Origin of the sequence: Streptomyces sp. AB3(2024) (assembly GCF_041862025.1) — a bacterium.
Lineage (GTDB): Bacteria > Actinomycetota > Actinomycetes > Streptomycetales > Streptomycetaceae > Streptomyces.
On record NZ_JBGWAB010000014.1, the window covers coordinates 1 to 55949 of the forward strand.

Sequence of the window (55949 nt, forward strand, 5' to 3'; positions counted from 1 at the left end):
CCCGGCCACCCAGATCAAGTGGGGCCTGGACTACATGAACTCCCGCTACGGCAGCCCCGTCGGCGCCTGGAACTTCTGGCAGAACAACCACTGGTACTAAACCACCGGTACTAAACCACCGGTACGAAACCACCCGTGGACCGCGCACAGCGCACCGCAGACACACGAAAACGCCCGGCCGGGACCACCCGCCGGGCGTTTTCCCATGCCCGCAGCCCACTCCGCGTCAGGCCCCTCCGAGCCAGCTCGTGGCGTCCAGCCGGTACGCGGTCTCGGCCGGTACGACGGTGCGCAGCGCGGCCTCCATGTCCCGTACGCGATCGGCGCCGAGGGTCGTGACCCACTGGGCCCGCAGTTCGTCGAAGATCGCGGCTGAGCGGGCCAGGGCGTCGAATCCGCGTGGGGTGAGGCGGACGAGCTTGCGGCGGGCGTCCGCGGGGTCGTCGGTGCGTTCGGCGTAGCCGAGGGCGAGGAGGCGGTCGACGGTCTTGCCCGCGGCCTGCTTCGAGACGCCGAGCCGGCGCCCGATATCGCTCGCGGTCGCCCCGCGCGGCCCGATGGCCTGCATCGCGAAGCCGTACGCGGGCCGCAGGTCGGGGTGCCCCTCGGCGGCGAGGCGGGCGTGCAGTCGATCGATCAGGGTGCGAAAGCCGGCGAAGAGGAGCAGCGGGAGCTCGTATCCCGGCCCATCACCCTTGCCATTATCGACAACCTGGTTTACGTTTTTCACCTCGGCATGGTCAACCATGTTGTCCATATTAGTCCACTGGTCCACTCCGTCTGGAGCTCCGCGTGTCCAACGATCTGGCTGCCCGCACCGCCAACGCCGTCGCCCTGCTGAAGGTCTCCCCGCACACCCTCGACGGCTTCCTCAAGCTGAGCGAGATCTTCGAGTCCACCACCCTGGACCCCCACTCCCGCGAAACCGTGATCCTGACCGTCGCCGCCCGCAACCAGTGCCACCTGTGCGTGGACATGCACGAGGCGAAGCTCACCGCCCTGGGCCCTGCCCCGGACCTTGACCGGCTCCGGGCCGTAAGGGAGTTCACCCTGCAAGTGCTCGCATCGTCGGGCGCGGTGAGCGACGAGGACCTTAGGCGGTTCCAGGAGGCCGGCTACACGCGCCAGAACGCCCTGGAGGTGGTCCTGGGCATCGGCACGTACACGGTCTCGACGTTCGCGAACCGGCTCACGCGAGCCGCCTGACCTCCGGCGCCCGACCGGCGGTCGTTCGCGCGTACGGGCGTCCGTCCGGGTGAGGCGGGAATAGAGGCCGTCGGGCGGGGGCTTGGCATTGACCATGAACGCCACTTCGTACGACCCGCGCGCACTGCTCGCGGAAAGCCGCCTCGGTGTCCTCGCGACGATCAAGGCGGACGGCCGTCCGCAGCTCTCGCCCGTCATGCCCTTCTACGACCGGGCCGCCGACGTCCTCTACGTCTCGATGACCGAGGGCCGTGCCAAGACGACGAACCTGCGCCGCGATCCCCGCGCCGCCCTGGAGGTCACCCGGCCCGACGGCTGGGCCTGGGCCACCGCCGAAGGGACCGTCACCCTGGCGGGGCCCGGGACCGACCCGCACGGCCCCGAGGTCGAGGCGCTGGTGCGGTACTACCGGGCCGCGGCCGGAGAGCACCCGGACTGGGACGAGTACCGGGCGGCGATGGTGGCCGACCGTCGGGTGCTGATGACGATGACGGTCGACCACGTGTACGGCGACAGGCTCCGCTGACGGTGCACGTATACGGGGGGCGGCGCGCTCCGTGCGTGCGGGCGGGCGGGCGGGCGGGCGGGCGGTCGGTCGTCCGTCCGTCCGTCAGGGCCGGTTGGGCCCGCGATAGGGCAGCGTCTGGCCGTAGACGACGCTGGTGGTGGTACTTCCGAGGCCGGCCAGCTCGTCCATGATGGTCTCCAACTGCTCCATGGAGGTCGCGGCCACCTTCAGCGTGTAGCAGTCGTCGCCGGTGGTGCGCAGGCACTCCAGGATCTCCCGTCGCTCCGCGAGCAGCCGGTGCAACGGCTGGTGGCGGTTGCCGGGGTACTTCAACCGGACGACGGCGAGCACGGGGTAGCCGACCTTGCCCAGATCGACCACGGCGCGATATCCGGTGATGACGCCCGCCGCCTCCAGCTGCCGCACCCGTTCGGTCGTGGCGGACGAGCCGAGACCCACACGCCGCCCCAACTCGCTGAGGGAGATGCGCGCGTCCCGTTGCAGCTCGTCGATGATCGCCCAGTCGATGTCATCAAGGTTCCCGGTCATGCCGCGACCCTACCGGGAAACCTCCGGAAGAATGGCGGTCCGACCAGGAGAACCATCTTCCAGATTCCTTGATCGCCGAGATAGCCTCCGTCCATGCAACTTGGCGTGAACGTACCGAACTTCGGCCCCGGGACCGACCCCGGCGTGCTCCGCGAGTGGGCGGGGATCGTAGAGGATCTCGACTTCGACCTCCTCATGGTGTCGGATCACGTGGCCGTCACCCCGGACGTGGCCGCGCGCTATCCCGCTCCCTTCTACGAGCCGTTCACCACGCTGTCATGGCTGGCCGGCATCACCACCAGAGTGCGGCTGGGTACGACCGTGCTCGTACTGCCCTACCGGCATCCGCTGTTGGTGGCACGGATGGCCACCAACCTCAACCAGCTCAGCGGCGGCAGGTTCGTCCTCGGAGTGGGAGTGGGCTGGGCCCGTCAGGAATTCGACGCGCTCGGCGTTCCGTTCACCGCGCGCGGCAGGCTCACCGACGAACACCTCGTCGCCCTGCGCGAGGCCTGGCGCGAGGAGGCCGTCGAGCACACCGCCCCGATTCCCGTCTGGGTCGGCGGCAACAGCGAGGCTGGAATCCGGCGGGCCATCAGGTTCGGCGCTGCCTGGCATCCGCTGCGGGGCACCCTTCCCTGGATGCGTTCGGTCCTGGCGAACCACTCGCTGCCGGCGTTCGCACCCCGCATCGCCCTACGGCCGACCAGTGCACCGATCACCGACCCCGAGCGGCTCGCGGGCACCGGCACCCTCGATCAGATCCTCGACGACCTCGACCGGCTCCGCGATCTCGGGGCCGACACCGTCGTGCTCGACCCGTACCACGGAGATCCGGAGTCGACCCGACGCCCCCACGAGGCCTGGCGGGCGCTCACCGCCGTGGCCGCACACCGGAGGACACTCTCATGATCACCACTGCCGACGAGGCACTCCTGCGGCGTGCGATCGCCATCGCAGCCCATGCCACCACCCTGGGCGACGCGCCGTACGGCTCCCTGCTGGCCGGCCCGGACGGCACGATCCTGGCCGAAGCCCACAACACGGTGCGGCGCGACAACGACATCAGCGCCCACCCGGAACTCAAACTCTCCCGCTGGGCGGCCCGCGAACTCGACGGGAACACGGCCGCGCGCACCACCCTGTACACCAGCTGCGAGCCGTGCGGCATGTGCGCCGGAGGCATCGTCCGCTCGGGACTCGGCCGTGTCGTCTACGCCCTCTCCACCGCGCAACTGGTGGAGCTCAACCCGGAGTCGGGCGCCTGGCCGACGGTGGCGCAGGCCGGCCCCGCCCTGTTCGACGAGGCGCGCGTCCCCATCGTCGACCACTACCGGCGATAGCGGTGCGACCGGGGGCTCGGGCCTGGTCGTCGCCACCTTGGTGCAGGCGCCCACCTCGGTGATGGACCGCGCCCCTTCGACGTGCACGTGATGTCCGCTCGTCCGAATGGCCGGAGACGGTGATCGTCCCTCCCGGCACCGGTACACCGATCCGGTGACAGTCTCCGACCGAGTGGTGCCGGCGGATGGTGTCGAGGGGGAGGAATGTCGGCTTCCCGGATCTCGGCATGCTACAGATGTGGGGCAATAGTCCGAAAACAGGAGGTATCTGATAATGCGCACACGTCTTCTCCGCATGGCAGCTGTGCTGGGCACGGCCGCGCTCCTGGCTCTCGGCGGAGCCGCGGTGGCCAGCGCGGACGGAGTGGGGAACTCGGGTATCGGCAATTCGGGCGTCGGCAACGCGGGTATCGCCAACAAGGGCGTCGGCAACGCGGGCATCGCCAACTGGGGCCTGGGCAACGCAGGTTTCGCCAACTCGGGGATCGGCAGCGCGGGCATCGGCAACTCGGGGATCGGCAGCAGCGGAATCGGGAACTAGGAACGCCGTACGCGGCGCCGCCCGGCCTGTGAGGCGGGAGAGGCGGGAGAGGCGGATGCCCGGGCGGCGCTGACGGGCGCAGGGCATTTCGTGGCCGGTGCCCCAGGCCGCTCGTCCAGGCGAGCGGCCCGGGGCGCGGCGTCCCCCGGCGGTACATGCGAGCCTGCGCCGGGGGGTGGGAGGAGCGTGCGGGCCTCGGTGCCCCGCGACCCCGTCATGTACCGGCGAGCGGGGCCGGATCCCGGGCAAGCGGCACCACGCCCATACGTCGTGGCGGGCGAGCGGTGGCCGGGTGCCGGATGCCGGATGCCGAATGGGGGCAGGGGAGGCACCATGTAAGTACGGGAAGGCAGCACGTCCCGAGTACTGGACGAAGAGGTGGGCCCCAAGGCGGGTCGTCGAGAAGCCGGGGGCCACCTACCGTGACCGGCACGCCTCCGAGGGGGCGCATGCCCCGGCGCGCGCGGCACCGGAGCCACTGAAGGGCGGCAAGCCCGTGACTCCGTGCCCATGCTCGTAGGACGCTGTGCCCGCGCGATTCTCCCCCGGAGCGGCGAAGGCCGGACCCGGGGGTACCGCCCAGGCGGAGGGATGAAATGACCACTCAGACGTACCTCGCCTACGACTTCCCGCTGCTGAGCGTCTTGTGGACCATGTTGGCGTTCGCCTTGTGGGTCTTGTGGTTCTTCCTGCTCTTCAAGATCATCTTCGACATCTTCCGTGATGACGACCTGGGCGGCTGGGGCAAGGCGGGCTGGCTCGCCTTCGTCGTCCTGCTGCCGTTCCTCGGCGTCTTCGTCTACCTCATCGCCCGCGGCAAGGGCATGGGCCGCCGCGAACTGGAACAGGCGCGCGAGCAGCGGCAGCAGTTGGACGCCCACATCCGCGAAACGGCCGCCGGCCGGCCGAGCGCCGCCGACGAGCTCGTCAAGCTGTCCGCGATGCGCGACCGCGGCGACATCACCGACGCGGACTTCCAACGGGCCAAGGAACTGGTTCTCACCGACTACGCCCCGCAGGCCTCCGCGCCCCCCACCACCCCTCCTCCTGGCGACGGCCGCGCGCAGGGCTGACCACCGGGAGGCGAAGAGGGTGGATCGAGGCCGTCCAGGAGGACGGTGAGGTAGGCGTTGGTGAGGCCGGGCGAGGAGGGCTCGGCGCGGGCGACGGCCAGGGCGGTGGCACCGATCAGGGCGGTGGTGGCCGTGGGATCGATGTCGGTGCGGACCCGCCCGTCACGGCGTGCGCCGTCGATCATTTCCTCGACCGCACCGACCAGGCCGGCGCGCAGTGCGGTGGTGGCGGGCAGGTCGAGACCGGTGAGCTGGTCGCCGATGGCGTGGTGTGCGGTCTGGAAGGTGATCAGCTCGCGCAGAAAGGTGCGCAGGGCCTCGTAGGGCGTGGTCGTGGCGAGCAGATCGCGGGCGCGCCGGACGACGGGTTCGAGCAGCCGGGCGACAGCCGCGTCCAGCAGGGCGTCCTTGCCGCCGAAGGCGCGCACGACGGTGGCGGCGCCCAGTCCGGCGCGCCTGGCGATGGCCTCGACGGTCAGGGACGCCCCCGGTTCGGCCAGTAGCGCCATGGCGGCGTCCAGCGCCAGGTCCCGGTTGCGTACGGCGTCGGCGCGGCGTTTGGGCGCCGGAGTGGGGCTCGGCTGCCCCGAGGGCATTGACAACTGGAATGCTCCTTCCACACAGTCATCTGGAACGCGCGTTTCAGTTAAGTCTACCGGGGGAGTCTTCATGAACGAGCGGGTCCTGATCGTCGGAGCCGGAATCGCCGGGCTCACCCTGGCGCATTGGCTGGCCCGGCACGGCCGGCGACCCACCGTCGTCGAGCGCGCCCCCGAGCCGCGCACCGGCGGCAACGGGGTGGACGTCCGCGACGGCGCGATCACCGTGGCCGAGCGGATGGGCCTCATGGGCCGCATCCGTGAACTGGCCACCGACGTGAACGGCATCAAGTTCGTCGACGCCGCCGACCGCGCCGTCGCCCGGATCGGGACCCGCGACAGCACGTCGGTCGAGGTCATGCGCGGCGACCTGGTCGCGCTGCTGTACACGGTGGCCGATGGTGTGGAGATCCTGTTCGGCGACTCGATCCGGGCCCTGGAGCAGGACGACCACGGCGTGACGGTCACCTTCGAGCGCGGACCCGCCCGCCGCTTCGACCTGGTGATCGGCGCTGACGGAATGCACTCCGGCCTGCGGCGGCTCGTCTTCGGCCCCGAGGAGCGGTTCGTCCGGCACGAGGACCACTACTTCGCCTTCGCCAACGCCGACGGCACGCTCGGCGAGGACCGCTGGGTGACGATGTTCAACACTCCCGGCAAGATGGCCGGAATCTACCGGTCGGGCAACCACGCCCAGGCCAAGGCGTACTTCATCTTCCGCTCCGAGCGGCTGGACTACGGCCACCGTGACGTCGCCGAGCACAAGAGGCTGGTCGCCGAGGCATTCGCCGACCAGCCGTGGCAGCCCACGCGGGGCCTGCTGGAAGCGGCCCTGGCCGACCCCGAGTTCTACTTCGACGCCCTCGGCCAGGTCCGGATGGACTCCTGGTCCAACGGCCGTATCGCACTGGTCGGCGACGCGGCCTGGTGTGCCTCCCCGGCCTCGGGCGCCGGCGCCGAACTGGCCCTGGTCGGGGCGTACCGGCTGGCGGGGGAGCTGGCCGCGGCAGGCGGCGATCACAGGGTCGCCTTCGCCCGCTACGAGGCCGCCCATCGGCCTCTGGTCGACCGCAAGCAGCAGATCGGCCCGAACGTGCGCCTCATGGTGCCCAGGACGGAGGGCGGCCGGTGCGTGCGTGATGCTCTGGCCCGGCTGCCCCTCATGAAAGCCGCCGGAGCGATCGAGCGCCGCCTGCGGTCCCGCGCCGCCGAGCCCCTGCCCGTCTACCACCGCACCGCCTGAAACGGGACACGCCGTAAGGTTACGAGCTCGGCGACGGCGAGGAATTCGGCCGCGCGGGACCGCAGGCGGCGCTTCGGTCCAGGGACGTGTTCGGTGGTGCCCGGCAGGTGGTCCGGGTGGGCTGACCGCTCCGGACGGGATGCCCGCGACGGCAGTACGAGGGGGCGCGGTGGAGCGGCGGAAGGTGATCGGGATCGGGGTCGGGGCGGCGCTGGCGGTGCTACCCGCCTGGTGGGGACTGCGGCAGGTGGAGAGCGGGGCCGAGGAGGATTGGCACACCGACACCGCACCGCTGGAGCGGGCGTTCCCGCTGCTGGGCCCGCTCACCGATGCCCAGTGGGTGAGCAGCCGGGACAACGACCGGGACCTGCCGTCGCCGGAGCTGGTGATCTCGGGCTTCGCCAAGCTCACACCGGGGAAGCGTGCCGAGCTGACGGCGGCCCACGCCTTCGTCTCCGAAGGGCCGGCCGATGACTTCTCTTCGTGGTTCGAGAAGCCGCTCAAGGGTGCGGGGCCGCCGGACCCGCAGTGGATCCGGTCGCACGAGCTCGACCGTGACGACAGCGGCCACACCACCCACCTGTGGTTCGACCGGCGCAGCGACATCGTCCGCTTCCGGGCACTCAACCCGTACGGCTAGGTGTGCCGTTCCCGCGTCCCGGTGTGGCTCCGCCCACGGCACGACACCCCCGTCCTCCTGTGTCATGGAGGCGGGGGTGTCGGCGTACGTGGGATCAGGCCCTTTGAAACCTCAGATCACGTGCGGTCAGGCGATCAGAAGGTGAGCTTGAAGTCGGTGATGGTGCCGACGTCCGCCGCTCCCTTGTCCTGGACCTTCAGCTTCCAGGTGCCGTTGGCCGCGACGGCCGAGGCGTTGACCGTGTAGGTCTTGTCCAGGTTCGCCGTGGAGTCCGAGGAGGAGTTCTGCAGGCGGTACGAGGTCCCGTTCGGCGCCACGAGGTCGATCTGGAGGTCCCCGACGTAGGTGTGGGTGATCTTCACGCCGACCTTGAGGGCGCTCGGCGCGTTGCCGGTGACACCGGTGACGTTGACCGACGAGGTGACCGCGGGGCCCGGGGAGTCCGGAATGGAGACCCGGGCGGTGCTCTCGAAGACGTTGCCCGGGGTGGTGCCACCGCCCGAACGGGCGCCCACGTTGACGGCGGCCCACGCGTCGGTGACGTTCTTGACCTCGGCACTGCCGGCGCCGTACAGCTCGGTCGCCGCGGCGATCGTGCCTTCACGGGCACCCGCGTAGTCCGTGCTGGAGTTGAACTTGGTGGTGAGCGCCTTGTACCAGATCAGCTGCGCCTTGTCCCGGCCGATGCCGGTGACGGGCAGGCCGTCCGAGGTCGGCGAGTTGTAGCTGACGCCGTTGACCGTCTTGGCGCCGGAGCCCTCGGAGGCCAGGTAGAACCAGTGGTTCGCCGGGCCCGAGGAGTAGTGGACGTCGAGGCTGCCGACGCCGGAGTACCAGCTGTCCGCGGACCCGCCGTCCTTGCTCGGCTTGTCCATGTAGCGCAGCGGGGTGCCGTCGCCGTTGATGTTGATCTGCTCGCCGATGAGGTAGTTGCCCGGCGCGCTGGGGTTGTTGGCGTAGAACTCGACGGAGGTGCCCATGATGTCGGAGGTCGCCTCGTTCAGGCCACCCGACTCGTCGCTGTAGTTGAGACCGGCGGTGGCGGAGGTGACGCCGTGCGTCATCTCGTGACCGGCGACGTCGAGCGAGGTCAGCGGGTCGTTGTTGCCCGTTCCGTCGCCGTAGGTCATGCAGAAGCAGCCGTCGTCCCAGAAGGCGTTGACGTAGGCGTTTCCGTAGTGGACCCGGGAGTAGGCGGCGACGCCGTCGCCGCGGATGCCGGAGCGGCCGAGGACGTTCTTGTAGAAGTCCCAGGTGACCCCGGCGCCGTAGGCGGCGTCGGCGCCCGCGGTGGCGGCGTTGGAGTTGGCTCCGTTGCCCCAGGTGTCGGTGGTCTGGCTGAAAAGGGATCCGGTGCCGGACGTACCGTGATTCAGGTTGTACGTCTTGTGGCTGCCGCGGCCCGTGTCGTTCAGCGTGAAGTTCGAACCGGACTTCGAGGTGCCGAGGGTGACCTGGCCGCTGTAGTGGGTGTTGCCGACACCGGTCTCGATGCCCTGCCACTGGTGGAGCTTGGCGCCGGTCTTGGCGTCGGTGATGACGTGGAGCTGGTTGGGGGTGCCGTCGTCCTGGAGGCCGCCGATGACGGTCTCGTAGGCGAGGGTCGGTACGCCCTTGGCCATCCACACGACCTTGCGGGGCGCGGCGTCGGCCTTGGTGGCCTTGGAGCCGACCGCCTTCGCGGCGTCGAGGGCCTGCGTGGAGGCGGCCGCCGGAGCGTCGGCCGGGGCGGAGGTGGAGACGCCCGCCAGCTGGGCGGGGGACGCCTTGCTGACGCTCTGCGTCGTGTTGGCCGCCGAGCGGTTGACGACCAGGTCGCCGCCGAGGACCGGGAGTCCCTCGTACGTGCGCTCGTACCGGGTGTGGGTGGTACCGTCCTGATCCTTGACCACATCGTGGACGAGGAGCTTCTCCTGGGAGGTGAGGCCGAGCTCCTTGGCCGTGGCCGCCGTGGTGCTCTGGGCCTTGGCTATGAGCTCGGCGCGCTGGGACGGGGAGAGCTGTGCGGGCAGCGCGCCCGGGTTGCGCACCGGCTGGCCCTTGGGGGCGGCGGTGTTCGCGGAACCCTCGGGCTGCGCGCTGGCGCTGCCTGCCTGGACACCTACGGTGAGCAGGGCGGCTGCCGCGAGCAGGGCACCGGTGGCGGTGGCGTTGCGGCGATGCGTGGACTTCACGCTGACTCCTTCTGCGTGTGGGGGGTTACCGGGCGGCCGGGATGAGGCCGTCCGGGCAGAGCGTGCGGAGCTGGTCCGTGCTGGGGATGTGGGAGAGCGTGCCAGCGATCGCGATCTTTGTCAGGGACGCGTCACGAATTGGCCGCATCGCGTCCTGATTTCGCCGTTCGGTGTCCGCTGAGCGGACATCTCGGGGTGGTGATCGGTCGGCTCGGGCCTACCCGACAGGCTGACCTGCGGCGGAACTTGCCCTGGCCGGGGGTGGATCCACTGCGGGCGTACGCCGGTGGCCGGGAGGTGACGGTGGAGGCCGCGCCGGAGGCGGCCGTGGAAGCGGCGTACTGCGCATTCAGGTAAAGCGTTCGGCATCAAGCGTCAAACACCCTTGTCCTGCACATGACTTGCCGGGTCTGATCGCGGAAGCCGCTCTGCGCGGCGCCACCCCCCAGGGAGTCTGCAATGCATCCAGTTCGTCGTACGTGGCCGCGTGCAGCGGCCGCAACGGCCGCTGCCGCCGGTCTCGCGCTCACCGCGATGGCGGCCGCCCCACCGACCGGCACCGGCACCGGCATCGACACCGCCTCCGCGCCGCTCACCTCCGCGGTCCCGCGCACCGTGGCCCGTCCGGCCATCGCGGGACACCAGCTGATCCGCTCCGTGGGCAGCCCGCTCTCCATCGAGGAGTGCCGGACCAAGTGGAAGATCGCCTGCTACACCCCGCTGCAGTACCGCGCGGCGTACAACCTGAACCCGCTGTACAAGGCGGGCATCACCGGTAAGGGCCGCACGATCGTCATCGTGGACTCCTTCGGCTCGCCGACCGTCCAGCACGACCTGGACGTCTACAGCAAGCAGTTCGGGATACCCAGCACCAAGGTCGAGGTGGTCAAGTGGGGCAACGTCCCCGCGTGGGACCCCAAGAACGCCGACATGCTGGGCTGGGCCGGCGAGACCGCCCTCGACGTGGAGATGGCGCACGCGATGGCGCCGGACGCGAAGATCGTCCTGGTCGAGACGGCGGTCGCGGAGACCGAAGGCACCACCGGCCTGCCGGAGATGATGGACGCCGAGAAGTCTCTGATCGACCGCGGCATCGGCGATGTGATCACACAGAGCTTCGGCGCGACCGAGAACACCTTCCCCGGCTTCGACAAGGGTGACTTCTCCAGCATCAAGAACCTGCGCTACGCCTTCGAGGCCGCGGCGCGCAAACACGTCACCGTGCTCGCCTCCTCCGGCGACGGCGGAGCCACCGACTACAACGCCGACGGCAGCGCCTACTACGACCACCCCGTCAACTCCTGGCCCTCCTCCGACCCGTTGGTGACCTCCATCGGAGGAACCCAGCTGCACCTGGACGACGCGGGCAAGCGGACCGCGCCCGAGAGCGTCTACAACGACAACGGCGCGGGCGGCGGTGGCCAGTCGCACGTGTTCAAGCGCCCGGCCTTCCAGAACGGCGTCAAGAACATCGTCGGCGCGCAGCGCGGCACCCCGGACATCTCGATGGCCGCCGCGGTCGACGGCGGCGCGTGGATCTACACCAGCTACGATCCGGCGGCCACCGGCTGGGACGTCTCCGGCGGCACCAGCGAGTCCAGCCCGCTGTTCTCCGGCATCGTGGCCCTGGCCGACCAGGCCGCGGGCAAGCGCCTGGGCAACATCAACGAGGCGCTGTACCAGCTGTACGGGCGCTCGGCCTACGACCGCTCCACCGGCATCGTCGACGTCAACGACGGTACGAACAACAGCTACCAGGGCGTCACCGGGTACACCGCGGTGAACGGCTACGACATGGCAACCGGTGTCGGCACGCTGGACGCGGCCCGCTTCGTGCCCGCCCTCGCCCGCGAAGGACGGCGCGGCTGACGGTTCGCCGCCGACAGCCGGGCACGGGTGCGCTGCCGTAGCAGGCAGCGCACCCGTTCACCTGGACCCCGAACAGCGCCCGTCCGCCGCCTGCTCGCCCAAGGGGCACACGAGGGCACCGTCCGCGCCGCTCCCCGATGACCCGTACGACCCGGCCTCAGAGCCGGCGATCCGACGCCCGGAGGGGAAGCAGAGGGAACCCGCTGGGACGTTCGGGGGGTCCCGGGCGTTGGCGAGACGGTACCGGCCGACGGCGGGTCCATCGCCGAGGGCGGTGCGTCACAGGCCCGGGTGGCGGTGCGTGGGGCGGCCGTCGAGGACGGTGAGCAGTACCGGGAGATCGGGGAGCTCGGTGGCCGGTGTGGTGAGCGGGTCGCCGCCCCGGACGGTGAGGTCGGCGCGATGGCCGACGGCGAGCCGGCCCGCCTCGTGCTCCTCCGCGGCCGCGTACGCGGCGTTCGCCGTCATGGCGCGGAGGGCCTCCAGGGCGGTCAGCGCCTGTTCGGGGGCGTGCGGGGGCAGGCTGAGGTCGCGGCCGGGACGGCGGTGGCAGGCGCCCGCCATGACGCCGAGCGGCGGGTAGGGGGCGATGGGCCAGTCGGAGCCCAGTACGACGGTGGCACCCGAGTCCCACAGGTCGCGGCAGCGCCAGGCGCGGGCGGCGCGTTCCTCCCCGAGGCGGCGCGACCAGTTGTCGGCGTGATCGGCGCGGGTGAAGTCGCAGCAGTGGGTGGGCTGCATGGAGGCGAGGACGCCGAGCTCGGCGAAGCGGTTCAGGGTGTCGTCGGGGACGGTTTCGATGTGCTCGGTCCGGTGCCTGACCTCCCCGGCGCCGTTCCCGCCGCGACCCCCGGTCGCGGCCCGCGCCTTCTCGACGGATTCGAGTGCGTGCCGTGCGGCCGCGTCGCCGATGGCGTGCGTGGCCGTGGGCACACCGGCCCGGTGGAACGCGACGATGACCTCGGTGTAGGCGGCCGGGTCGGGCCAGAAGGCGTGTGTGGACTCGCCGTGGCAGTCCGGGCGCTCCAGCCACGCGGTGCCGTTGTCGATGGTGCCGTCCATGAAGAGTTTGACGCCCGCGACGCGCCACAGCCGGCAGCCCGTGCCCTGCCGGTCGACGATGGCGCGCACCCCGTCCGCGTCGGTCTCCGGCTGGCACCAGGGCGCGACCCGCAGCCGCAGCGGCAGTTCGCCCGCCGCGTCGAGTTCGGAGAGGAGGCCGAGGCTGCTCCCGTTGGCGTCCATGACGTGTCCGCCGGTCAGTCCGGCCGCGGCCATCGACCGCAGCGCGGCGGCGAGCCGTTCCCGCTGCTCCTGGTGGGTGGGCCGGGGGGCGACGCGCTCCACGAGCCCGCAGGCCGCGTCCTCCTGGAGCAGCCCGGTCGGCCGGCCGCGCGCGTCCGATGCCCGAGGGTCCGGGTACCGATCACCACGCGGCCGAACCGACTTCCAGGACTCCGCCGTCCGGCCCATCAAGGACACCGGCCGCGGCGCCGAAGAGGATCCAGCGGAGTCGTCCCGCCATCGGGTTCCGGTACGCCTCCGCGCCCCACGCCGCCCCGCTGACGGCGGTCCCGCGAACCCCGGCCGCCGAGGCCCGGAGGAGATCCCGCATGCGCGTCTTCCTGCCCATGACCGCTGTCGCCACCGCCGCGATCCTGCTCACCACGGTCACCGGCGCGGCTCCCGCCGCAGCGGACCGGAGCCCCGACGGCGCACCCCTGGTCAAGGTGTCCGACGGCGACCCGTACGCGGACTGCACCATCGGCGCGAGGTCGCCCGACAGCATCGTCTATCCGGGGACCGAGGTCGAGCCCTACCTGTCCGTCGATCCGCGCGACCCGAAGCGCGTGGTCACCGTGTTCCAGCAGGACCGCTGGAACGACGGCGGCGCCCGTGGCCTGGCGGCCGGCTGGACCACCGACGGCCACACGTTCCACCGGAGCACGCTGCCGTTCAGCCTGTGCGCCCCGGGCGGCGCGGACTACGAACGGGCCTCCGATCCCTGGGTGAGCACCGGACCCGACGGCACCGTCTACGCCGGTGGGGAGGGCGTCGACTTCACGAGGAGCACGCGCACCGCCCTCCTGGCCGCGACGTCCCGCGACGGCGGCCGGACCTGGCAGAACCTCACCACCACGCACGTCGACGAGCAGCCGTTCTTCAACGACAAGCCCACGCTCACCGCCGACCCGATCCGCGAGGGCACCGCCTACCAGGTCTGGAACCGCCTCGACAACGACCCGCCCGGCCCGAGTTCCCTCGACGGTCCGGGCTACATCTCCCTCACCCGCGACGGCGGCCGCACCTGGAGCCGGGCCCGGCCGTTCGTCGAGACCAGCGGCGTGCCCAACACCCAGACCATCGGCCACCAGATCGTCGTCGACCGGCGCACCGGCACCCTGTACGACTTCTTCGACCGGATCACCTACACCGACGACCTGAACACCGTCGCCGAAGCCCGCTACGAGATGGTCACCTCGACCGACGCCGGACGGACCTGGAGCGCCCCCGTCACCGTGGTCCGCGACACCTCCGTACCGGAGGTCGACCCGAACGACCCCGCCAAGACCCTGCGCGCCGGATCCACCCTGCCCAGCCCGGCCGTCGACCCGAAGACGGGCGCCCTCTACATGGCCTACGAGGGCTCCGACTTCTCCGGCGGCAGCTTCGACGCCGTCCAGCTGGTCCGCTCCACCGACGGCGGACGCACCTGGGGGACTCCGGAGCTGATCAGCCCGGAGGGCGTGCCGGCCTTCTCCCCGTCGATCGCCGTCGACGAGCGGGGCACGGTCGCGCTCACCTACTACGACCTGCGCTTCCTCAAGCCGGGCGACACCACCACCCTGCCCACCGCCTACCAGCTGGCCACGCTGCCGCACGGAGAACCGAAGCTGAGGAGCGAGCGACGCATCTCACGGGTCTTCGACTGGCTTCAGGCGCCGTTCGCCGGGGGCTACTTCCTCGGCGACTACCAGGGCCTGGTGGCGGACGGCAAGGGAGTACGGGCGGTTCTCACCGAGACCCACTCCGACGCACCCCAGAACCGTACGGACGTGTACAGCGGCGGCTTCCGCACCTCGTGACCGCCCCGGTCGTGCCTTGCGGCGATACGGCGATACGGCGATACGGAAGGAGTGTGACGCAGCTCTCCGGAAAAGGGTGACATCACGCTGTCGCACACCGTTGTGAGCATGGGCGACATGATGATCACAGACGAGGACCGCCTCGCAGAGACCCTGACGTTCAACGAGCGGTTCGAGGCCACCGCCGCGAGCCGACCGCAGCGCACGGGAACACCGGACCCGGCCCTCCTGGCCGGCCTGCGGCGCAACCGGCTCGGCGGCGACACGCCACCGGTGAGACTGGCGCACGGCCAGGACCGCATCCTCGAAGGCGGGGTGAAGGTACGGGTCTTCAGGCCGGACCACGTCGACGGCGTGTACCTCCACATCCACGGCGGCGGCTGGATGTTCGGTTCCTCGGACGGCCAGGACGAGAGGCTGTGGCGGCTCGCCGAGCGGGCACGGCTGGCCGTGGTGAGCGTGGAGTACCGCCTCGCACCCGAACACCCCTTCCCCGCCGGGCCCGACGACTGCGAAGCGGCGGCCCGATGGCTGGTGCGGCACGCCGCGGCCGAGTTCGGCACCGAACGGCTTCTGATCGGAGGCGAATCGGCCGGTGCCCACCTCAGCGTGGTGACGCTGCTGCGCCTTCGCGACCGGCACGGCATCACCGGCGCGTTCCGGGCGGCCCACCTGCTCTTCGGCCCCTACGACCTGTCGATGACACCGAGCCAGCGATCGTTCGGCTCCCGGCGGCTGCTGAGCAACACCGACACGCTGCGGTGGACCTACGAGCAGTGCACGCCGGGCATGGGGGCGGAGCGGCGCCGGGATCCCGAGGTCTCGCCGCTGTACGCCGACCTCGCAGGCCTGCCGCCGGCCCGGATCGTCGTCGGCACCGAGGATCCGTTGCTGGACGACTCGGTGTTCCTGGCCGGGCGGTGGCGGGCGGCGGGCGCGCCCGCGCAACTCGAACTCGTCGCCGGCGCCATGCACGGCTTCACCCTGTTCCCGCTGACCGTCACCGAGCGGCAACTCCGGCGCGAGCAGGACTTCCTGGCCTCCGCGGGACGGTAGCGTCGTCGGCATGAACCGTACGGTCCGGCTCTACGCCCTGGTGGAAGAACTACGCGCGGTGGCGCCGCGGCCGATGACGGTCGCGGCGCTCGCCGCACGGTTCGAGGTGAGCGCGCGGACGGTGCAGCGTGACCTGCAGGCGTTGATGGAGACCGGTGTCCCGGTACGCACCACGACCGGGCGGGGCGGGGGCTGGTCCATCGACCGGGAGATGACCCTGCCCCCGATCCACTTCACCGCCGATGAAGCCTCGGCCCTGGCCGTAGCCCTCGCCGCCGCCGATGCCTGCGCCCCGTACGGCGGTGCGGCCCGTACGGCAGCCCAGAAGATCGCGGCCTCCATGACCGGTCCCGCCTCGGCGGCGGCGCGGCAACTCGCCGCACGGATCGTGGCGCAGCCCTCGTCGGCCGACTCCGCGGTCCGCGCCGCGGTGGAACGGGCCCTCGGCGCGAACACGGTCCTCCGGCTGACCTACACGGACGCGGCGGGCCGCGGAAGCGACCGGGAGGTGGAACCGGCAGGGCTGCTCACCGCCGAAGGCCGGTGGTACCTCATCGCCTGGTGCCGCACACGACGGGCCGGCCGGGGCTTCCGGCTGGACCGCATCACGGCAGCGGCCCCCACCGCCGAGCCGGCCCAGCCCCACGACCTGACCGAACTGCTGCGCGGCTCGGCCGCGTCCGGCGCCGTGCGGCCCACCACACTGGCCCCGCTCGCACCCCGCCCCGATCGACCGCCGGCACCCCGCCGGTGAACCTTCCCGGTCACGGCACGCGGGCGGACACGGGCACGGTCGCGCCGGTGCCGGGTTCGGAGCGCGTTTCGCCGTGCGCGCCGGAGACGGCCGCCCTTTTGAGGATGCAGCGCTCCCCGTCGTCGGGATCACCGATGTACGTCCAGAGCATCGGGGCCGCGGTCGTGCCGGTGGCCTCGTAACTGCCGCTCACACCGTCGGGGCCGAATGCGATGTGAAGGGTCGACTGCGGCTTGCCGCCCCCGATCGGTGATGCCGATCGGAGGTCCCAGGTCCCCGTACCCGTCTTGACCGAGGCCAGGCCGAATCCGGAGGTGGCCCGGCTCTGGGGGTCGAAGTAGCTGCCACAGGCGGATGAGGCGGTGAACGTCCCGTCCCCGGCCAGGACGAGGCTGCCGCCTTGTCCGTCTTCCCACACTCCTGCGGCCTCGGCACCCGTCAGCACGACGGCGTCGCCCGGAGCGCCGGGAACCCAGAGACGTCCCAACAAGACCATCGCGATCAACGCCAACACGGCGCAGACCACTGCCAGGAACGCCAATGCGGCGCAGCCCAGGGCCCCGGTACAGCCGCCGACGGCGAGCCACTTTCCGTATCGCCGGGGAGGGGCGGGGGGCCACGGCGCGGAGGGTGCCGGTGGCCAGGGTCCAGCGGTCGACATGGGTCTTCCTCGGGCTTGGAGCCGACCACGGTCCTGGCCGGCAGGGCCATCTTGCACGGACCCCGTCCGGGCGACTGCGGCGGGGTTCTCCACGGGGCACCCGACGGCGGTGTCAGCGTTCGCCGCGGCAATGCGCCGGGTGTACGGGGGACGGGAAGCGCCGGGGTCCACGGGCGGTACGGGACCGGCGCGGTGGCCCGTGGGGTACTGGCGCGGATCCTGTCCGGTGGGCTACGTTGTGCGGCTATGACTACCGGGACGGCCCTGCGCCACACACGGATCGGTGACCCGGTGCTCCTCTGAGCGCCGTACGGGCCGGTGCCGGCCCGCAGTCGGACCGCGGATCCGGCGCTGCCGCGCGGGCTCCGCCTCCTGTCGTGTCGATCACCGCTCGATGCGTCAACCACGACAGGAGAACACACACATGCCCACCACGACGCTGCACGTTCCCACCGCCGACGGCCTGGCCGACGCCTTCGCCGCCTACCCCGAGGGTGGCGGTCGGCACCCGGGGGTCCTGATGTACCCGGACGGCTTCGGAATCCGGCCCGCGCTCCGGGAGATGGCCCGCGAACTGGCCGGCCACGGGTACTACGTGCTCGTCCCCAATCCCTTCTACCGGCACGGCCCCACCCCGGTGATCGAGCTTCCCGAGTACATCGGAGAAGAGGCGCGGCCGGCCGTTTTCGCCCGGCTGATGCCCTTGATCGAGGAGCACACCGCCGAACGTGCGCTGAGGGACGCCGACGCATACCTCAGGTTCCTCACCACCCGGCCCGAGGTCGCCGCCGGGCCGGTCGCGGTGACCGGCTACTGCATCGGCGGCCTGCTGGCGACGCGCACCGCCGCGGCCCACCCCGGCCGGGTGGCCGCCGTCGCGGCGTTCCACGCACCCGTGGCGGCGGACGGGCTCGACGCCCTCGCCCGGATCACGGCCCGGGTCCACTTCGGCCATGCCGAGAGCGACCTGACGCCCGAGTCCCTGGCCGAACTCAACCAGGCCCTGGACGCGGCGGGCGTCGACCACACCTCCGAGATCTACCCCGGCACCGTGCACGGGTTCACCATGTCCGACACCGACGCTTTCGACCCCGGTGCTCTGGAACGCCACTGGAACCGCCTGCTCCCCCTCCTCGACCGCACACTGACCGGCGGCTGAGTACGCACCTCCGAAGGTGCGGTGGCGTCACGCCTTCCCATGCCGACGGGCAACTGCCCCAGCCGGAGCGCGCGTTGACGGAGGCACGCAGGTTCGCTCGGTGGTTCCACGTCCAATCGATTCCCGTTCGAGGAGTTCTCGCTCGCGCGATGTCAATGTCGTGGCTCCAGGCTCCACCGGGCACGAAAGGACGAGGGAAATGACCAAGTCAGGGCGCAGGGTCGGCATCACCGCCGTGGTGGCCGCGGTCGTGGCCGCGATGATCACTTTCACGGGACTGCAGGGAGCCAGCGCGCAGGACCAAGGGCGCCGCGGCTGGGACCACTTCGGGTTCGGGGTGCCGTGGGAGGGGTCTTACGGGTACTCGCAGGCGATCAGAGCCGGGGACACGGTGTACATCTCGGGCCAGCTGTCGCACGACGCGGCCGGGAATTTGGTGGGCGTCGGCGACTTCGAGAAGCAGGTGCGCACGTCGTTCGACAACCTGGACAAGGTGCTCGCGCACTACAAGATCCCGCGCAGCCAGATCATCAGCATGAAGATCTACACCAAGGACCTGCGCAAGAACTTCGACACGGCCGCGCGCCTGCACAAGGAGTACAACGGCAACCACCGCACGACCGACACCATCCTCGGTGTCACGGACCTCGCGTTCCCCGATCAGCTGGTGGAGATCGAGGCCGTCGCGCTGGTGTCGCCGCGCTCCTGACCGAGCGGGGGGGGGTGGGGGGGGGGGGGGGGGGGGGGGGGGGGGGGGGGGGGGGGGGGGGGGGCGGCGGGGGGCCCCGCCCCCCCCCCGCCTCGTGCCGTCCAGGGCCTACGATCGGTCGACCCGGAGCCGGGAACGGACCCGTGGCGAGACCGGCCGGGCCGTTCGTCCGAGGCGCTCGCCGTCCGGCAGTGGTGGGCGGACGCCGCCGAGCAGACCGCGAGTCCGCGCCCGGCCGGTCACCGGGCGCTCGCGACCGGACGCACGACGATCTCGTTGACGTCGACCTCCGGGGGCTGGGCCAGGGCGTACGCGATGGCCCCCGCGATCGCCGAGGCGGGAAGCGCCACGGCGCGGTACGCCTTCATCGCCTCCCGGGCCACCGGATCGCCGATGGTGTCGGCGAGCTCGGACTCGGTGACGCCCGGGGACACGAGGGTGACCCGGATACCGCCGGCGGACTCCTGGCGCAGGCCTTCGGAGATCGCGCGGACGGCGAACTTGGTGGCGCAGTAGACGGCGGCGGTGGGTGAGACCTCGTAGGCGCCCACGGAGGCGATGTTCACGATGTGCCCGCCGCCCTGGGCGCGCATCGGGGGGAGGGCGGCGGCGATGCCGTGCAGGACGCCCCGGACGTTCACGTCGAGCATGCGGTCCCACTCGTCCGTCCGCAGGGCGTCGAGCGGGGACAGCGGCATCAGGCCCGCGTTGTTCACCAGTGCGTCGAGGCGGCCGTAGGCGCCGAGCGCCGCGTCGACGAAGGCGCGGGTGTCCCGCGCGTCCGTGACGTCCAGCCGGCGGAAGAAGGCCTCGCCGCCCGCCTCGGTGATCTCCGCCGTGATCCGTTCGAGCCGGTCGGCGCGGCGCGCGCCGAGCAGGACGCGGTACCCGTCCGCCGCCAGGCGGCGTGCGGTGGCTTCGCCGATGCCGCTGCTGGCGCCGGTGACGGCCACGGTCCGGGTGAGGGCGGTGGTGTCTGTCATGCCTGTTCCTCCTGGGGAAGTCCCGTACGAAGCGCCGGAGTCGAGAGGCCGAAGGGCCCGTACGGTTTCGTGTTCCGGAGTCTGGTGCGGCGGCCGGGGCCGGGCCAGGACGGTCCGTGCCGGGGTACGGCGCACCCGGGCTCGCGGCCCGGGCCCGGTCTAGCCTGGGGAGATGAGCAGCAATGACCTCGGTGACTTCCTCCGGGCCCGCCGCGCACGGCTGATGCCGGCCGACGTCGGGCTGGCGTCCTACGGGCGCCGCCGGGTGGCGGGGCTGCGCCGGGAGGAGGTGGCGGTCCTGGCCGGGATGAACGCCGACTACTACACCCGTCTGGAACAGGGCCGCGAGCGCGGCCCCTCGCCGCAGATCCTCGACGCCATCGGGACGGCCCTGCGGCTGGACCACGAGGGCCTCGCCCACCTGTACCGGCTGGCGGGCAGCGGGCCGCGGCGTGACCGGCCGCAGCCGAGGGAGACGGTCGCGCCCGTGCTGCGCCAACTGCTGGACGGCTACCCGCACACCCCCGCGTTCGTCCTCAACCCGGCGCTGGACCTGCTGGCGGCCAACGGCCTGGCCGAGGCGCTCTTCTCGCCGTTCCGGGCCGCGGACAACCTCGCCCTCATGACCTTCCTCGATCCCGCGGGGCGCGCCTTCCACGCGCGGTGGGACCGGTCGGCCGGGGCGGTCGCAGCCGCCCTGCGCCGCGCGGGCGGCCTCGAACCGCACTACCCGCGCCTGCGCGAGGTGCTGGACGTCCTGCTCGGGGCGAGCGAGGAGTTCGCCGCGCTGTGGTCCGCGCACACCGTCGGCGGGAAGACCCACGAGACCAAGGAGCTCGTCCATCCCGAGGTCGGCCCCCTCTCGCTCTCCTACCAGTCCTTCGACGTTCGCGGCGCACCCGGACAGCAGCTCGTGATCTACCACGCGGAACCGGGCAGCCCCGGCGACCGGGGCCTCGCCCTGCTCGGCAGTCTCCACGCCACACGCCGCAGCGAACCGGCACCGGAGCGCCGGTGACCCGGGCCGGAGATCCGGCGGCAGCCGGCGGCGACCTCGTCGCAGGCCCGGTGGGCGGGAAGGGCCGCTGCTCCGTGGGAAGGGGAGCCGGTTTTCGTCATATGCCAGATGTCTAGGCGTGTGTTGTATCCCCCGACGTGACCGTGTGTAGTGTGGACGCTACACACGGTGTCGACTCGCGGGAAGGCTTCCATGTCCAGCATCCAGCCCCAGTACGTCGCGCTCGGTGACTCCTACAGCGCCGGCCAGTTCATCGGCGGTGACGCCAACCTCGTCCGCGAGCCGGTGGGTGGCGGCCTCGGTGGTCCGGACGGCGACTACACCGGCCGGTCGAGGGACAGCTATCCGCAGCAGCTGGCCCACACCGTCCTCTCCGGGCACGAGTTCATCGACGTCACCTGCGGCGGTGCGGCGATCGACGACCGCGGGCTGGGGCTGGGAGGCATCCTCGTCCCGCAGACGGTCTTCGGAGGCCCGCCCCTCGTCCCGGTCGACGACAGCGGCATGCCGCGATTCACCCCCACCTCCCGCCCCGCCCAGATCGACGCGCTGAGCGCGGCCACCACCCTGGCCACCATCGGCATCGGGGGCAACCAGTACAACCTCGGCCAGATCATCGCCAAGTGCGCCACCCTGGGCGCGTCGTCCTCGGGCAGCCCCGGCGCCGACCACTACCGCAACACCGCAGAGGGTCGCGCGGACCTCGCGCAGAAGGAAGACGACCTGCGCAGCGGCTTCGCGAAGATGATGCCGGAGCTGCGCGAGCGTGCCCCGCACGCCCGGTTCCTCTTCGTCGGCTACCCCACGCTGTTCCCCGCCGCGGCCGGGCAGGGCACCTGCGACGGCGGTCTGGACGAGAACATCACGATCAAGAAGGGCGACATGCCCTTCATCCAGGAGCAGTTCGCCCTGGTCGACTCCGTCATCCGCGATTCCGCGCATGCCCACGGGCACACCTACGTCGACATCGCCGAATCGAGCCGCGCCCACCACGTCTGCCGCGAAGGTGCCGAGAAGTGGATGTTCGGCCTCTACGGCCGCTACGAGTTCGACGACAGGCTCGACGGCTACAAGCCCGCCCGCTTCCCCGCGGGCAAGGACATGCCGCCCTTCACCCCCGGCTGGACGGCCTGGTTGCAGGGCCTGCTCGCCCACGGCGGCGGCATCTTCCGCGGCGACGAGACCCTGACCACCTTCCACCCCAACAAGCGCGGGGCCGACAACCAGACCGCCCAGGTCGCGGCCGCGCTGCGCAAGGCCGGCATCGTGCAGTGACACCCCCGACCAGCCGGCCGCCGGGGAGTCCGGGGCGTCCGTGCGCCGGCTGAGGGCTCCGGGTGGCCGACCTGTGCGGTCACCCGGAGCTGCGTCATCCACGCCCCGTGGTCCGGCGCGGGCATTGGCCGGATGTCGGCGTCCGGCTTGGGCGTGTGGAGAGGTGACCGTTAACCTCCCACTAGTTGCTCAAGTCAACCAATGGGGACCGTTATGGACGACACCACCGAACACTTCCACAGCCACGTCGAAGAGATTCTTGACGCCCTGGCCAAGGAACCGGGCCGTGAGGCCCTGGTCCACCGGGACCGACGCCTCAGCGCGGGTGAATTACTCGGCCTCGTCTACGGCATGGCACGCGCACTGCGCTCCCAGGGGGTGACGCGCGGCCAGACGGTCACCCTCCTCTCCGGCAACCTTCCCGAGACGATCGCGGCCCGCTACGCCGCCGGGCTGCTCGGCTGCGCCGTGAACCATCTCTACGCAGGCCTTTCGGCCGACGTGCACGCCGACATCCTCCGGGACGTCGACACCCGGGCGCTGATAGTCGACCCCGCCCACCGCGAGCGCGGCGTAGACCTGGCCCGCCGGTTGCCGCTGGAACGGGTGCTGGTCCTCGGCGCAGGCGCAGGCAGCGGCGCGGGCCTCGACCTGGTGCGGCTCGCCGCCGAAGAGTCCACCGAGGTATTGCCGGGCTCCGCGCAGCCGGAGGACATCTGCACCATCCGCCACACCGGTGGGACAACCGGTCATCCCAAGGCCATCTGTACGACCTTCGGGCAGTGGGTGTCCGTCGGACCGGACTGGTCCGGGGAAGGCCAGGTCAGGGCCCTGGTGTGCACCACCCTCGCGCATGCGGCGGGCCTCGTGGCGGACACCGCGCTGCACTGCGGCGGCACCGTCGTCCTGCTGGACGAGTTCGAGGCCGGCGCCGTGCTCGGCGCCATCGAGCGCGAGCGCATCACCCACACGTTCCTGCTGCCGCCGCTGCTCTACCAGTTGATGGATCACCCCGAGGTCGACCGTACCGACACCTCCAGCCTGCGCATGCTCACCTACGGGGGTTGCGCCTCCTCCCCGGCCCGTCTCGCGGCGGCGGTCCGGCGCTTCGGTCCCGTGCTGAACCAGTTCTACGGCCAGAACGAAGCGGGCGGGATCAGCATGCTCTCCCCCCAGGACCACGATCCGCTGCGCCCGGAACTGCTGCGAACCGCCGGGAAGATCATGGAAGGCGTCGAGGTCGCCGTCCGTGACGCCGACGGACGGCACCTGCCCGCCGGCGAACACGGCGAGATCTGCGTACGTTCCCGGCACGTGATGCAGGGCTACTGGAAGCAGCCCGAGCTCACCGCGGAGGTACTGCGGGACGGCTGGCTGCACACCGGTGACATCGGGTTCGTCGACCCGGACGGCTACATCACGATCGTGGACCGGCTGAAGGACATGATCGTGGTGGTGGGGGGCCACGTGTACACGGTGGAACTGGAGGACGTGCTGAACTCCCACCCGCAGGTCCACCAGAGCGCGGTGCTCGGGGTCCCCGACGCCAACCTCATGGAGCGGGTCCACGCGGTCGTCGTCCGCGCGCCGGGCGCCGACGTCGACGAAGAGGAGCTGCGCGCCATGGTGCGGGAAAGGAAGGGCGCCATGTACGAGCCCGCGAGCATCGCATTCGTCGACGCGCTGCCCCTGACCGACGTGGGCAAGCCGGACAAGAAGCTGCTCCGCAGCCGGGCGGTCGAGCCGGCCCCGGCTGCCTGACCGCGATCTCCGGCCCGCTCCACCTCGCGGTCGGTGAAGTACCCGGCCGATCATGACCTGTTCTAGGGTCGGCGTCATGAGTACGCAGAACCCGACACTTGAGTCACTCCTGTCGCAGCTCGCCCGACGCGATGCCGTGCGGCAGGCCGAGAAGGACCTGAAGGCGCTCGGATCCGAAGGGATCGGCGCCCTGTTGGAGATACGGCGGAGCGGGCCGGGTGCCTTGCGCCGCCATGCGCTGCACGCGCTGGCGGCGATCGGTGCCGGGGACGAGCTGAGTGACCGGGACCGGCGGGCGCTGGAGCGTCTGGTCCGGATCAAGCTGCCGACCGACCGGCCGCTGGACTACCACTGCCCGTTCCTGTGGCTCGCCGTGCCGGCGGCCACGTACGAGGGCGTCTTCGACGCCTTGGGACTGCACGATCGCATCCCCGCGACCATGGCCATGGGAATGTCGGCGGTGGAGCACGACACGGCCGTGACGGCCGGCCCCGACGGCGAGGAGACGACCGTCCACCGGGCTTTCGTCACGCCCGAGTTCCAGGGTTGGCGGATGGTGTTCGGCGGCCCGGTGTCCGGCTGCGTCGAGGAGGAGGTCCTGGCCCGGGTCAGCGCGCACTGCGGGCAGGCCCACTTCTACTTCCGCGACGCCTACGACGACGAGCACGGCTGGGCCATCGCCGAGCAGGGCCGGGTCATCCGCTCGTACCGGACCTACCGCGAACCGGCATGGACGGGAGACCCGTTGCCCTGGGAGGTCCCCCAGACGGAGGACGAAGGCTGGGAACCCGGCCTGTACGAACCGAACGCCTCCTGCGAGGCGAACGCCAACGAAGTGGCGCAAACGGTGACCGTCGACCCGGAGCAGATCGACGAGGACACCCCCATGAGCGGTCACGGCTGGCTGGCCGTCACCGCTCCCGGCGTCGGGAACGGACCGTTCCCCGGAGCCCTGGAGATCTGACACCCGCCCGGCGGCCCGGCGGTCCCCACCGGGCCGCCGGGGCTCAGCCGGCCTGGACCGTGACCGTGCGGCCCGGGGCGACGAGCGGGGTCACGTAGGTGTACGTCACCCCGTCGATCACCTTGGTACGGGCCGGCCGGGCCACCCCGTTGACCTTCAGCGTGGGGTAGGTGCCGGGGAAGCGGGCCTCCCAGGTGTAGGAGGAGCGGCCCGAGGTGTGCGTGAGTGAGGAACGGGTCGTCCCGTCGTGGCGCAGGGAGAAGGCCGAGTCGCCGATCCGCAGGTCGTCGATCTGCAGCCAGTCCATCCCCGAGGGCAGCCGGGACCGGGTGCTCAGGGCGTGCGCGGGCGCGTCGGGGGAGACTCCCAGCAGCCCTTCGACGGTCTGGCCGAGCAGGGTGAAGGAGACCTCGGGGTAGTCCCCGTTGGTGCCCTGCTTGGTGTTCACGTGCTGGATGTCCTTGTGGTCATAGACCTCCTTCATCCACTTCCAGCCGGTGTCGGGGCGGTCGTTGCGGAAGAAGGTGTCCGGAAGGTAGGTGAGGGCCTCGATGTTGTCGGGCCGGCCCGGGCCCGAGGCCTGCTGGTCGATGTAGTCGAGATAGGCCTCCCGGCGCGGTCCCGGGTCGAGGATCTGCTTCATCGGCATGAACCAGCTGTTCTCCTTGCCCCAGCCGGTCAGGGCGCGCCCGTCCGTGGTGTAGCCGCGCACCATGTCCGCGCCCGAGCCGGTCCCGCTCCAGGTCGAGTTGAAGTAGGCCTTCAGGTCCCGGGCCTTGGCCCCGTAGCGGTCGGCGAGGGCGCGGTCCCCCTTGGCACGGGCGAGCGAGGCCATCGCCAGGTAGGCCTGGTACTGGGAGCCGATGGCGTCACCGGCCTCGGCGAGCGGTTCGCCGCTCTGTTCGTTGTAGCTGGCGGTGCCCTGGAAGATGCCCTGGCCGGTGCCTTCGGCCACCTTGACCGCCCCGTTGTCCTTGAGCCCGTCGTGCAGGGTGACGAACTCGTCGGTGGCGTGCCGGTAGAAGTTCCACAGGACGGGGTCGTCGAGGTAGGAGCGGTCGCCGCTCCAGCGGTACGCCTCCTCGGCCTTCTGCACCAGCTCGAAGGTGGCGGGCACCTCGCGGACGAAGTTCGCCGGGCTCCTGTAGTCGATCGAGAGGTAGGTCTTCGCGTCGAAGTTGATGGCCCACGCCGGGTAGTACTTGTGCTCGGGGGTGGCGGAGGCGGCGAAGGAACGGAGCATCGTCCGGTTCTCGGCGTTCAGGGAGAGCACCCCGGCGCCGGCCAGCTGGTGGGCCGTGTCGCGCGAGTAGTAGCCACTGCGGTTGGCGTAGCCGGCCCAGTAGGAGGCGGCGTAGGCGCCGGTGCCGCTGCCGCCGGTGTGGTTCTCGTCGACGTTGAGCGGGCCCTCGGTGCCCGGCAGGTGTACCCAGCTGTTGGCCTTGCGCTTGGACCAGTCGAACATCTCGACGATCTCGGGGTCGGAGGAGCTGATCTTCGGGTCCGCGGGGGAGGCGGGGGAGAGCATCACGTCGTCGGCGTTGACCCAGCCGTCCCCCGACTCGAAGGCGATCTCCAGCGTGTCGCCGGGGGCGAGGGCGATGCGGCTCAGCGTGTAGCGCCGGTAGTTCGTGGCGCCCGGCAGGGTCAGCGCGGCGGCGACCGTTCCGTTGACGCGCGCGACGTAGCGGCCGTTCGGCCCCCCGGTCGCGATCCAGGCGGATATGTCGTACGTCCCCCGGCCGGCGGCCGTCACGGTCTGGGACACCTTCATCGCGGGTCCGGCGTCCAGGTAGGCGAGGCGGGCCGCGCCGTGCGGGTAGTTCGTGGCGACTCCGGTCCCGGCGGTGAACTGCCAGCCCGCGCTTCCCTGTTCGAAGCCGGGGTTGACGACGGTGAGCGGGGCGGGCGCGGGCGGTGCGGACCGCCCCGCGGCCGGGCCCGGCGCCGCCGCCGAGGCCTGGCCCCCGAGGGCGAGCGGGGTGAGCGGGAGGAGCAGGGCGAGGGCGGACAGGAGTGACACACGGGAACGCGTCATCGGGTTCTCCCGGGTTGTGGCGGGGCGGCCGGTCTGCACGGCGCGGGGCGGGCGGCACGCTAGCAACCTCCACTGAAGGTCTGCAATGAACTTGTCAGAATTTCCTGCCGGATCAGACTGAAAGATTTCAATGAACTCTTGCAAGTCTGGGGGTGGCTGGTTACAGTCCTGGCCCATCGGCTTCCGCGACGGTGCGAGCAAGGGGTGGGTCAGACATGGAACTGGAACGTCGGAGAGTGCTGCGGATGGGCGGCGCGGTCGCCGCGGGGGCCGGGCTCACCGGCCTGACGGCCTGCTCCGGAACGGGAGCCACGGGTCAGGAGGGGGCCGCCGGGGAGAAGGACAAGGGCAGGATCTCGGTCTGGTCCTGGCAGGGGCCCGCCGCCGAAATGAAGTCCCTCGTCCCCGAGTTCAACAAGAAGTACCCCGGCATCGAGGTGACGGTCGAGGACATCGGCAATCCGGCCATCTGGGACAAGATCACCACCGGGCTCGCCGCCAACGGCCAGGGCCTCGCCGACGTCCTGCACATCGGTGTCGACTACCTGCCGGGCTACGTGGAGAAGTTCCCCGGCGGCCTCGCCGACCTCGGCCCCCTGGGCGCGAACGCCTACCGGGACGCCTTCGCGCAGGGCATGTGGCAGACGGTTTCCCCCGACGGCAAGCGCGTCAACGCCCTGCCCTGGGAAGCGAACTCGGCGGGCTTCTACTACCGCGCCGACCTCTTCGAGAAGGCCGGGGTGGACGCGGACGCCCTCCAGACCTGGGACGAGACCATCGAGGCCGGCAAGGAGATCAAGCAGAAGACCGGTGCCCACCTGCTGGGCATCGACAAGCCCGCCTCGCAGGCCGACGCCGCCAACTTCTTCCAGATGCTGCTCCAACTGCAGGGTGCCTTCTACTTCAGCCTCTCCGGGGAGATCACGCTCGACTCCCCGGAAGCCGTGAGGGCCATGACCCTCATCAAGACGATGAACGACGCCGGCCTGGTCAGCGATCTCGCGGGCGGCTGGAACACCCTGATGAGCTCCCTGAAGCAGGGGACCGCGGCCGTCCTGCCCATGCCCACCTGGTTCGGCGGCATCATCCAGGAACAGGTCCCCGAGGAAGCGGGGAAGTGGAAGGTCAGGCTTCCCCCGGCCGTACGCCGGGGCGGTTCCACCGCGGCCACGGTCAACTCCACCCACCTCGCCGTCGCGGGCGCCGGCAAGCACCAGGCCGCGGCCTGGTCCTTCGTCGAGTTCGTCCTCACCCGTCCGGCCTCCCAGGTGCAGATCTACAAGGGCAAGGGCATCGCCCCCGCCCTGATGAAGGCGTACGACGACGCGGTCTTCCACGAGCCGTCCCCCTTCTTCGGCGGCCAGAAGAAGGGCGAGGTCTTCCTGGAGGCCCTCAAGGCCCCCTCGCCCGCCTTCAACTACACCGCCGACTACGCCCGCGCCCTCAAGCTCGTCACCGATGCCCAGTCCAAGGTGCTGCTGGGCGGCGCCGATCCGGCGAAGGTGCTCAGGGAAGCCGCCGACCAGCTCGGCCGGCAGACCGGGCGCAAGGTCCGCCGGTGACCGTCACGCTCACCGGCGGCACACCCCGGGCCGTCGCCTCCCCGGGGACGGCCCCCCGGCCCCGGCCCCGACGGCGCGTGGCACCGTACCTCTTCGTCCTCCCCGCGCTGCTGCTCTTCGCCGTCTTCAAGATCTACCCCATCGGCCGGTCCTTCGTGATCAGCCTGCACAAGACCGTCGGCGGGACCGAGCGGTTCGTCGGCGCCGACAACTACACTCGCCTGATGGGCGATCCGCTGTTCTGGACCGCCCTGAAGAACACCGCGGTGATCCTCGTCGTCCAGGTGCCCGTCATGCTGGCCCTCGCCACCGGGCTCGCCGTGGCCCTGAACTCCACCCTGCTGCGCGGCCGCGCGCTGTTCCGGCTGGGCTTCTTCCTGCCCATGATCACCGGCCTGGTCGCCTACGGGATCGTCTTCTCCGTCCTGCTGGGCAAGGACTACGGGCTCGTCAACTGGCTGTTGGGGCTCACGGGTCTGGACCCGGTGCCCTGGCTGACGGACCCCCTGTGGGCGAAGGTCTCCCTCGGCCTCGCGCTCACCTGGCACTACACCGGATACAACGCGGTGATCCTGCTCGCCCGCCTGCAGTCCGTGCCCGCCGAGCTGTACGACGCGGCGGCCGTGGACGGAGCCGGTGCCTGGACCTCCTTCCGCCACGTCACCCTGCCGGGCCTGCGCCCCGCGCTGCTGCTCACCACGGTGCTCTCCACCATCGGAACCCTGCAGATCTTCGACGAGCCGTACGTGCTCACCGGGGGCGGCCCGGACAACGCCACCCTGACCATCGGCGTGTACCTGTACCAGAACGCCTTCAAGTACTTCGACTTCGGATACGCGTCCGCCATCGCCTACGCCCTGGCCGTCCTCATCGGCATCCTCGGCGTGATCCAGTTCCGCTTCCTGGGGGAGAAGTCATGACGCCCGCCCGCCACCGCGGCAGGAGCATCCTGCTCACCTCCGGACTCGCCATCGCCCTCGCCGCCGTCCTGATCCCCTTCTACTGGCTCGTGGTCGGGGCCACGCACAGCTCGCGGGAGATCTTCGACAGTCCGCCGCCACTGCTGCCCGGCGGCCACCTGGCGGCCAACCTCCACACCCTCCAGGACACCGCGCAGTTCGGCCGGGTGGTCCTCAACTCCCTGTTCATCGCCGTCATCTACACCCTGTGCGCGGGAGCCGTCTGCACCCTGGCCGGCTACGGCTTCGCCAAGTACCGCTTCCGGGGCCGCGAGGCCCTGTTCGGACTGCTCATGCTCGGGCTCGTGGTGCCCGCCCAGGTCACCCTCGTACCGCTCTTCCAGATGATGGCGGGGCTCCGATGGCTGGGCACCTACCAGGCCGTGATCATGCCCAACCTGGCCCTGCCCTTCGGCATCTTCCTGATGCGCCAGTCGATGGCCGCGCTCCCCGACGAACTCCTCGACTCGGGGCGCATGGACGGCTGCGGCGAGCTGCGGCTGTTCCGGAAGGTGGTGCTCCCGCCCATGAAGCCGGCGCTGGCCGCCCTGGCGATCTTCCTCTTCCTCTACCAGTGGAACGACTTCATCTGGCCGCTGATCGTCCTGCGCGACGGCGCCACGTTCACCGTCCCCGTGGCCCTGGCCTCCCTGCAGGGCCTCGACGAAACCGACTACGGCGCGATCCTCGCCGGAACGGCCGCCGCGGCCATCCCCATGGCCCTCGTGTTCCTGGCGCTGCAGCGCCACTTCGTGTCCGGCCTGCTCGCCGGCGCCGTGAAGGAGTGACCGTGCACACCACCACCGCCTCGTCGGACTTCTCCGGGGCCGTGACCACGGCAGGGCTGACACCCGCCCGGGGCGAGCCGCTGCTCGACGGGGTCTCGCTCGCCGTCCTCGCCCACGCTCCGGGCACCGACCCCCGCTGGACCCTCGGTGAACTCTCCGGCGGGCTGCGCGTACTGGAGGTGCGGGCCGACGGCGCCCCAGTCGAGCTCCGCTTCTCCGTGGCCCTCGGTGACGCCGCCGGATACTGGCACCCCCAGGGCGGCTGGCAGCGCACCCTCCTCGCCGACTGGGAGGGCCGATCCCGGGTCTCGCTGGTCGACGGACACGCCGCCGGATGCCTCTACGACCACACGGGCGCCACCCTGCTCACCTTCGCCGCCGCCGACCCGGTGCCCGAGGCGGCCCTGCGCTTCGGGGTCTCCGAGGAGAACGACACCCATGTCGTCCACCTCCACCTGCCCGCCTCGGCGCGGGCCCACCGGATCCTGCTCGTCCCCCGATCGCCCTCGGTGGCGCGGGCCATGCGGACCCTGCGTGCCTGGTTCGGCGCCGCGACCCCGGCCGCTGTGGTGCCCGACGCGGCCCGCACGCCCGTCTACTCCACCTGGTACGCCTTCAATCAGGACGTCGACGCGGCCGCCGTCGAAACCCAGGCCGCGCTGGCCGCCGCACTCGGCTGCGGAGCGCTGATCCTCGACGACGGCTGGCAGGAGCTGGGACACGGGCGCGGCTACGCCGGCTGCGGGGACTGGGAGCCCGACCGGGCCAAGTTCCCCGACTTCGCGGGGCACGTCGCCCGGGTCCGCGATCAGGGGCTGAGCTACCTGGCATGGGTGGCGCCCCTGCTCCTCGGCCCCGAGGCCGCCTGCCACCGCCGCTGGGCGACCCGCGCGCCCGCCCCCGCCACCGTCCCCGGCGCGCACGTGCTCGACCCCCGCCGCCCAGAGGTGCGCGCGCACGTGGTCGGCCTCTGCGCCCGGCTGGTCGGCGCGTACGGGCTCGACGGACTGAAGCTCGACTTCCTCGACCAGGCCATGGTGTACGCGGGCGACGGCGCGGGGGACGTCGGACAGGCCATGGTGACCCTGCTGACGGAACTGCGCGCGGCCCTGGAATCCGTACGCCCGGGGGTGCTCCTGGAACTGCGCCAGCCCTACACGGGACCCGGTATGGCCCCCTTCGGCAACATGCTGCGCTCCTTCGACTGCCCGGCGGACGCGACCGCGAACCGGGTCCGCACCCTCGACACGGCACTGCTCGCCGTCGGCGGAGCCGTCCACTCCGACATGCTCCTGTGGTCGGCCGACGCGCCCGTGACGACGGTGGCCCGGCAGCTGATCGGGGCCCTGCACTCGGTGCCGCAGATCTCCGTACGGCTGGACCGGGTGCCCGCGGCGCACCGGGACGTGATCGGCTTCTGGCTGGCGCAGTGGAGGGGCCACCGCGAGCTGCTGCTGGACGGGGACGTGGAACCGGGCCGGCCCGACGAGCTGTACCCACTGGTGCGGGCGAGCGCCGGGGAGCACTGCCTGCTGAGCGTCCACGGCGACCGGGTCGTCCCGCTGGACTTCTCCGCGTACCGGCACTTCTGCGTGGTCAACGGCTCGGACCGGGACCGGGTGATGGTCGAGGTACTGGGCGGCGGGGGCCGGGTCCGGGGCGTGGTCCACGGGCCGGACGGCCGTATCATGGACGATCCGCCGACGTACCTGCCGGAGGGTGCACGCTCGCTCTCCGTGCCGCGCGGCGGCATGGCATCGCTCACGATCACGGAAGGACCGCGATGAAGGTCGGGATCACCGAGGTCGCAGCCCGCGCCCAGGTCAGTGAGGCGACCGTCAGCCGGGTGATCAACCGGCGCCAGGGCGTGTCGAAGAAGACCCGGGACGCGGTCGAGCAGGCCATGACGGAGCTCGGCTACGAACGGCAGGTCCAGGGCCAACTGGTCGCGGTGATCACCGAGTTCGTCTCCAACCCGTTCTTCGCCGATGTCGCCGAGCGCATCGAGTCGGCCCTCGCCCCGCACGGACTCAAGACGATCCTGTGCCCCGCCTTCCCGGGCGGAGTGCAGGAGCGGGAATTCATCTCCGCGCTCGTGGACAAGGGAGTCGCGGCCGTGGTCTTCCTGTCCGCGTCCAACACCGTCGACGGCGCCGACACCGAGACGTACGAACTGCTGCGCCAGCGCCGGGTCCCCTACGTGGGGATCAACGGCGAGTTCGCGGACGGGGTGCCCACCCCGGTCTTCTCCACCGACGACGCGCTCGCCGCCGAACTGGCCGTCGACCACCTCCACCGGATGGGTCACCGCAGGATCGGGATGGCCTCGGGCCCGGCGGGCAACCAGCCCGCCGACCGCCGGGTGCGGGGATTCCTGGAGGCCATGGCCAAGCGGGGTATCGAGGAGCCGGAGCGCTGGGTGATCCGGCAGTCCTACACGGTGGAGGGCGGCCAGGCCGCCGTCGGCCCGCTGCTCGCCCTGGGCGCCACGGCGATCGTCGCGGCGAGCGACTACATGGCCCTCGGGGCGATCCGGGGCGTCCGACGGCACGGGCGTTCGGTGCCCGGGGACGTATCGGTGGTGGGCTACGACGGCTCGGCCATCACCGAGTTCACGGATCCTCCCCTGACGACGGTGCGCCAGCCCGCCGACCGGCTGGCGCTGGAGGTGGGCCGCAGCGTACTGGCGCTGGTGAGCAACCGGGACGTGCCGACGGGGGAGCTGCTGTTCGACCCCGAACTGGTCATCCGGGCGACCACCGGTCCGGCGCCCGCGGAGCGCGTCCCCGGAGCCTGACGGCAGCGAGAACCGGTCGGAAAGCAACAGGAACACGTCGAGTGTTGTTGAGTTCTGTAGAATCATCTCTTCTAGACTGTTGATTTGCTTTGAAATCTGTTTAGTCTTGGCGAGTGAAGAAGACTCTCGCGAAACTCGCGGACGGCCGCGAACTGATCTACTTCGACACCGACGAAGGCGCCGTGCGCGATGCGCCCGATCCGCGCCCGCTGGACCGGGTGAGCAGCCACCCGCAACTGAGGCGGGACGAGGCGACCGGTGACTGGATCACCATCGCCTCCCACCGGCAGGACCGCACCTACCACCCGCCCGCCGGTGAATGCCCGCTCTGCCCCTCGCGGGACGGCCGGCTCAGCGAGATCCCGGCCGGCGACTACGAGGTTGCCGTCTTCGAGAACCGCTTCCCCTCCCTGGCGGGCGGGGCCGGACGCTGCGAGGTGGTGTGCTTCACCCCGGAGCACGGAGCCGGTTTCGCCGACCTCGCTCCGGCCGCCGCCCGCCTGGTCCTGGACGCCTGGACCGACCGCACCGCGGAGCTCTCGGCCCTCCCCGAAGTCGAGCAGGTGTACTGCTTCGAGAACCGGGGGGCCGAGATCGGGGTGACGCTCGCCCACCCGCACGGCCAGATCTACGCCTTCCCGTTCGTCACACCGCGCACCGCCAAGATGACGGCCGCCGCGACCGCACACCGTGCCGCCACCGGACGCAACCTCTTCGAGGACCTGCTGGCGGGCGCCCGCGCCGCCACCGACCGGGTGGTGACGGCCGGGGAGCACTGGACCGCCTTCGTGCCCTACGCCGCCCGCTGGCCGTACGAGGTGCACCTCTACCCGCACCGCCGCGTCCCCGATCTGACCCGCCTCACCGAGGCCGAGCGGGCCGAGTTCCCGGAGCTCTACCTGGACCTGCTGCGCCGGTTCGACCGGCTGTTCCCCGTACCGGGGCAGCCGCAGGGACCGGCCCCCACCCCGTACATCTCGGCCTGGCACCAGGCTCCCCGCACCGGAGGGGAGGAACTTGCCCTGCACCTGGAGCTGTTCACGGTGCGGCGCACTTCCGACAAGCTCAAGTTCCTCGCCGGGACGGAGTCCGGTACGGAAGCCTTCATCAACGACGTGGCCCCCGAGGAGGCCGCGCGACGACTGCGGGAGGCCCTGGCGTGAACCGGACCGCTCAGTGGGAGGACGACAGCCGGGCCGACGGCGTCGCGGACGTCTTCGCGCGGCTCTTCGCAGGGCCCCCGGACGGGATCTGGGCGGCGCCGGGGCGGGTGAACCTCATCGGTGAACACACCGACTACAACGACGGGTTCTCCCTGCCCATCGCCCTCCCGCAGAACACCCTGCTCGCCGCCCGCGCGCGTACGGACGGGCGGCTGCGGCTGCACAGCGCGCAGGGGGAGGGCGGGATCACCGAACTGTCCGTCGCCGCACTGGCCCCGGGGGCGGTGACGGGCTGGGCCGCGTACCCGGCCGGCGTGGTCTGGGCACTCGCCGAGGCGGGCCACACCGTCGGGGGAGCGGACCTCCACTTCGACAGCACGGTGCCCACCGGCGCCGGCCTCTCCTCCTCGGCGGCGCTGGAGTGCGTGGTCGCCGTCGCCTACGACGCGCTGTACGGGCTGGGGCTGCCCGGGCCCGAACTGGCCCGGATCGGCCAGCGCGCGGAGAACGCCTTCGCGGGCGTCCCCTGCGGGATCATGGACCAGATGGCCTCGATCTGCTGCACCGCCGAGGCCGCCCTCCACCTCGACGCCCGTACCCCGCGGGACCACCGGCAGGTGCCCCTGGACCTGCGGGGCCAGGGGCTGGGGCTGCTGGTGATCGACACCCGGGTCTCCCACGACCTCGCCGACGGGGCGTACGCCGCCCTGCGGGCGGGCTGCGAACGCGCGGCCGCGCTGCTCGGGCTGCCCGCCCTGCGCGACGTGGACGCCGGAGAACTGCCGAAGGTCCTGGGGGCCCTGCCGGCGGAACTCGTGCCCCTGGTGCGCCACGTCGTGACCGAGAACGTCCGGGTCGCGGAGGCCGTCTCCCGGCTGCGGGAGGGCGACGCGGCGGCCCTCGGCCCGATCCTCACCGCGGGCCACGCCTCACTGCGCGACGACTACCGGGTCTCGTGCCCGGAGACCGACCTCGCCGTGACCGCCGCGCTGGACGCCGGGGCGCTCGGCGCCCGGATGACGGGAGGGGGCTTCGGGGGCTCCGTCATCGCGCTGGTGGAAGCGGGGCGGGAGGACGCGGTGGGCGGGTCCGTCACGACCGCCTTCGGTGCGGCAGGCCACCGCCCCCCGCGCCTGTTCCCCGTCACACCGGCGGCCGGCGCGCGCCGCCTCGCGCCCGGGCACGGGACGCGGTGGTCCGCCGGGTCGGGAGGGTCGGAGTGAGGGGGCTCAGGCGGTGAAAGCGGCGCCGTCCAGGGTCCAGTGGGGATCCCGGGCGATGCCGAGCGCGGCGTAGACGTGCGCGGCGACGTCGGCGTGCCGGACGCTCGGCACGGTCGCGCCGGCGGGCAGACCGGGGCCGCACGCGGCCACCCATGCGGTGCGCTCCGGCTCGCTCCGGCCTCCGTGGCCCCCCTCCTCGCGGTGGCCGTGGTCGGTCACCACGATGACCGTCCACTGCTCCCCGGCGTGGCCGGGGCGCTCGCGCACGGCCTTGACGATCCGTCCCAGGCGGCGGTCGGCGGTCTCGATCGACCGGCGGTACTCCTGGCCGCAGCCGTGGAAATGGGCGGTCTCGTCGACGGCGCCGAGGTAGACGAAGGAGGCGTGGAGTTCCTCTCCGGAGCCCAGTACGCGCGCCGATTCGGCCGTCACGGCCTCGTCGGCCTCCTCCCAGGCCTCGGGGGTGTCCTCGCGCGGGGCGATGAAGCTCAGCCTGCTGGGGGCGGTGAAGAGCGGCCCGCCCTGCCGGGCGAGGAACAGGGGCGCCCAGCCGCCCACGGCGAAGGTGCGCCGTCCGTGTTCGAGGGCCAGGCGGGTGGTGAAGTCGGGGAAGAGGTCGAGCCGGTTGCCGTCGAGCCGGTTGCCCCACACCCCGTGTTTGGCGACGCCGACCCCGGTCACGACGGTGGTCCAGCACGGGCCGGACATGGTCGGCGTGGCGTCGTCGATGCCGACGGGCGCCAGGAAGCCCGCGCGGGCCACTTCGTCGAGGTGGGGGGTGTCCAGCTCCGGCAGCAGGTCGAGCCGTACGCCGTCGATGCCGACGACGAGGACGTGGCGGTTGTCCATATCGGTCCAGGGTGTCCGTGGGTGGGTGGGCGACGCGGTCGGGGGCGCGGTCGCGGGGCTCGTCCGAGGCGCTGTCAGGGGGTGACGCGGCGCAGCCGGATGAGCCGGCTCGCGTAGTCCCCCACGGGCAGTCGCAGGTCGATTCCGCGGTGGACCAGGAGGGCGCCGCTGTGCACCTGGTCCAGGTCCGGGTCCAGGTAGTGGGCGCCGGCGTCGAGCGCGGGCAGTGCGACGGGGGCGGACGGGTGGCCGAACCGGGCCGAGGGGCGCCAGGCGAGTACGGCGTGTTCGCCGCCGTCCTCGGCGGCGTAGTGGACGGCCGTCACCCCACCCGGCCCCTCGACGCGGTACTGGAGTCCGTACTGCACCAGCGGACGGATCCGTTTGTATTCGGCCACGAGCCCCGCGGCCTCGTCGAGTTCCTCCTCGGACCAGGTCGTCAGGTCTCCGCCGAGGCCGAGCGCGCCGGACATGGCCACGTGGAAGCGGAAGCGCAGCGGAGTGAGGCGTCCGGTGGTGACGTTGGGGCTGTCGGTGACCCACGCGGCCATGACCTGGGCGGGGAAGAGCTGGCTGAAGCCGTGCTGGATCGCGATCCGGTCGACGGGATCGGTGTTGTCGGAGGTCCACGCCTGGTCGGTGCGGGCGAGGATGCCGAGGTCGGCGCGCCCGCCGCCGCCCGCGCACGCCTCGATGCGCAGGCCCGGGTGGTCGGCGCGGAGCCGGTCCATGACGCGGTAGACGGCCCGCGTGTGGTCGATCCAGAGCCGGTCCGGATCGGGATGCCCTTCCCAGCCGGCCTCGGTGAAGGCGCGGTTGGCATCCCACTTGAGCCAGTCGACCCGGTGGTCGCGGACGACGGCGTCGAGCGTGTGGTGGGCCCAGGCCTCCACGTCGGGCCGGGCGAAGTTCAGCACCAGTTGATGGCGCAGCTCGGTCGCCTCGCGGGTGGGGGAGTGGATGACCCAGTCCGGGTGGGCGCGGTACAGCTCGCTGTCGCGGTTGACCATCTCGGGCTCCACCCACAGCCCGAACTCCATGCCGAGGCGGTGGACCTCGTCGGCGAGCGGGCGCAGTCCCCGCGGGAAGGCGTCGCGGCGCGGGACCCAGTCGCCGAGGCCCGCCCCGTCGCCCCGCCGTGCACCGAACCAGCCGTCGTCCAGTACGAAGAGTTCGGCGCCGGCCCGGGAGGCCAGGTGGGCCAGCCGGACCTGTCCGGGCTGGTCGACGCCGAAACCGGTGGCCTCCCAGGAGTTGTAGAGGACCGGCCGCTCCCGGCCGGGCTCCGGCAGCACGTGGTCGCGGACGTGGCCGTGCCAGGCGCGGCTGGCCGCGCCGAAGCCGTGCGGCGTGTAGAGGCCGGCGAACACGGGGGTGCGCAGGCTCTCGCCCGGTCGCAGCGTCCAACGCAGTCCCTCGTGCCCGAACCCGCCGGTCCAGGTGGTGCGGCCCACCGGGTCGCGGTGGAGGGTGATGCGCCAGCTTCCGCTCCAGGCCAGGGCGGTGCTCCACACCTCGCCCCGGTCTTCCGTCGCGGTGCCGTCGTCGAGCGCCAGCCAGGGGCCGGCGTGGTGGCCGGTGAGCCCCCGGCGGCTGGTGAGGACGGTCTCGGCGACGGGGAGCCGGTCGCGGTTCAGCTGGAACTCGCTGTTCCAGCCGCCGGTGAGGTGGCTGAGCCGGTAGTCGGCGAGCGCGGGGGCCGTCCAGGAGGCCGAGTCCAGCCGGTCGACGGTGATGGGCCCGGCGTCGTCGTCCGCCGCCGCGGTGTGGCTGAGCTCCACCCAGCGTTCGATGACGTCACTGCCGGGGCGGACGCGGTAACACAGCTCGGCGCGCAAGGGGTAGTGGCGGTCGTGCAGGCGCAGGCGCAACTCGCCGCCGTCGACGGTGTGTCCGGTGAACCGCCACTGGGCGCCGCTGGTCCCGTCGGCGAAGCGGACCTGGAGGCCTGCCGGGCCGAACCGCGCCCCGGTCTGCGGAGCGAGTTCGTCCGCGGCGGCGTCGGCTTCGAAGCTGCTGGCGGCGGGCGAGGCCGCGTCCGGCAGTCGGGACAGGGCCGCGGCGTCGAGCGGCGCGCCCCAGTACAGGTGCCGAGGGCTTCCGTCGAGGCCGATGCGCAGGGCGTACAGGCTGTTCGGCGTGCGGAGAAGGGCGACGTCGGAGCCGGGGTCGAAGGCGGCGAGCGGGAGCGCGGCAGGCACGAAGGGGTCTCCTGGGGTGCGGAAAGGACCACGGCCGTACGAAGGGTGGTGCGGGCGAGAGCCCCGCTGCGCCGAACGCCCCCGTACAGGCCGTGAGTTGGGCCAGAGGCTAAGGCGGAGGCGGGGGGGAAATCAATACTGGACGAAGTTATTTATTTGCTCTACGTTGCACCCGTGTTTCGAAACGACTCCCGACCACTGGTCACCGCACCGGCCGAAACCGCGGTCCTCGCCCTGCTCCTGGCCGAGGGCCCGCTCAGCCGGGTCGAGCTCGCGCGCCGGACGGGGCTGTCCTCGACGGCCATCACCAAGGCTGCGAGACCGCTCATCGACGACGGCTATCTGCACGAACTCGCGCCGGAGCGCACCGCTCCGGGGGCCGGGCGGCCCGTCAACCCGCTGGCGGTCACCCCGGACCGGGAGTTCTTCGTCGGCGTGAAGATCAGCGACGACCGGCTGTTCGGCGTGGTGTGCGACCTGCGGGCCCGAGTACGGGCCACAGCGGGCCGGACACTCGGTGACTGCCGGCCCGAGGCTGTGAGCGTGCTCCTGAGCGAACTCGTCGACGAACTGCTGGGCGCCGAGCCCGCGTTCCGCGAACGGACCCGGCACCTGGGCATCGCGGTCTCGGGAGACGTGGACCGCGCGAGCGGGCGGGTCCGCTTCTCCGGCCGCCTGGGCTGGAGCGACGTCCCGCTCGCCGAAACGCTGAGCGCGTCCACCGGTCTGACGGTCACCGTCGAGAACGACGTCAAGGCACTCACCATCGCCGAACACCGGTGGTCCGGGGAGGGAGTGGGCACCGGCTACTTCGCGCTGGTCACGATCGGCGCGGGCATCGGCTCCGCCATCGTCGTCAACGGGCAGCTGGTGGAGGGCGCCTACGGCGTGGCCGGGGAGATGGGGCACATCTGCGTCGACCCGGCCGGCCCCGCCTGCCGCTGCGGTTCGGCCGGCTGCGTCGAGGCGATCGCCTCCAGCGGCGCGATCCTCGAAGCGGTCCGCCGGGGTACCGGTCTCGGAGGGCTCGCGTTCGAGCAGGCCGTGGAGCTGGCCCGCGACGGGGACCCCGTGGCACGGGAGGCCTTCGCCCGCGCCGGTCGCGCGATCGGGGTCGCCATCGCCACGCTCGTCAATCTCGTCGGCCCGGAACGCGTCGTGGTGAGCGGCGAGGGAACGGACACCTACGACCTGTTCGGACAGCACATCAAGGACGCCTACGCGTCCCACACCTTCGGGGCGGCGGGCCGGTGCCCGCTGTCGCTGCGCCCCCTCCCCTGGGAGGAATGGGCCCGCGGGGCCGCCGCCGTGGCCGTCCAGGCGCTGTTCCCGTAGCACCGCACCCAGCTCACCCGCCCGGCGCCCTTCCCTGCCGGCAAGCACTGAGGAAGGGCACCAACCGGGCGGAACACACCCACATCACGCCTGCCCTCACGGAAGGATGCGACATGAGCGCACACAGAACCGAGCTTAGCCGAAGGCGTTTCCTCGGCGGATCGCTGATGATCGTCGCGGGAAGCGTGGTGACCACCGCCTGCAGCACGAACCCGGGCGCGGGCGGCTCGTCCGCGGCCAAGACCACCCTGAACGTCTGGTACCACGCCTACGGCGAGGCCGGCGCGCAGCAGGCCGCGCTGCGCTACGCGACCGCCTTCACCAAGGCCCACCCGGACACGGCCGTCAAGGTCACCTGGGTACCCGGCGACTACACGGCCAAGCTCAACGCGACGCTGCTCACCGACGCGGCCCCGGACGTCTTCGAGATCGGCGACTTCAACGACAGCCTGGCCCGCCGGGGCCAGATCGCCGCGCTGGACGACCTCTACGGCAGCGCCAGGTCCGACTTCAACGACAACGCCATCGCCGGCGTGACGGTCGACGGCAAGCTCTACGGCGTCAAGATGATCGACGACGTCATGATGCTGTACTTCCGCAAGAGCAGGCTGGCCCAGGCCGGAATCACCCCGCCCACCACGTTCGACGAACTCGTCGCCGCGGCGAAGGCCCTCACCGCCAAGACGGGCAAGGGCCTGTTCGTCGGCAACGACGGCCTGGGCGACAGCCCGATCCTCGCGGTCCGCTCCAACGGCGGCGATCTGGTGGCCGACGGCAAGGTCGCCTTCGGCTCCCCGCAGGCGCTCGAAGCCCTGACCGGCCTGAAGCGCCTGCACGAGGACAAGTCCCTGCTCCTCGGCTACACCACCGACTGGTGGGATCCGTCCGCCCTCACCCAGGACGTCGTGCCCGTGCAGTGGTGCGGCCTGTGGGCGATGCCCGCGATCAAGACCGCCCTCGGCGACGACTTCGGCGTCCTGCCGTGGCCCGCCTTCAAGGCCGGCGGGAGCCCCGTCGTGCGCGTCGGCGGATGGTCCAGCTGCGTCAACGCCAAGGGCCGGCACGTGGACGCCGCCAAGAAGTTCGTCCAGTGGCTGTGGGTCCAGGAGAGCGGGCTGCAGAAGGACTGGGCCGAGAGCTACGGTCTCCACGTCCCGCCCCGCAAGTCCGTGGCGGCGGGCGCCGAGAAGCTCTCCGGCGGCGCCGCCCGGGAGACGGTGGAACTGGCCGCCAAGTACGGCAAGTCCAACCCGGGCAGCTGGGAAACCGCCGTGAGCGACGCCTTCAGGGCGGCCGCCGTGAAGATCGTCGGCGGGCAGGGTGACCCCGCTCAGATCCTGGCGGAAGCGGTGGACCGAGCCCAGACGGTCGTCGACAAGCAGCGCGGCTGATGGTCGCGGCACCGCACACCGGCACGCACCGGACCGGGCAGTCCGGGCCTTCCCGGCCTTCCGGGACCGCCGACCGGGACACGGCCCGCTCCGGGCGGCGGTCCCGCACCCGGCGGCGGTCCCGCACCGGGCGCTCGGCCTGGGCCGCCTTCGCGCTGCTCACCGCGCCGACGCTCATCGGGCTCGGCGTCTTCAAGTACGTGGCCATCGGCTGGAGCTTCCTGCTCAGCCTGAGCGACGCACGCGGCACCATAGCCCCCGGCCGGTGGGTCGGCCTGGACAACTACCGGACACTGCTCGCCGACCGGACGTTCCGCGCGTCCCTCGGCCAGATCCTCCTGTTCACCGCCTTCATCGTGCCCGTCACCTTCGCGGCCTCCCTCGGGCTCGCCCTGCTGGTGCACCGGATCCGGCGAGGGCGGGCCGTGGTGCGCACCGCCTTCCTCATCCCGGCCGCCGTGTCCTATGTGGCCGCCTCGCTCCTGTGGAAGATGTGCCTGTTCAACGGGCTGCCCGCCGGCATCGCCAACACCCTCACCGGCTGGTTCGGCATGGACCCGGTCCCCTGGCTGCAGACCACTTCACCACCGCTGTACTGGATCGTCCTGGTCACCCTCCGGCTCTGGCTCCAGGTCGGCTTCTACATGGTGCTCTTCCTCGCCGGCCTCCAGGGCATCCCCGAGGACCTCTACGAAGCCGCCGCGCTCGACGGGGCGAAGGGCCTGCGGCTGTTGCGCAGCATCACGCTGCCGATGCTGCGCAACACCTCCGTCGCCGTGCTGATGCTGCTCTTCATCGCGGCCTTCCAGGCCTTCGACGAGTTCTACAACCTGTTCAACAGCGGGCTCTCCGGAACCGGCGCGGCCCCCGTACAGACCCCGCTGGTCTACCTCTACAACACCGCGATGGGCAGCCAGGACTACGGCCTCGGATCGGCCGGAGCGTTCGTGCTCACCGCCCTCATCGTCGGAGTGACCCTGATCCAGGGGCGCTTCACGGGATTCGGGAGAAAGGAAGGATGAGCCACCCATGAGCACCGTGCCGAGACTCTCCGCAGCGCTGCGCCTCTCGGTGCGGGGACTGCTGGTGGGCCTGCTGACAACGGCCTTCCTGACGCCCTTCTACCTGATGCTGCGCGGCGCCCTGATGGACGCCCGGGGCGTGAGCTCGCCGCACTGGACGTGGTGGCCGTCCACGATGCACTTCGAGAACTTCGGCGCGCTCTTCGACGACCCGACCCTGTCCATGGGCAGGGCGCTGGCGAACTCGGCCCTGATCGCCGTCATCACGGCCCCCGTCTCCACGCTCCTGGCCTCCGCCGCCGGCTACGCCTTCGCCCGGATACCCGTACCGGGACGCGGCATCCTGCTCGCCCTGGTGGTCGCCACCCTGATGATCCCCGGCTCGGTGACCTTCGTACCGACCTTCGTCGTGGTCGGATCGATGGGCGGGGTGAACACGCTGTGGGGCATCATCGTGCCCGGCCTGTTCAACCCCTTCGCCGTCCTGCTGTTCCGCAACTTCTACCTCCGCTTCCCGGCCGAGATCGAAGAGGCCGGACGGCTGGACGGGCTGGGCTGGTTCGGCCTCTACCGCCGGATGGCCCTGCCGAACTCGGGCGCCATGCTGGCCTCGCTCGGAGCGCTGGCGTTCATCGACAGCTGGAACTCCTTCCTGTGGCCCCTGGTCATCGGCCAGGACCCGTCGGCCTGGACGGCGCAGATCGCCCTGTCGACGTTCCTCACCTCACAGACCGTCAACCTGCCCGGCCTGTTTGCCGGAGCCGTCGTGACGATCGTCCCCCTGGTCGTCATGTTCCTGGTCGCCCAGCGCTACATCGTCGAGGGCATCGCCACCAGCGGCCTCAAGGGCTGACCCCGGGGCGACCGTCGCCGCCGACCGCACGCACGTCAAGAGCACGGCACATCCTCCATCCTCAGAAGGGGCCGACATGACAGGCACCCCACTGCTCCGACGCGCGACCGCGGCACTCGCCGTGCTGTCCGCGCTGCTCCTCGGCACCAGCACCGCCGCCGGCGCGACGGCACCCGTTCCGGGCGGATCCACCACCGCGACCGCCACCCCGGCCGGCACCCGGGCCACGCCCACGGTCCTGACCGGTCCGCAGCTGGCCGCCTCCTGGACCGGTCCCCTCAGCACCCGGGGCCGCTGGATCGTCGACGCCGGGGGCAACCGCTTCAAGTTGAAGGCGGGCAACTGGGCAGGAGCCCAGGGGACATGGACCGGAAGCGGGGACATCAACGATCCCGGCAGCCACATGCACGGCGAACCGGCCCACAGCATGCCGCTCGGACTGGACCGGGCCCCCATGGCCGCCATCCTGGCCGACTTCCACGGCCTGGGCCTCAACAGCATCCGGCTGCCGTTCTCCAACGCCCTCGTCCACGACACCACGCCCGTCCCGGACACGGCGGTCGCCGCCAACCCGCAGCTGAAGGGCAAGACACCGCTCCAGGTCCTCGACGCCGTCATCGCGGCCCTCACCGCCGACGGCTTCGCGGTGATCCTCAACAACCACACGACCACCGCCCGCTTCTGCTGCGGCCTGGACGGCAACGAGCGCTGGAACAGCAGCCAGAGCACCCAGCAGTGGGTGGACGACTGGCTGTTCATGGTGAACCGCTACAAGGCCGACAAACGCGTGGTGGGCGCGGACCTGCGCAACGAGGTGCGCCGTGACACCTTGGACGACCCCAACTGGGGCTGGTACGACGGCCACGACGCCTACGCCGCCTTCGAAGAGGCCGGAAACCGGATCCTGCAGGCCGACCCCGACATGCTCGTCGTCATGGAGGGCATCAACTGGTACGGCGTCCCCCTCGCCGGACTCCCGCACGGGCGGCCGATGCTGACGCCGGTGGCCAACCTCTCCCACACGCTGATCGAGTCGGGCAAGCTCGTCTACGCCGCCCATTTCTACGCCTACACCGGCCCCGCCAACACCGGCGCGGGCAGCGGCCCCGGCTCCACGAGCGACCCGCGCTACCAGGACTTCACCCCGCAACAGCTCGCGCAAGTGGTCAACCAGGAGGCACTGTTCGTCACCGAAGCCGGTCAGCACTTCACCGCCCCGGTGTGGATCAGCGAGTTCGGCGCCGGCGGCCGCGGCTCCGACGACGCCAAGGAACGGGCCTGGCTGCACAACTTCACCGACATCCTCACGGCCAACGACACCGACTTCGCGATCTGGCCCCTGGTCGGCTGGACCGACGCAGCCGGCGCCCCGATGGACAACTGGGCACTGCTGTCCTACAGCACGACCGGCGTCCGCCAGGGCATCGAGGACGGCGGCGACTGGCGCGCCGACGACTGGAACAAGCTGGTCTCCGCCCCCGGCCGCACCGGTCAGGTGCCCCAGGCCGGCCACTGGAACATGCTCGACCTCGACCACGCCGACTACAACGTCTCCGCCACGATGTCGGCGCAGCCGGACTGGTCGTCGGGCAACCGCAAGGGCAACTGCCCCGACAGCCAGCGGCTGACGGGCCTCGGCCGCAGCGACAGCCGGGGCCTGTGCACCGACGCGGGCCAGCCCCGGAAGGCGGCCGGCGCCTGGACCGTCGTCACCGACGAGCGCTACGTCACCCGGGGAGACTGGGCGGACGGCTACAACAAGCTGCAGTGCCCCGAGAACTCCTTCGCCGTCGGCTACAGCGTGAGCAACAACGCCATGTCCGCCCTGCTGTGCGCTCCCGCCGCGGCCCCGCTGCCCGTCACCGGCCGCACCATCTGGTTCGACCACGGCGACAACCGCCCGGCCACCGGAGGCTCGACCGGCAGCGACTGGGCGCCGGGCTACTACAAGGGCCAGTGCGCCGACACCGAATACATCGCCGGAGTCGCCTTCACATGGCGGTGGAACCACGGCGGCGTCCCCGACGCCCTGCTGTGCCGCCCCCTGGCCTGACGGGCGCCCCCTCTTCCCCTTCTCCCCGCTTCCCCCTTCCCCGCTTCCCGAGGAGCGCACGGCATGCCCCGACTGGAGATCGCCGCAGACGGCTTCCGTCTCGACGACCGGCCGTTCCGCATCGTCTCCGGTGCACTGCACTACTTCCGCGTCCACCCGGAGCAATGGGCCGACCGGCTCCACAAGGCGCGCCTGCTGGGCCTCAACACGGTCGAGACCTACGTCCCGTGGAACCTCCACGCCCGCCGGCGCGGGGAGTTCCGGCTCGACGGAGGTCTCGACCTGCCCCGCTTCCTCCACCTCGCCGCCGCCGAGGGCCTGCACGTGCTGCTGCGCCCCGGACCGTACATCTGCGCCGAATGGGAGGGCGGCGGCCTGCCCTCCTGGCTCCTCGCCGAGGAAGGCATCGCACTGCGCAGCCGCGACCCGCGCTTCCTGCGTGCCGTGGACGAGTACCTCGGGGCCCTCATGCCGCCCCTCCTGTCGTCGCTCGGGAGCCGCGGCGGGCCGGTGCTCGCCGTCCAGCTGGAGAACGAGTACGGGGCGTACGGGGACGACCCCGGGTACCTCGCCGACCTGGCCCTGCTGCTCCGCCGCCACGGAGTGGACGTCCCCCTGTTCACCTGCGACCAGCCCTCGGACCTCGCGCGCGGCGGCCTCGAAGGAGTGCTGCGCACCGCCAACTTCGGCAGCGGGGCCGAGTCCGGCCTCGCACGGCTGCGCGAGCACCAGCCCGCCGGGCCCCTGATGTGCTCGGAGTTCTGGATCGGCTGGTTCGACCGGTGGGGCGGGACCCACGCCCTCCGCGACGCCGACGACGCCGCGGCCGAACTCGACCGGCTGCTCACGGCCGGTGCCTCCGTGAACGTCTACATGTTCCACGGCGGCACCAACTTCGGCTTCACCAACGGGGCCAACGACAAGGGGACGTACCGCCCCACCGTCACGTCGTACGACTACGACGCACTGCTGGACGAGGCGGGCGACCCCACGCCCAAGTACACCGCCTTCCGCGAGGTCATCGCGAAACACGCGCCGGTCCCCGACGAGCCGGTGCCCACCCCCGCGCCGAAGCTCGGCCACGGGCCGGTCGCACTCACCGAATGCGCGCCCCTGCTGGCCCAGGCGGATCTCCTCGGCAGCGCCGTTGAGGCGGCCCGCCCGCTCACGATGGAGGAGCTCGGCCAGGACTTCGGCTTCGTCCTGTACGAGACCCGGCTGCCGGACCGGGGCCCGGTCGTCCTGCAGGCCGAGGACGTGCGCGACCGCGCGCAGGTCTTCGTGGACGGACAACCCGTCGGCGTGCTCGAACGGGAGGGCCGCGAGCACGCCCTGGCCTTCGCCGTCCCCCGCCCCGGAGCCCGCCTGACGGTGCTGGTGGAGAACCAGGGCAGGGTCAACTACGGGCCGGGCCTGCACGACCGCAAGGGACTCCTCGGCCGCACCGTCGTGGCCGGCCGGGAGCCGGCGCTGTGGTCCAGCCGCGCCCTGCCCCTGGACGATCTCGCGGGCCTGTCCTTCACCGCCTCCGACCCGAAGTCGCCCCCGGTGGGCCCCGCCTTCCACCGCGGCCACTTCGACGTCGAACGGCCCGCCGACACCTTCCTCGCCCTGGAGGGCTGGACCAAGGGCAACGTCTGGGTCAACGGCTTCGCGCTGGGCCGGTACTGGTCCCGCGGAGCCCAGGTCACGCTGTACGTCCCGGCCCCGGTGCTCAGGGCCGGCCGCAACGAGATCACCGTCCTCGAACTGCACGCCTCGACCACCCGCACGGTCACACTGCGCGACCACCCCGACCTGGGCCCGACCGAGGAGTAGCCGAAGACGGCCACCGGCCACGACACGGGTCTCACGATGCAGAAGGAGCTGGTGGCCGCGGAGCCGGTCTTGCGAGGATGGGGCCCCAACGCGCCTACACGGAAGATGAGTTCATGAACGAGAAAGACCCGAAGGTCGAGGCGGTCGAGAAGTTCTTCGCCGCCTACGCGGCCGGGGACGTCGAAGGCATGAGTGCCGTCCTGGCACCGGACATCCAGTGGACGATCCCCGGACGGCACCCGCTGTCCGGGACCAAGCACGGCGTCGCCGAAGTCCGCAGCTTCTTCGACCAGCTCGGCAAGGCCGGCTTCCAGGCCGCCCCGATCTTCTTCGGCAGCAACGACGAGTACGTCGTGGACATCCACCGCGGCTGGACGACCGCGGGCACCGGCAAGGTCGACACGACCTGGGCCCTGGTGTGGCACTTCAACACCGACGGACAGGTCGACCGCGTCGTCAACCTGAGCGGTGACCAGCACCAGATGGACAACTTCATCTGGGACAACTTCACCCTCGCACCGCTGCCCGACCGCCTCGCCTGACCGCCCCCGGCGGGGCCCCGGCTCCACCCGCCCGGGCGACGGGCGGGCGGGCGGAGCCGGCGCACCGCGACTTCGGACACGGGCGCGGAGTCTTCGGCTGTCCCGGATGGCCTGGTGCCGTGACCGGCACTAGCCGGCCCGCAGCGCGGCGAGGAGCCTGGTGCGCAGGAGCTGCACGGCCGGGGAGTGCCGGCCTCGGCGGGTGATGAGGCCGAGCCGGGCGTGCGTGGCGGCGTCGGCGAGCGGGACGGTCCGCAGGCCCGTGCCCCGTGCGGAGGACGCACTGAGGACGGCGGCGCCCGCGCCGCGCTCGGCGAGGCGCAGAAGGGCGGCCGGGGAGCTGGCGTCGATGTCCACGCGCGGGTCGAGGCCGATCCTGTGGCAGGAGTCCTCGTAGGCCGCGCGGATGCCGGTGCCCGGGGAGAGGCAGAGGATCTTCTCACCCCGGAGGTCGGCGAGGCGCAGGTCCGGCCGGTCGAGGGGGTGCCCGGCCGGGACGACGGCGGTGATCGGTTCGTCGATGACGGTGCTCACGTCCAGGCCCGGGGCGACATCGCCCGCGTAGCCGATCAGGGCCAGGTCGAGGGAGCCGGAGAGGACCCGGGTCTGGAGGTCGTCGGAGTGGTCCTCGTGGAGGCTGAGCTCGATGCCGGGGTGCGTGCGACCGAGGTCGGCGACGGTGTCGAGGAAGGCCGGGATCGAGCAGCCCATGATCATGCCGAGACGGGCCCGGCCCCGGACGGCATCGGCGAATTCGGCGGCGGTGTGCTGGATGGCCTCCAGGAGGGCGAGGGCGTTCTTCGCGAGGGGGAGAACGGCCTCACCGGCCGGGGTGAGGCGGATGCGACGGCCGGAGCGGTCGAGCAGCTGCTGGCCCAGCTCCGACTCCAGCTTGGCGACCTGGGTGCTGATGCCGGACTGGCTGACGTGCAGGCGATGGGCGGCGGCGGTGAAGGTGCCCTCGTCCATGACCGCGGCGAAGTAGCGCAGCTGGTGTATTTCCATATGCGGTGATGATATCCGCCATCAGATCCATCTGTTGGACGGATGGGCCAGGTGGCCGGAGGATGGGGGCATGACGACGACGAAGACTGCGCGAGAGCTTGCCGAGACCTACTTCACCGCCTGGGAGGCGGGCGACTTCGAGGCATTGCGGGGTTTGCTGGCCGAGGATGTCGACTTCGTCGGAGCGCTGGGAACGGCGTCGGGGGTGGAGGAGGCGCTCGCCGGGCTGAAGGGACTCGGTCAGGTGCTGGAGAGGATCGACGTGAAGACACGGGTCGCGGAAGGTGATGAAGCGATCACCTGGTTCGACCTGCACACCAGCGTCGCGCCGCCCACACCGACGGCGAACTGGATGCACGTGGAGGACGGGAAGGTCACCCGGATCCGCGTGACCTTCGACCCCCGCGCACTGCTGGCGGGGTTCGAGAGGCGGAAGTGAACGCGGACGACCCGGGCGCCACGTGGGCGGGGATCGGGCGGGGGATACCCGGAGCTCCACTCGCCGACTGCCGGGACCTGCGGGGCAAGCGTGGTGCTACCCCGGTTCCTCCCCACTGTGAACAGCGTCCGTGGGCATCGTGTGGGGGACGGTGGCGGCCGCGTCGCCGCGTACGGCGTCGACCACCTCTTGGTGCAGGAGGCGGCTGGCCTGCTCGGACGAGCAGTGCACCGGACTGCCGGTGACCGTGAACCAGTCCGAACCGCCGCTGTACTGCACCGCCACATTGGCCTCCCGGCCCGACCAGGTGGTGTGTACGGTCAGGTCCCCACTGAGGACCCCCGCCTCCTCGGTGAGCACACCGCCCCGTCCGGCGAAGACCCCTGTCGTCGTCCACGAAGCCCAGGTCATTGCGCATCGCCCCTCACCGCGGAGTGTCCTTTGCCTCTTCCACGCTACGGCCGTGCCGGCGTTCGCGCGTGGTCGCCTTCCCCGCCGCGGCCCCCGGAAGATCCGGCAGGGCTCATGGACGTCAGCGGTCACGGTCGGTGAGCTCGTCGTCGCGAAGACGCCCGCGGCCCGCCGCACGCGCCCACCCGGCGCGGGCGGGGGCGGCTACGGCGACCCCGGCCGAGGCTCCCGGCCGCAGGCGTACGCCATCCTGCGCGCCGCCGGCGCACCCCACAGTCTCGTCAACGGCGGCGGCGACATACGCCACGGCGGGGAGCCCGCCCCGGGCCTGCCGTGACGCGTGGGCATCGCCGACCCGTGCCGGCCGGGCGGGCTGCTCACCACCGTCGAGGGCCGGGACTTCGCCGCGGCCGCCTCGGGCGGCGCCGAGCGCGGACGGCACGTCCTCGACCCCCGCACCGGCCGCGCCGCCCACCGGCTCCTGGCCGCCACGGTCACCGGTCCGGACCTCACCCGGGCCGACAGCCGGGCCACCGCGGCCGTCGCCCTCGGCCCCGACGCCCGTACGTGGATCACATCGCGGCCGGGGTACGAGCTCCTCACGGTCGACCTGGACGGGCGGGCCCGCCGCAGCGGAGGCTTCCCGCTCACGGGATCGGCGCAGAGCACGGGGCGGCGCGATGGCGCACCCCGAGCGCTGCGGAGGCAGCCGCGTCCGGCATCCGCACTCAAGCGGAGGCCACGGTTTCGAGCCGGCAGCGCACGTCCACGACGCCTTCGACGGCCTGGGCGAGCCGTGTCGCGACGGGGATCGACTCCCCGTCCCGCACCTGCCCGGTCAGGGTAACGACACCCTGCGTGACCGCGACCTCGACGCGGGTGTGGGAGACGGGGAACAGGAGCTTCACCACGTCGCGCCGGACGTCCTCGGCGAGTTCCTCGTCGGGGCGCAGGAAGACCTTGAGGAGGTCGGCGCGGCTGACGATGCCCTTCAGGGTGCCGTCGGCGTCGACGACCGGAAGCCGCTTGACGCGGCGCTCGGCCATGAGGCGGGCCGCCTGCGGAAGGGTGGAGTCCGGGCGGATGGTGACAGCCGGGGTCGTCATCAGATCACCGGCCCGAACGGACCCGGCCTTCGCGGTGTCGCCGAGGTGACGCATCTGCTCGATCAGGCCGAGACGGCGGTCGCGGAACTCCTCCTTCGGGAGCAGGTCGGCTTCCGAGACCACGCCGACGACGCGGCCTTCGCCTTCGACCACGGGGGCGGCGCTCACTTTCCACCGTTCCATGCAGGCGGCGATCTCCTTGAACCCGGCGTCGGGAGTGAAGGCGATGACCTTCCTGGTCATGACGTCGCTGACGGTGTACGGGGTGGCGGTCATGGCGGGATCCTCACCGGGCGTGGGCAGGCGGCGGGCCGCCGCCTGCAGGTGGCGAACGTGTCGGGCCGAGGGGTGCGAGCCGCCGAGGTCGGCGGAGTCCGCATGGCGCCCATGGTGTGCCTCCGCCCCGTGGCGTGCCTGCGACTCCCACTCCTCAGGATCACGCCGTGCCCGGGAGCCCGGGAGGGCCGCCAGGGCAATACCGCCGGGGCCGACCGGCCCCCGGTCACCGGACCAGGACGGCCGCCCCCGAGCGGGGCCTTCCCCCCACTGTGACCCGCGTGCCCGGGAGGGGCCCGACGCGTCCGGCCACCTCGCGTGGCGGTGTGTTCGTGGTTCGGACACTGTGGATGTAGAGGCGTCGGAAGGTGAACGTGATGGACAGGCAGGATCGGGCTCCGAGGATCGTGGTGGGTATCGACGGTTCGTCCTCCTCCCAGGCCGCGCTGCGCTGGGCGGTCCGGTACGCGGGCCTCGTGGGCGGGCGAGTGGAGGCGGTCGCGGCGTGGGACATGCCCGGCGCGGCGTCGTGGTCGGCCCCGGCGGTGGAAACCCAGTTCGACGAGGAGGAGGCCGAGCGGGGTCTGGTCGAGGAGGTGCGCGCGGTCCTCGGCGAGGAGGGCGGCTCACTGGTGCACCAGCGCCTGGTGCGTGGCAATGCGATCGAGGTCCTGGTGGATGCGGCCGAGGGCGCCGACATGCTGGTCGTGGGCAGCCGCGGCCGCGGGGGTTTCCGCAGGGCCCTGCTCGGTTCGGTCAGTGTCCAGGTGGCGCTCCACGCTCCCTGCCCGGTGACGATCATCCGGCCGGACGTGCCCGTGAAGTGACCTTCTGCCGGGGATGACGAGTGCAGTGGCCGTCGAGATCCACCTGTGCGGCGGGCGGTGAAGTACCGGGGCCCGGTCCCGCTGTGCCCGTCACCCGCCCTGAGCCGGGCCTCCCCTCACGCCACCGCACGCGGCACGGGCCCGACCGGCCCCGCCGTGGGGCCGTCCGGCCCATGCGGGACGGCCCTCACGAGGTCAGGCTGGCGGTGACCGATACCTGACGAGAGAGGAAAGCGAGGGCGACCTCATGAAGGCACTCGTCTTCCACGGTCCGGGGCAGACCTCCTGGCAGGACGCTGCGGACCCGAGCATCAAGGACGCCGCCGACGCGGTGGTCCGCGTCGACACGGTCACCATCTGCGGCACCGACCTGCACATCGTCAAGGGCGACGTGCCCGAGGTGACGCCGGGCCGCGTCCTGGGCCACGAAGCGGTCGGCACCGTCGTCGAGACCGGCGGCGACGTCCGCAGTGTCCGGCCGGGCGATCGGGTGCTGATCTCCTGCATCTCCTCGTGCGGCCGCTGCCGGTTCTGCCGCGAAGGCCATTACGGCCAGTGCCGCGGAGGCGGCGGCTGGGTCCTGGGCCACACCATCGACGGCACCCAGGCCGAATACGTCCGCGTGCCCTTCGCGGACCTGTCCGTGCACCCGCTGCCCAGCGCCGTCGACAGCTACGACGCGGTACTGCTCGCCGACATCTTCCCCACCTCCTACGAGGTGGGTGTCCTCAACGGCAGGGTCCGGCCCGGCGACACGGTCGTCGTGGTCGGCGCCGGCCCCATCGGCCTGGCGGCCGTCGCCACCGCGCGGCTCTACAGCCCCGGCCGGATCATCGCCGTCGACCTCGCCGAATCCCGGCTGGCCGCAGCCCGCTCCCTCGGCGCGGACGCGACGGCGCGCGCGGACGAGGAGCCCGAGCGGCTGGTGGAGGACCTGACCGACGGGCTCGGCGCCGACGTCGTCATGGAGGCGGTCGGCGTGCCGGAAGCCTTCGAGATGTGCACGCGGATGGTCCGGCCCGGCGGCCACGTCGCCAACATCGGCGTCCACGGCAAACCGGCCACCCTCCACCTCGAAGACCTCTGGATCAAGGACGTCACCCTCACCACCGGGCTCGTCGACACCTACTCGACACCGATGCTGCTGAAGATGATGGCCGCCGGACGGCTCCCCGCAGCCTCCCTGATCACCCACCGTTTCGAGCTCGGGCAGATGGAAGAGGCGTACGACGTCTTCTCGCGCGCGGCCGAGACGGGTGCCCTCAAGGTGGCGCTGGGCGGCCCGCAGCACGACACCCTCACCACGCAGCCCCCGGGGAAGTGACCATCATGCCCAGCACCGCACCCGAGCCCACTCGGGAAGTCGGCCACACGGACCTGGGCCGGCGCATCGCCGCCCGCCGCACGGAACTCGGCCTCACCCGCGCGGAGGTGGGTGACCGATGCGGTACGGACGCCTCGTACATCGCCTACCTGGAAGAGCGGGCCGCCAACCCCAGCGCCGGATCGCTCGTACGTCTCGCCGACGGCCTGGAGACCACCGTCGCCGAACTGACCGGAGCCACCACCGATCAACCGCCCGGCCGGGGAACCGCCTGGCTGGACTCCGAACTCGTGGTGCTCGGCGAGACGGAATGCCGTCGGCTGCTGTCGACCCACGGCATAGGCCGCGTCGCGGTCTTCACCACGGAAGGCCCCGCGATCTTCCCGGTCAACTACGTCGTCGCCGGGCACGACATCGCCTTCCGGACCTCGGACGAAGCGCTGCTCGCCCGTGCCGCCGGCACCGAGGTGGCCTTCGAGGTCGACCACATCGACGACGCGATGAAGCAGGGCTGGAGCGTCATGGCCGTCGGCGACGTCGTCGGTGTCACCGACGGCGAAGCCCTTCAGCGCCTGGACGCCCTCGCGCGCTCCCTGCCGTGGGCGGGGGGCCACCGCACCCATTGGATGTCGGTCACCCCCGTCCGGCTCACCGGCCGTCGCGTGGCCCGTCAATGAAGCCGATCCGGGCCGTCGTCTTCGACACCGACGGGGTCCTGCTCGATTCCGCGGTGCTCCATGCGGCCGCCTGGAAGACGGCCTTCGACGGCTGCCTCGATGCCTGGGCCGCCGATGGCACGACGCGGCGGCCCTTCGACGCCGATCGTGAGTACCGGGAACTGGTCGACGGGAAGTCCCGCCTCGACGGGGCCCGCGCCTTCCTGGACGCCCGGGGAATCGATCTGCCACCGGGAGAGCGCGGGGACGCGCCGGGCTGTGGCACGCTCTGGGCGGTGGCCGCCCGCAAGGAACAGGTCTTCACCGGGAACCTGACCTCCCGCCCTGTCGACGCCTTCACCGAGGTCCGCCCGGCCCTCGACGAGTTGCGGGCCCAGGGTGTGCGGTGCGTGGCGGTGCCGGCGTCCCGGCACGCCCGTGCGCTCCTGGGGTCCGCCACCCTGACGGGTCTCTTCGACGACGTGGTGGACGGCAGGGACGCGGCGCGGCTCGGCCTGCCCGGCAAGCCCGATCCGGCGCTGTTCCTCCGGGCCGCCGCCCTGCTGGGCAGCGCCCCCGGGGACACGGCGGTCGTGGAAGACGCGATCGCCGGGGTCCGGGCCGGCAGCCGGGGGAGTTTCGCCCTGGTCGTCGGCATCGACCGATCGCCTGACGCGCACACGGCAGACTCCCTGCGCGCGGGAGGGGCGGACCTGGTGCTGGCCGATCTCCGCGCCCTGCCCGCCGTACTCCGCGGGCAGCCGCCATGACGACCTCGTGGGCCTGGGAGTACGGCAGGTACGACCCCAGGACGGAACGGGTCGTCGAGAGCCTGTGCACCCTCGGCAACGGACGCTTCGCCACACGGGGATCGGCGCCCGAGACCGCGGCCGACGCGGTCCACTCCCCGGGGACCTACCTCGCGGGCTGCTACAACCGTCTCGTCTCCACCGTGGCGGGCGCACAGGTCACCAACGAGGACATGGTCCGGCTTCCGGACTGGACGGCGCTGCGCTACCGCTGTCTGCCGGAGGGCGGACCACCGGGCGAGTGGCTGCCGACCACCACGCCGGCGTCGAACCGGAAGGCGTCGCATGGCTGGGCTGTACGACGACCTCGTCCCGCATCCGGATCGCACTCGCCGTACGCGTCTCCTCGCGGCCCCCCGGCCCCGTGGCGGTGTCCTGCACCGGCACGGCCGCCGTCCAGACGCTCAGGCTGCCGATCTCCCGAGGAAGACCCGTGGCGGTGGTGAAGACCGCCGCCCTGCGGACGTCGCTCGACCGGCCCGCGGCGGAGCCCCTGCGAGAGGCCGTCGACCACGCGGCGCGAGCACCGCGTTTTCCCGAACTGCTCACCACGCACCGGGCCGCCTGGGAACGGCTTTGGGCCGATGGGGAGTTGGAAGTACCCGGCGAGACCGGACGCATCCTGCGCCTGCACACCTTCCACCTCCTCCAGACGCTCTCCCCTTCACCGCGAAGCTCGACGTGGGCGTGCCGGCCCGGGGACTGCACGGAGAGGCCTACCGGGGGCACGTCTTCTGGGACGAGCTCTTCGTCCTGCCCTACGTCACCCTGCACTTCCCCGATGTCGCCCGCTCCCTGCTCATGTACCGGTACCGCCGACTGCCACCGGCGCGCGACGCCGCGCGCCGGGCTGGCTTCGCGGGTGCCATGTTCCCCTGGCAGAGCGGGAGTTCCGGCCAGGAGGAGACGCAGACGCTGCACCTCAACCCCCGCTCCGGCAGATGGCTGCCCGACCACTCGCACCTGCAGCGCCACGTCGGATCGGCCATCGCCTGGAACGTCTGGCGCTACGGCCAGACCACCGGCGACACCGGGTTCATGCACGCGCCCGGCGCCGAACTCCTGCTGCACATCGCCCACTACTGGGCCACCGCCGCCGCGTACGACCCCGAGCTACGGCGTTACCGGATCCGGGGAGTCCTGGGCCCCGACGAATACCACGACGCCTACCCGGACTCCGCCACACCCGGGATCGACGACAACGCCTATACCAACGTCACCGCTGCCTGGGTGCTCGCCCGAGCCCTCGACCTCCACGCCGAACTCCTGTCAGCCCGCCGCGGCGAGCTGACCACGGCGATGGGCCTCGACACCGACGACCTCGACCGGTG

At 71.8% G+C, this 55949-nt stretch carries 53 protein-coding genes and 2 pseudogenes (1 of these 55 running past the window's edge); 41 read left to right on the forward strand and 14 right to left on the reverse strand.

What is annotated here, in order from left to right:
* A pseudogene (locus tag ACEPPI_RS08680) lies at positions 1-100 on the forward strand (lytic transglycosylase domain-containing protein); the annotation flags it as partial.
* A 126-nt stretch (positions 101-226) separates the two neighbouring features.
* On the opposite strand, the gene ACEPPI_RS08685 reads toward ACEPPI_RS08680, so the two are convergent.
* On the reverse strand, positions 227-748 hold the full coding sequence (locus ACEPPI_RS08685; protein ID WP_373914637.1) for a MarR family winged helix-turn-helix transcriptional regulator: 522 nt from the start codon (positions 746-748) through the stop codon (positions 227-229).
* A gap of 44 nt (positions 749-792) precedes the next feature.
* Between ACEPPI_RS08685 and ACEPPI_RS08690 the strand changes: the two genes are divergently transcribed.
* Positions 793-1206, forward strand: coding sequence for a carboxymuconolactone decarboxylase family protein (locus tag ACEPPI_RS08690; protein WP_373914638.1), 414 nt, complete (start codon positions 793-795; stop codon positions 1204-1206).
* A 94-nt stretch (positions 1207-1300) separates the two neighbouring features.
* Positions 1301-1732: a PPOX class F420-dependent oxidoreductase gene (locus ACEPPI_RS08695; RefSeq protein WP_373914639.1), complete on the forward strand. Its 432-nt coding sequence runs from the start codon at positions 1301-1303 to the stop codon at positions 1730-1732.
* An 84-nt stretch (positions 1733-1816) separates the two neighbouring features.
* Here the strand turns inward: ACEPPI_RS08695 and ACEPPI_RS08700 are convergent, their stop codons facing one another.
* Positions 1817-2263, reverse strand: coding sequence for an Lrp/AsnC family transcriptional regulator (locus ACEPPI_RS08700; RefSeq protein WP_373914640.1), 447 nt, complete (start codon positions 2261-2263; stop codon positions 1817-1819).
* 93 nt (positions 2264-2356) lie between these two features.
* On the opposite strand from ACEPPI_RS08700, the gene ACEPPI_RS08705 reads away from it, so the two are divergent.
* The 4 genes from ACEPPI_RS08705 to ACEPPI_RS08720 all read left to right on the forward strand — a co-directional run bounded on the left by ACEPPI_RS08705 (position 2357) and on the right by ACEPPI_RS08720 (position 5220).
* Entirely contained in the window at positions 2357-3175 is an 819-nt protein-coding gene (locus tag ACEPPI_RS08705; protein ID WP_373914641.1) for an LLM class flavin-dependent oxidoreductase, read from the forward strand.
* Entirely contained in the window at positions 3172-3606 is a 435-nt protein-coding gene (locus ACEPPI_RS08710) for a nucleoside deaminase (protein WP_373914642.1), read from the forward strand. The genes ACEPPI_RS08705 and ACEPPI_RS08710 overlap by 4 nt, the downstream gene beginning before the upstream one ends.
* A gap of 295 nt (positions 3607-3901) precedes the next feature.
* Positions 3902-4147: a hypothetical protein gene (locus ACEPPI_RS08715; protein WP_266844579.1), complete on the forward strand. Its 246-nt coding sequence runs from the start codon at positions 3902-3904 to the stop codon at positions 4145-4147.
* A 596-nt stretch (positions 4148-4743) separates the two neighbouring features.
* The gene (locus tag ACEPPI_RS08720; protein ID WP_373914643.1) at positions 4744-5220 is read left to right on the forward strand and encodes an SHOCT domain-containing protein; all 477 of its coding nucleotides are present in this window, start codon (positions 4744-4746) and stop codon (positions 5218-5220) included.
* Here the strand turns inward: ACEPPI_RS08720 and ACEPPI_RS08725 are convergent.
* Positions 5154-5816: a TetR/AcrR family transcriptional regulator gene (locus ACEPPI_RS08725; protein ID WP_373914722.1), complete on the reverse strand. Its 663-nt coding sequence runs from the start codon at positions 5814-5816 to the stop codon at positions 5154-5156. The genes ACEPPI_RS08720 and ACEPPI_RS08725 overlap by 67 nt on opposite strands.
* A gap of 73 nt (positions 5817-5889) precedes the next feature.
* Between ACEPPI_RS08725 and ACEPPI_RS08730 the strand changes: the two genes are divergently transcribed.
* Both ACEPPI_RS08730 and ACEPPI_RS08735 read left to right on the forward strand, forming a co-directional pair.
* Entirely contained in the window at positions 5890-7062 is a 1173-nt protein-coding gene (locus ACEPPI_RS08730) for an FAD-dependent oxidoreductase (protein ID WP_373914644.1), read from the forward strand.
* Between the two features lie 169 nt (positions 7063-7231).
* On the forward strand, positions 7232-7702 hold the full coding sequence (locus ACEPPI_RS08735) for a hypothetical protein (protein ID WP_373914645.1): 471 nt from the start codon (positions 7232-7234) through the stop codon (positions 7700-7702).
* 134 nt (positions 7703-7836) lie between these two features.
* On the opposite strand, the gene ACEPPI_RS08740 is transcribed toward ACEPPI_RS08735, so the two are convergent.
* A complete protein-coding gene (locus ACEPPI_RS08740; protein WP_373914646.1) occupies positions 7837-9876 on the reverse strand; it encodes a M4 family metallopeptidase in 2040 nt (679 codons plus the stop codon).
* Positions 9877-10335: 459 nt separating this feature from the next.
* Between ACEPPI_RS08740 and ACEPPI_RS08745 the strand changes: the two genes are divergently transcribed.
* Positions 10336-11745, forward strand: coding sequence for a S8 family serine peptidase (locus ACEPPI_RS08745; protein WP_373914647.1), 1410 nt, complete (start codon positions 10336-10338; stop codon positions 11743-11745).
* Positions 11746-12024: 279 nt separating this feature from the next.
* On the opposite strand, the gene ACEPPI_RS08750 is transcribed toward ACEPPI_RS08745, so the two are convergent.
* Positions 12025-13218 carry an amidohydrolase gene (locus ACEPPI_RS08750; protein WP_373914648.1) on the reverse strand — a complete coding sequence of 398 codons (1194 nt, stop codon included), beginning with the start codon at positions 13216-13218 and terminating at the stop codon, positions 12025-12027.
* Positions 13172-13360: a hypothetical protein gene (locus tag ACEPPI_RS08755; protein ID WP_373914726.1), complete on the reverse strand. Its 189-nt coding sequence runs from the start codon at positions 13358-13360 to the stop codon at positions 13172-13174. The genes ACEPPI_RS08750 and ACEPPI_RS08755 overlap by 47 nt, the downstream gene beginning before the upstream one ends.
* Between ACEPPI_RS08755 and ACEPPI_RS08760 the strand changes: the two genes are divergently transcribed.
* From ACEPPI_RS08760 to ACEPPI_RS08770, 3 genes are all read left to right on the forward strand, one after another.
* The gene (locus tag ACEPPI_RS08760; protein ID WP_373914649.1) at positions 13359-14831 is read left to right on the forward strand and encodes a sialidase family protein; all 1473 of its coding nucleotides are present in this window, start codon (positions 13359-13361) and stop codon (positions 14829-14831) included. The two genes, ACEPPI_RS08755 and ACEPPI_RS08760, sit on opposite strands and share 2 nt — an antisense overlap.
* Before the next feature lie 117 nt (positions 14832-14948).
* Positions 14949-15887: an alpha/beta hydrolase gene (locus ACEPPI_RS08765; RefSeq protein WP_373914650.1), complete on the forward strand. Its 939-nt coding sequence runs from the start codon at positions 14949-14951 to the stop codon at positions 15885-15887.
* Between the two features lie 10 nt (positions 15888-15897).
* The gene (locus ACEPPI_RS08770; RefSeq protein WP_373914651.1) at positions 15898-16641 is read left to right on the forward strand and encodes a helix-turn-helix transcriptional regulator; all 744 of its coding nucleotides are present in this window, start codon (positions 15898-15900) and stop codon (positions 16639-16641) included.
* 10 nt (positions 16642-16651) lie between these two features.
* Here ACEPPI_RS08770 and ACEPPI_RS08775 read toward each other — a convergent pair whose 3' ends face one another.
* Positions 16652-17128, reverse strand: coding sequence for a hypothetical protein (locus tag ACEPPI_RS08775; protein WP_373914652.1), 477 nt, complete (start codon positions 17126-17128; stop codon positions 16652-16654).
* Between the two features lie 598 nt (positions 17129-17726).
* On the opposite strand from ACEPPI_RS08775, the gene ACEPPI_RS08780 reads away from it, so the two are divergent.
* Together ACEPPI_RS08780 and ACEPPI_RS08785 are read left to right on the forward strand one after the other, a co-directional pair.
* The gene (locus tag ACEPPI_RS08780) at positions 17727-18461 is read left to right on the forward strand and encodes a dienelactone hydrolase family protein (RefSeq protein WP_373914653.1); all 735 of its coding nucleotides are present in this window, start codon (positions 17727-17729) and stop codon (positions 18459-18461) included.
* Between the two features lie 199 nt (positions 18462-18660).
* Positions 18661-19170, forward strand: a complete 510-nt coding sequence (locus ACEPPI_RS08785; RefSeq protein ID WP_356225715.1) for a RidA family protein — start codon at positions 18661-18663, stop codon at positions 19168-19170.
* Positions 19171-19409: 239 nt separating this feature from the next.
* Here the strand turns inward: ACEPPI_RS08785 and ACEPPI_RS08790 are convergent, their stop codons facing one another.
* Positions 19410-20153, reverse strand: a complete 744-nt coding sequence (locus ACEPPI_RS08790) for an SDR family oxidoreductase (RefSeq protein ID WP_373914654.1) — start codon at positions 20151-20153, stop codon at positions 19410-19412.
* A gap of 172 nt (positions 20154-20325) precedes the next feature.
* Here ACEPPI_RS08790 and ACEPPI_RS08795 point away from each other — a divergent pair, with 172 nt between their 5' ends.
* The 4 genes from ACEPPI_RS08795 to ACEPPI_RS08810 all read left to right on the forward strand — a co-directional run bounded on the left by ACEPPI_RS08795 (position 20326) and on the right by ACEPPI_RS08810 (position 25171).
* Entirely contained in the window at positions 20326-21171 is an 846-nt protein-coding gene (locus ACEPPI_RS08795; RefSeq protein WP_373914655.1) for a helix-turn-helix transcriptional regulator, read from the forward strand.
* Positions 21172-21363: 192 nt separating this feature from the next.
* A complete protein-coding gene (locus tag ACEPPI_RS08800) occupies positions 21364-22446 on the forward strand; it encodes an SGNH/GDSL hydrolase family protein (protein WP_373914656.1) in 1083 nt (360 codons plus the stop codon).
* A gap of 213 nt (positions 22447-22659) precedes the next feature.
* On the forward strand, positions 22660-24207 hold the full coding sequence (locus tag ACEPPI_RS08805; RefSeq protein WP_373914657.1) for an AMP-binding protein: 1548 nt from the start codon (positions 22660-22662) through the stop codon (positions 24205-24207).
* Positions 24208-24283: 76 nt separating this feature from the next.
* Complete coding sequence (locus tag ACEPPI_RS08810; protein WP_373914658.1) at positions 24284-25171, forward strand: hypothetical protein; 888 nt, start codon at positions 24284-24286, stop codon at positions 25169-25171.
* Between the two features lie 43 nt (positions 25172-25214).
* Here ACEPPI_RS08810 and ACEPPI_RS08815 read toward each other — a convergent pair whose 3' ends face one another.
* A complete protein-coding gene (locus tag ACEPPI_RS08815) occupies positions 25215-27209 on the reverse strand; it encodes a hypothetical protein (RefSeq protein WP_373914659.1) in 1995 nt (664 codons plus the stop codon).
* Between the two features lie 215 nt (positions 27210-27424).
* Here ACEPPI_RS08815 and ACEPPI_RS08820 point away from each other — a divergent pair, with 215 nt between their 5' ends.
* The 7 genes from ACEPPI_RS08820 to galK all read left to right on the forward strand — a co-directional run bounded on the left by ACEPPI_RS08820 (position 27425) and on the right by galK (position 35701).
* Complete coding sequence (locus ACEPPI_RS08820) at positions 27425-28771, forward strand: ABC transporter substrate-binding protein (protein WP_373914660.1); 1347 nt, start codon at positions 27425-27427, stop codon at positions 28769-28771.
* Entirely contained in the window at positions 28768-29691 is a 924-nt protein-coding gene (locus ACEPPI_RS08825) for a carbohydrate ABC transporter permease (RefSeq protein WP_373914661.1), read from the forward strand. The genes ACEPPI_RS08820 and ACEPPI_RS08825 overlap by 4 nt, the downstream gene beginning before the upstream one ends.
* On the forward strand, positions 29688-30518 hold the full coding sequence (locus ACEPPI_RS08830) for a carbohydrate ABC transporter permease (RefSeq protein WP_373914662.1): 831 nt from the start codon (positions 29688-29690) through the stop codon (positions 30516-30518). The genes ACEPPI_RS08825 and ACEPPI_RS08830 overlap by 4 nt, the downstream gene beginning before the upstream one ends.
* 2 nt (positions 30519-30520) lie before the next feature.
* On the forward strand, positions 30521-32305 hold the full coding sequence (locus ACEPPI_RS08835; RefSeq protein ID WP_373914663.1) for a glycoside hydrolase family 36 protein: 1785 nt from the start codon (positions 30521-30523) through the stop codon (positions 32303-32305).
* On the forward strand, positions 32302-33315 hold the full coding sequence (locus ACEPPI_RS08840) for a LacI family DNA-binding transcriptional regulator (protein WP_373914664.1): 1014 nt from the start codon (positions 32302-32304) through the stop codon (positions 33313-33315). Before ACEPPI_RS08835 ends, ACEPPI_RS08840 begins: the two co-directional genes overlap by 4 nt.
* A gap of 113 nt (positions 33316-33428) precedes the next feature.
* On the forward strand, positions 33429-34478 hold the full coding sequence (galT, locus tag ACEPPI_RS08845) for a galactose-1-phosphate uridylyltransferase (protein WP_373914665.1): 1050 nt from the start codon (positions 33429-33431) through the stop codon (positions 34476-34478).
* Positions 34475-35701, forward strand: a complete 1227-nt coding sequence (gene galK, locus ACEPPI_RS08850; RefSeq protein WP_373914666.1) for a galactokinase — start codon at positions 34475-34477, stop codon at positions 35699-35701. The genes galT and galK overlap by 4 nt, the downstream gene beginning before the upstream one ends.
* A 6-nt stretch (positions 35702-35707) precedes the next feature.
* Here galK and ACEPPI_RS08855 read toward each other — a convergent pair whose 3' ends face one another.
* Both ACEPPI_RS08855 and ACEPPI_RS08860 read right to left on the reverse strand, forming a co-directional pair.
* The gene (locus ACEPPI_RS08855; protein ID WP_373914667.1) at positions 35708-36550 is read right to left on the reverse strand and encodes an alkaline phosphatase family protein; all 843 of its coding nucleotides are present in this window, start codon (positions 36548-36550) and stop codon (positions 35708-35710) included.
* Positions 36551-36624: 74 nt separating this feature from the next.
* Entirely contained in the window at positions 36625-38751 is a 2127-nt protein-coding gene (locus tag ACEPPI_RS08860; RefSeq protein WP_373914668.1) for an alpha-galactosidase, read from the reverse strand.
* 174 nt (positions 38752-38925) lie between these two features.
* Between ACEPPI_RS08860 and ACEPPI_RS08865 the strand changes: the two genes are divergently transcribed.
* From ACEPPI_RS08865 to ACEPPI_RS08895, 7 genes are all read left to right on the forward strand, one after another.
* The gene (locus tag ACEPPI_RS08865; protein ID WP_373914669.1) at positions 38926-40086 is read left to right on the forward strand and encodes an ROK family protein; all 1161 of its coding nucleotides are present in this window, start codon (positions 38926-38928) and stop codon (positions 40084-40086) included.
* Between the two features lie 113 nt (positions 40087-40199).
* The gene (locus tag ACEPPI_RS08870) at positions 40200-41477 is read left to right on the forward strand and encodes an ABC transporter substrate-binding protein (protein ID WP_373914670.1); all 1278 of its coding nucleotides are present in this window, start codon (positions 40200-40202) and stop codon (positions 41475-41477) included.
* The gene (locus ACEPPI_RS08875; protein ID WP_373914671.1) at positions 41477-42499 is read left to right on the forward strand and encodes a carbohydrate ABC transporter permease; all 1023 of its coding nucleotides are present in this window, start codon (positions 41477-41479) and stop codon (positions 42497-42499) included. Before ACEPPI_RS08870 ends, ACEPPI_RS08875 begins: the two co-directional genes overlap by 1 nt.
* A gap of 7 nt (positions 42500-42506) precedes the next feature.
* Complete coding sequence (locus tag ACEPPI_RS08880) at positions 42507-43352, forward strand: carbohydrate ABC transporter permease (RefSeq protein WP_373914672.1); 846 nt, start codon at positions 42507-42509, stop codon at positions 43350-43352.
* A 76-nt stretch (positions 43353-43428) separates the two neighbouring features.
* Positions 43429-45405, forward strand: a complete 1977-nt coding sequence (locus tag ACEPPI_RS08885; RefSeq protein ID WP_373914673.1) for a glycoside hydrolase family 5 protein — start codon at positions 43429-43431, stop codon at positions 45403-45405.
* Between the two features lie 63 nt (positions 45406-45468).
* Positions 45469-47223 (forward strand): glycoside hydrolase family 35 protein, encoded by a 1755-nt coding sequence (locus ACEPPI_RS08890; protein ID WP_373914674.1) that lies wholly within the window; start codon positions 45469-45471, stop codon positions 47221-47223.
* Between the two features lie 113 nt (positions 47224-47336).
* Positions 47337-47765 carry a nuclear transport factor 2 family protein gene (locus ACEPPI_RS08895; protein WP_373914675.1) on the forward strand — a complete coding sequence of 143 codons (429 nt, stop codon included), beginning with the start codon at positions 47337-47339 and terminating at the stop codon, positions 47763-47765.
* A gap of 129 nt (positions 47766-47894) precedes the next feature.
* Here the strand turns inward: ACEPPI_RS08895 and ACEPPI_RS08900 are convergent, their stop codons facing one another.
* Entirely contained in the window at positions 47895-48770 is an 876-nt protein-coding gene (locus ACEPPI_RS08900) for a LysR family transcriptional regulator (protein WP_373914676.1), read from the reverse strand.
* Between the two features lie 70 nt (positions 48771-48840).
* On the opposite strand from ACEPPI_RS08900, the gene ACEPPI_RS08905 reads away from it, so the two are divergent.
* Positions 48841-49209: a nuclear transport factor 2 family protein gene (locus tag ACEPPI_RS08905; RefSeq protein ID WP_373914677.1), complete on the forward strand. Its 369-nt coding sequence runs from the start codon at positions 48841-48843 to the stop codon at positions 49207-49209.
* A gap of 96 nt (positions 49210-49305) precedes the next feature.
* On the opposite strand, the gene ACEPPI_RS08910 is transcribed toward ACEPPI_RS08905, so the two are convergent.
* The gene (locus ACEPPI_RS08910) at positions 49306-49620 is read right to left on the reverse strand and encodes a hypothetical protein (RefSeq protein WP_373914678.1); all 315 of its coding nucleotides are present in this window, start codon (positions 49618-49620) and stop codon (positions 49306-49308) included.
* Positions 49621-49672: 52 nt separating this feature from the next.
* On the opposite strand from ACEPPI_RS08910, the gene ACEPPI_RS08915 reads away from it, so the two are divergent.
* Entirely contained in the window at positions 49673-49957 is a 285-nt protein-coding gene (locus tag ACEPPI_RS08915) for a hypothetical protein (protein ID WP_373914679.1), read from the forward strand.
* 3 nt (positions 49958-49960) lie between these two features.
* Complete coding sequence (locus tag ACEPPI_RS08920; RefSeq protein WP_373914680.1) at positions 49961-50467, forward strand: FAD:protein FMN transferase; 507 nt, start codon at positions 49961-49963, stop codon at positions 50465-50467.
* Here the strand turns inward: ACEPPI_RS08920 and ACEPPI_RS08925 are convergent.
* Positions 50349-51002, reverse strand: a complete 654-nt coding sequence (locus ACEPPI_RS08925) for a CBS domain-containing protein (protein ID WP_373914681.1) — start codon at positions 51000-51002, stop codon at positions 50349-50351. The genes ACEPPI_RS08920 and ACEPPI_RS08925 overlap by 119 nt on opposite strands.
* Before the next feature lie 377 nt (positions 51003-51379).
* On the opposite strand from ACEPPI_RS08925, the gene ACEPPI_RS08930 reads away from it, so the two are divergent.
* The 5 genes and pseudogenes from ACEPPI_RS08930 to ACEPPI_RS08950 form a co-directional block, all read left to right on the forward strand.
* Positions 51380-51829 carry a universal stress protein gene (locus ACEPPI_RS08930; RefSeq protein WP_373914682.1) on the forward strand — a complete coding sequence of 150 codons (450 nt, stop codon included), beginning with the start codon at positions 51380-51382 and terminating at the stop codon, positions 51827-51829.
* A gap of 247 nt (positions 51830-52076) precedes the next feature.
* Entirely contained in the window at positions 52077-53153 is a 1077-nt protein-coding gene (locus ACEPPI_RS08935; RefSeq protein WP_373914683.1) for a zinc-dependent alcohol dehydrogenase family protein, read from the forward strand.
* Between the two features lie 5 nt (positions 53154-53158).
* Entirely contained in the window at positions 53159-53830 is a 672-nt protein-coding gene (locus ACEPPI_RS08940; protein ID WP_373914684.1) for a helix-turn-helix domain-containing protein, read from the forward strand.
* On the forward strand, positions 53827-54579 hold the full coding sequence (locus ACEPPI_RS08945) for an HAD family hydrolase (protein ID WP_373914685.1): 753 nt from the start codon (positions 53827-53829) through the stop codon (positions 54577-54579). The genes ACEPPI_RS08940 and ACEPPI_RS08945 overlap by 4 nt, the downstream gene beginning before the upstream one ends.
* Positions 54576-55949 (forward strand): annotated as a pseudogene (locus ACEPPI_RS08950) (hypothetical protein); its annotated part runs 754 nt beyond the window's last position; the annotation flags it as partial. The gene ACEPPI_RS08945 and the pseudogene ACEPPI_RS08950, both read left to right, overlap by 4 nt.

Excerpts from the sequence above, each read along its gene's own strand:
- ACEPPI_RS08685 (WP_373914637.1), bottom strand. The coding sequence starts at position 748 with ATGGTTGACCATGCCGAGGTGAAAAACGTAAACCAGGTTGTCGATAAT.
- ACEPPI_RS08695 (WP_373914639.1), top strand. The coding sequence starts at position 1,301 with ATGAACGCCACTTCGTACGACCCGCGCGCACTGCTCGCGGAAAGCCGC.
- ACEPPI_RS08700 (WP_373914640.1), bottom strand. The coding sequence starts at position 2,263 with ATGACCGGGAACCTTGATGACATCGACTGGGCGATCATCGACGAGCTG.
- ACEPPI_RS08705 (WP_373914641.1), top strand. The coding sequence starts at position 2,357 with ATGCAACTTGGCGTGAACGTACCGAACTTCGGCCCCGGGACCGACCCC.
- ACEPPI_RS08710 (WP_373914642.1), top strand. The coding sequence starts at position 3,172 with ATGATCACCACTGCCGACGAGGCACTCCTGCGGCGTGCGATCGCCATC.
- ACEPPI_RS08715 (WP_266844579.1), top strand. The coding sequence starts at position 3,902 with ATGGCAGCTGTGCTGGGCACGGCCGCGCTCCTGGCTCTCGGCGGAGCC.
- ACEPPI_RS08720 (WP_373914643.1), top strand. The coding sequence starts at position 4,744 with ATGACCACTCAGACGTACCTCGCCTACGACTTCCCGCTGCTGAGCGTC.
- ACEPPI_RS08725 (WP_373914722.1), bottom strand. The coding sequence starts at position 5,816 with ATGCCCTCGGGGCAGCCGAGCCCCACTCCGGCGCCCAAACGCCGCGCC.
- ACEPPI_RS08730 (WP_373914644.1), top strand. The coding sequence starts at position 5,890 with ATGAACGAGCGGGTCCTGATCGTCGGAGCCGGAATCGCCGGGCTCACC.
- ACEPPI_RS08745 (WP_373914647.1), top strand. The coding sequence starts at position 10,336 with ATGCATCCAGTTCGTCGTACGTGGCCGCGTGCAGCGGCCGCAACGGCC.
- ACEPPI_RS08750 (WP_373914648.1), bottom strand. The coding sequence starts at position 13,218 with ATGGGCCGGACGGCGGAGTCCTGGAAGTCGGTTCGGCCGCGTGGTGAT.
- ACEPPI_RS08760 (WP_373914649.1), top strand. The coding sequence starts at position 13,359 with ATGCGCGTCTTCCTGCCCATGACCGCTGTCGCCACCGCCGCGATCCTG.
- ACEPPI_RS08755 (WP_373914726.1), bottom strand. The coding sequence starts at position 13,360 with ATGCGGGATCTCCTCCGGGCCTCGGCGGCCGGGGTTCGCGGGACCGCC.
- ACEPPI_RS08765 (WP_373914650.1), top strand. The coding sequence starts at position 14,949 with ATGATGATCACAGACGAGGACCGCCTCGCAGAGACCCTGACGTTCAAC.
- ACEPPI_RS08770 (WP_373914651.1), top strand. The coding sequence starts at position 15,898 with ATGAACCGTACGGTCCGGCTCTACGCCCTGGTGGAAGAACTACGCGCG.
- ACEPPI_RS08780 (WP_373914653.1), top strand. The coding sequence starts at position 17,727 with ATGCCCACCACGACGCTGCACGTTCCCACCGCCGACGGCCTGGCCGAC.
- ACEPPI_RS08785 (WP_356225715.1), top strand. The coding sequence starts at position 18,661 with ATGACCAAGTCAGGGCGCAGGGTCGGCATCACCGCCGTGGTGGCCGCG.
- ACEPPI_RS08790 (WP_373914654.1), bottom strand. The coding sequence starts at position 20,153 with ATGACAGACACCACCGCCCTCACCCGGACCGTGGCCGTCACCGGCGCC.
- ACEPPI_RS08795 (WP_373914655.1), top strand. The coding sequence starts at position 20,326 with ATGAGCAGCAATGACCTCGGTGACTTCCTCCGGGCCCGCCGCGCACGG.
- ACEPPI_RS08800 (WP_373914656.1), top strand. The coding sequence starts at position 21,364 with ATGTCCAGCATCCAGCCCCAGTACGTCGCGCTCGGTGACTCCTACAGC.
- ACEPPI_RS08805 (WP_373914657.1), top strand. The coding sequence starts at position 22,660 with ATGGACGACACCACCGAACACTTCCACAGCCACGTCGAAGAGATTCTT.
- ACEPPI_RS08810 (WP_373914658.1), top strand. The coding sequence starts at position 24,284 with ATGAGTACGCAGAACCCGACACTTGAGTCACTCCTGTCGCAGCTCGCC.
- ACEPPI_RS08815 (WP_373914659.1), bottom strand. The coding sequence starts at position 27,209 with ATGACGCGTTCCCGTGTGTCACTCCTGTCCGCCCTCGCCCTGCTCCTC.
- ACEPPI_RS08820 (WP_373914660.1), top strand. The coding sequence starts at position 27,425 with ATGGAACTGGAACGTCGGAGAGTGCTGCGGATGGGCGGCGCGGTCGCC.
- ACEPPI_RS08830 (WP_373914662.1), top strand. The coding sequence starts at position 29,688 with ATGACGCCCGCCCGCCACCGCGGCAGGAGCATCCTGCTCACCTCCGGA.
- ACEPPI_RS08840 (WP_373914664.1), top strand. The coding sequence starts at position 32,302 with ATGAAGGTCGGGATCACCGAGGTCGCAGCCCGCGCCCAGGTCAGTGAG.
- ACEPPI_RS08855 (WP_373914667.1), bottom strand. The coding sequence starts at position 36,550 with ATGGACAACCGCCACGTCCTCGTCGTCGGCATCGACGGCGTACGGCTC.
- ACEPPI_RS08870 (WP_373914670.1), top strand. The coding sequence starts at position 40,200 with ATGAGCGCACACAGAACCGAGCTTAGCCGAAGGCGTTTCCTCGGCGGA.
- ACEPPI_RS08875 (WP_373914671.1), top strand. The coding sequence starts at position 41,477 with ATGGTCGCGGCACCGCACACCGGCACGCACCGGACCGGGCAGTCCGGG.
- ACEPPI_RS08880 (WP_373914672.1), top strand. The coding sequence starts at position 42,507 with ATGAGCACCGTGCCGAGACTCTCCGCAGCGCTGCGCCTCTCGGTGCGG.
- ACEPPI_RS08885 (WP_373914673.1), top strand. The coding sequence starts at position 43,429 with ATGACAGGCACCCCACTGCTCCGACGCGCGACCGCGGCACTCGCCGTG.
- ACEPPI_RS08890 (WP_373914674.1), top strand. The coding sequence starts at position 45,469 with ATGCCCCGACTGGAGATCGCCGCAGACGGCTTCCGTCTCGACGACCGG.
- ACEPPI_RS08895 (WP_373914675.1), top strand. The coding sequence starts at position 47,337 with ATGAACGAGAAAGACCCGAAGGTCGAGGCGGTCGAGAAGTTCTTCGCC.
- ACEPPI_RS08900 (WP_373914676.1), bottom strand. The coding sequence starts at position 48,770 with ATGGAAATACACCAGCTGCGCTACTTCGCCGCGGTCATGGACGAGGGC.
- ACEPPI_RS08905 (WP_373914677.1), top strand. The coding sequence starts at position 48,841 with ATGACGACGACGAAGACTGCGCGAGAGCTTGCCGAGACCTACTTCACC.
- ACEPPI_RS08910 (WP_373914678.1), bottom strand. The coding sequence starts at position 49,620 with ATGACCTGGGCTTCGTGGACGACGACAGGGGTCTTCGCCGGACGGGGC.
- ACEPPI_RS08925 (WP_373914681.1), bottom strand. The coding sequence starts at position 51,002 with ATGACCGCCACCCCGTACACCGTCAGCGACGTCATGACCAGGAAGGTC.
- ACEPPI_RS08930 (WP_373914682.1), top strand. The coding sequence starts at position 51,380 with ATGGACAGGCAGGATCGGGCTCCGAGGATCGTGGTGGGTATCGACGGT.
- ACEPPI_RS08935 (WP_373914683.1), top strand. The coding sequence starts at position 52,077 with ATGAAGGCACTCGTCTTCCACGGTCCGGGGCAGACCTCCTGGCAGGAC.
- ACEPPI_RS08940 (WP_373914684.1), top strand. The coding sequence starts at position 53,159 with ATGCCCAGCACCGCACCCGAGCCCACTCGGGAAGTCGGCCACACGGAC.
- ACEPPI_RS08945 (WP_373914685.1), top strand. The coding sequence starts at position 53,827 with ATGAAGCCGATCCGGGCCGTCGTCTTCGACACCGACGGGGTCCTGCTC.